This is a genomic window from uncultured Bradyrhizobium sp. (assembly GCF_936928535.1).
Lineage (GTDB): Bacteria > Pseudomonadota > Alphaproteobacteria > Rhizobiales > Xanthobacteraceae > Bradyrhizobium.
In genome coordinates this window covers 1-56,721 of record NZ_CAKZHY010000172.1, presented here as the reverse complement: position 1 = coordinate 56,721, position 56,721 = coordinate 1, and the positions used below count along the sequence as shown (strand labels likewise).

54 protein-coding genes (1 of these 54 only partly in view) are annotated in these 56,721 nt (G+C 63.8%); 10 read left to right on the top strand and 44 right to left on the bottom strand.

Annotated elements, in window-relative coordinates; all coding sequences use genetic code 11:
- Positions 1-217, bottom strand: the beginning of a protein-coding gene (locus Q0687_RS34625; RefSeq protein ID WP_298887203.1) for a LysR family transcriptional regulator. The gene continues 713 nt to the left of window position 1, outside the view; the window shows 217 of its 930 coding nt (coding positions 1-217); the start codon lies at positions 215-217; its stop codon lies beyond the left edge, outside the window.
- Positions 218-346: 129 nt separating this feature from the next.
- Here Q0687_RS34625 and Q0687_RS34620 point away from each other — a divergent pair, with 129 nt between their 5' ends.
- Positions 347-1,285 (top strand): ring-cleaving dioxygenase, encoded by a 939-nt coding sequence (locus Q0687_RS34620; protein WP_298887200.1) that lies wholly within the window; start codon positions 347-349, stop codon positions 1,283-1,285.
- On the top strand, positions 1,282-1,902 hold the full coding sequence (locus Q0687_RS34615; RefSeq protein WP_298887198.1) for an alpha/beta hydrolase: 621 nt from the start codon (positions 1,282-1,284) through the stop codon (positions 1,900-1,902). The genes Q0687_RS34620 and Q0687_RS34615 overlap by 4 nt, the downstream gene beginning before the upstream one ends.
- A gap of 267 nt (positions 1,903-2,169) precedes the next feature.
- Here the strand turns inward: Q0687_RS34615 and Q0687_RS34610 are convergent, their stop codons facing one another.
- From Q0687_RS34610 to Q0687_RS34570, 9 genes are all read right to left on the bottom strand, one after another.
- Positions 2,170-3,828 carry a methyl-accepting chemotaxis protein gene (locus Q0687_RS34610; RefSeq protein ID WP_298887197.1) on the bottom strand — a complete coding sequence of 553 codons (1,659 nt, stop codon included), beginning with the start codon at positions 3,826-3,828 and terminating at the stop codon, positions 2,170-2,172.
- 84 nt (positions 3,829-3,912) lie between these two features.
- Positions 3,913-4,233: a plastocyanin/azurin family copper-binding protein gene (locus Q0687_RS34605; protein WP_298887194.1), complete on the bottom strand. Its 321-nt coding sequence runs from the start codon at positions 4,231-4,233 to the stop codon at positions 3,913-3,915.
- Between the two features lie 19 nt (positions 4,234-4,252).
- Positions 4,253-5,338, bottom strand: coding sequence for a cytochrome c peroxidase (locus Q0687_RS34600; RefSeq protein ID WP_298887191.1), 1,086 nt, complete (start codon positions 5,336-5,338; stop codon positions 4,253-4,255).
- Positions 5,339-5,801: 463 nt separating this feature from the next.
- Positions 5,802-7,295 carry an ABC transporter substrate-binding protein gene (locus Q0687_RS34595; RefSeq protein ID WP_298887188.1) on the bottom strand — a complete coding sequence of 498 codons (1,494 nt, stop codon included), beginning with the start codon at positions 7,293-7,295 and terminating at the stop codon, positions 5,802-5,804.
- 58 nt (positions 7,296-7,353) lie between these two features.
- Entirely contained in the window at positions 7,354-8,358 is a 1,005-nt protein-coding gene (locus Q0687_RS34590) for an oligopeptide/dipeptide ABC transporter ATP-binding protein (RefSeq protein WP_298887185.1), read from the bottom strand.
- A complete protein-coding gene (locus tag Q0687_RS34585; RefSeq protein WP_298887181.1) occupies positions 8,355-9,362 on the bottom strand; it encodes an ABC transporter ATP-binding protein in 1,008 nt (335 codons plus the stop codon). Before Q0687_RS34585 ends, Q0687_RS34590 begins: the two co-directional genes overlap by 4 nt.
- Before the next feature lie 2 nt (positions 9,363-9,364).
- Positions 9,365-10,258, bottom strand: a complete 894-nt coding sequence (locus tag Q0687_RS34580; protein WP_298887177.1) for an ABC transporter permease — start codon at positions 10,256-10,258, stop codon at positions 9,365-9,367.
- Entirely contained in the window at positions 10,255-11,205 is a 951-nt protein-coding gene (locus Q0687_RS34575) for an ABC transporter permease (RefSeq protein WP_298887174.1), read from the bottom strand. The genes Q0687_RS34580 and Q0687_RS34575 overlap by 4 nt, the downstream gene beginning before the upstream one ends.
- A gap of 84 nt (positions 11,206-11,289) precedes the next feature.
- Complete coding sequence (locus Q0687_RS34570; protein ID WP_298887171.1) at positions 11,290-12,711, bottom strand: amidase; 1,422 nt, start codon at positions 12,709-12,711, stop codon at positions 11,290-11,292.
- A 123-nt stretch (positions 12,712-12,834) separates the two neighbouring features.
- Between Q0687_RS34570 and Q0687_RS34565 the strand changes: the two genes are divergently transcribed.
- Entirely contained in the window at positions 12,835-13,722 is an 888-nt protein-coding gene (locus Q0687_RS34565; protein WP_298887168.1) for a LysR substrate-binding domain-containing protein, read from the top strand.
- Between the two features lie 6 nt (positions 13,723-13,728).
- Here the strand turns inward: Q0687_RS34565 and Q0687_RS34560 are convergent, their stop codons facing one another.
- From Q0687_RS34560 to Q0687_RS34490, 15 genes are all read right to left on the bottom strand, one after another.
- The gene (locus Q0687_RS34560) at positions 13,729-14,664 is read right to left on the bottom strand and encodes a carbohydrate kinase (protein WP_298887167.1); all 936 of its coding nucleotides are present in this window, start codon (positions 14,662-14,664) and stop codon (positions 13,729-13,731) included.
- 17 nt (positions 14,665-14,681) lie between these two features.
- The gene (locus Q0687_RS34555; RefSeq protein ID WP_298887165.1) at positions 14,682-16,328 is read right to left on the bottom strand and encodes an FGGY-family carbohydrate kinase; all 1,647 of its coding nucleotides are present in this window, start codon (positions 16,326-16,328) and stop codon (positions 14,682-14,684) included.
- A gap of 39 nt (positions 16,329-16,367) precedes the next feature.
- On the bottom strand, positions 16,368-17,141 hold the full coding sequence (locus Q0687_RS34550; protein WP_298887163.1) for an SDR family oxidoreductase: 774 nt from the start codon (positions 17,139-17,141) through the stop codon (positions 16,368-16,370).
- Positions 17,142-17,161: 20 nt separating this feature from the next.
- Complete coding sequence (locus tag Q0687_RS34545; RefSeq protein ID WP_298887161.1) at positions 17,162-18,169, bottom strand: ABC transporter ATP-binding protein; 1,008 nt, start codon at positions 18,167-18,169, stop codon at positions 17,162-17,164.
- Between the two features lie 15 nt (positions 18,170-18,184).
- Positions 18,185-19,015, bottom strand: coding sequence for a carbohydrate ABC transporter permease (locus Q0687_RS34540; RefSeq protein ID WP_298887159.1), 831 nt, complete (start codon positions 19,013-19,015; stop codon positions 18,185-18,187).
- A 4-nt stretch (positions 19,016-19,019) separates the two neighbouring features.
- Positions 19,020-19,892: a sugar ABC transporter permease gene (locus Q0687_RS34535; protein WP_298887156.1), complete on the bottom strand. Its 873-nt coding sequence runs from the start codon at positions 19,890-19,892 to the stop codon at positions 19,020-19,022.
- Positions 19,893-20,041: 149 nt separating this feature from the next.
- The gene (locus Q0687_RS34530; protein ID WP_298887454.1) at positions 20,042-21,295 is read right to left on the bottom strand and encodes a sugar ABC transporter substrate-binding protein; all 1,254 of its coding nucleotides are present in this window, start codon (positions 21,293-21,295) and stop codon (positions 20,042-20,044) included.
- A 322-nt stretch (positions 21,296-21,617) separates the two neighbouring features.
- On the bottom strand, positions 21,618-22,568 hold the full coding sequence (locus Q0687_RS34525) for a sugar-binding domain-containing protein (RefSeq protein ID WP_298887154.1): 951 nt from the start codon (positions 22,566-22,568) through the stop codon (positions 21,618-21,620).
- Positions 22,569-22,574: 6 nt separating this feature from the next.
- Positions 22,575-23,237, bottom strand: a complete 663-nt coding sequence (locus Q0687_RS34520) for an HAD family hydrolase (protein WP_298887152.1) — start codon at positions 23,235-23,237, stop codon at positions 22,575-22,577.
- Between the two features lie 78 nt (positions 23,238-23,315).
- The gene (locus Q0687_RS34515) at positions 23,316-25,229 is read right to left on the bottom strand and encodes a VWA domain-containing protein (RefSeq protein WP_298887149.1); all 1,914 of its coding nucleotides are present in this window, start codon (positions 25,227-25,229) and stop codon (positions 23,316-23,318) included.
- Between the two features lie 10 nt (positions 25,230-25,239).
- Positions 25,240-26,052, bottom strand: coding sequence for a CbbQ/NirQ/NorQ/GpvN family protein (locus Q0687_RS34510; protein ID WP_298887147.1), 813 nt, complete (start codon positions 26,050-26,052; stop codon positions 25,240-25,242).
- A gap of 61 nt (positions 26,053-26,113) precedes the next feature.
- Positions 26,114-27,460, bottom strand: coding sequence for a cbb3-type cytochrome c oxidase subunit I (locus tag Q0687_RS34505; protein WP_298887145.1), 1,347 nt, complete (start codon positions 27,458-27,460; stop codon positions 26,114-26,116).
- 42 nt (positions 27,461-27,502) lie between these two features.
- Positions 27,503-27,955, bottom strand: a complete 453-nt coding sequence (locus Q0687_RS34500) for a cytochrome c (protein ID WP_298887143.1) — start codon at positions 27,953-27,955, stop codon at positions 27,503-27,505.
- A 111-nt stretch (positions 27,956-28,066) separates the two neighbouring features.
- Positions 28,067-28,327 (bottom strand): cytochrome C oxidase subunit IV family protein, encoded by a 261-nt coding sequence (locus tag Q0687_RS34495; protein ID WP_298887140.1) that lies wholly within the window; start codon positions 28,325-28,327, stop codon positions 28,067-28,069.
- A gap of 2 nt (positions 28,328-28,329) precedes the next feature.
- A complete protein-coding gene (locus tag Q0687_RS34490) occupies positions 28,330-28,905 on the bottom strand; it encodes a cytochrome c oxidase subunit 3 family protein (protein ID WP_298887137.1) in 576 nt (191 codons plus the stop codon).
- Between the two features lie 131 nt (positions 28,906-29,036).
- Here Q0687_RS34490 and Q0687_RS34485 point away from each other — a divergent pair, with 131 nt between their 5' ends.
- A complete protein-coding gene (locus Q0687_RS34485; protein WP_298887134.1) occupies positions 29,037-29,192 on the top strand; it encodes a hypothetical protein in 156 nt (51 codons plus the stop codon).
- 410 nt (positions 29,193-29,602) lie between these two features.
- Here Q0687_RS34485 and mmsB read toward each other — a convergent pair whose 3' ends face one another.
- The 16 genes from mmsB to Q0687_RS34405 all read right to left on the bottom strand — a co-directional run bounded on the left by mmsB (position 29,603) and on the right by Q0687_RS34405 (position 47,289).
- The gene (gene mmsB, locus Q0687_RS34480; RefSeq protein WP_298887132.1) at positions 29,603-30,793 is read right to left on the bottom strand and encodes a multiple monosaccharide ABC transporter permease; all 1,191 of its coding nucleotides are present in this window, start codon (positions 30,791-30,793) and stop codon (positions 29,603-29,605) included.
- Entirely contained in the window at positions 30,790-32,367 is a 1,578-nt protein-coding gene (mmsA, locus tag Q0687_RS34475; RefSeq protein ID WP_298887129.1) for a multiple monosaccharide ABC transporter ATP-binding protein, read from the bottom strand. The genes mmsB and mmsA overlap by 4 nt, the downstream gene beginning before the upstream one ends.
- A 63-nt stretch (positions 32,368-32,430) precedes the next feature.
- Complete coding sequence (gene chvE / locus Q0687_RS34470) at positions 32,431-33,507, bottom strand: multiple monosaccharide ABC transporter substrate-binding protein (RefSeq protein WP_298887126.1); 1,077 nt, start codon at positions 33,505-33,507, stop codon at positions 32,431-32,433.
- Positions 33,508-33,581: 74 nt separating this feature from the next.
- Positions 33,582-34,460, bottom strand: a complete 879-nt coding sequence (locus Q0687_RS34465) for an SMP-30/gluconolactonase/LRE family protein (protein WP_298887451.1) — start codon at positions 34,458-34,460, stop codon at positions 33,582-33,584.
- Entirely contained in the window at positions 34,460-35,536 is a 1,077-nt protein-coding gene (locus Q0687_RS34460) for an aldose epimerase family protein (RefSeq protein WP_298887123.1), read from the bottom strand. The genes Q0687_RS34465 and Q0687_RS34460 overlap by 1 nt, the downstream gene beginning before the upstream one ends.
- Positions 35,537-35,538: 2 nt before the next feature.
- A complete protein-coding gene (locus Q0687_RS34455) occupies positions 35,539-36,465 on the bottom strand; it encodes a Gfo/Idh/MocA family oxidoreductase (protein WP_298887120.1) in 927 nt (308 codons plus the stop codon).
- The gene (locus Q0687_RS34450; RefSeq protein ID WP_298887116.1) at positions 36,462-37,229 is read right to left on the bottom strand and encodes a FadR/GntR family transcriptional regulator; all 768 of its coding nucleotides are present in this window, start codon (positions 37,227-37,229) and stop codon (positions 36,462-36,464) included. Before Q0687_RS34450 ends, Q0687_RS34455 begins: the two co-directional genes overlap by 4 nt.
- Complete coding sequence (gene yjfF, locus Q0687_RS34445; RefSeq protein ID WP_298887113.1) at positions 37,226-38,206, bottom strand: galactofuranose ABC transporter, permease protein YjfF; 981 nt, start codon at positions 38,204-38,206, stop codon at positions 37,226-37,228. The genes Q0687_RS34450 and yjfF overlap by 4 nt, the downstream gene beginning before the upstream one ends.
- A complete protein-coding gene (locus Q0687_RS34440; RefSeq protein WP_298887110.1) occupies positions 38,203-39,195 on the bottom strand; it encodes an ABC transporter permease in 993 nt (330 codons plus the stop codon). The genes yjfF and Q0687_RS34440 overlap by 4 nt, the downstream gene beginning before the upstream one ends.
- The gene (locus tag Q0687_RS34435) at positions 39,192-40,733 is read right to left on the bottom strand and encodes a sugar ABC transporter ATP-binding protein (protein WP_298887107.1); all 1,542 of its coding nucleotides are present in this window, start codon (positions 40,731-40,733) and stop codon (positions 39,192-39,194) included. The genes Q0687_RS34440 and Q0687_RS34435 overlap by 4 nt, the downstream gene beginning before the upstream one ends.
- Positions 40,734-40,849: 116 nt before the next feature.
- Positions 40,850-41,815 carry a galactofuranose ABC transporter, galactofuranose-binding protein YtfQ gene (gene ytfQ, locus Q0687_RS34430; protein WP_298887104.1) on the bottom strand — a complete coding sequence of 322 codons (966 nt, stop codon included), beginning with the start codon at positions 41,813-41,815 and terminating at the stop codon, positions 40,850-40,852.
- Between the two features lie 301 nt (positions 41,816-42,116).
- On the bottom strand, positions 42,117-43,289 hold the full coding sequence (locus tag Q0687_RS34425; RefSeq protein ID WP_298887101.1) for a fumarylacetoacetate hydrolase family protein: 1,173 nt from the start codon (positions 43,287-43,289) through the stop codon (positions 42,117-42,119).
- A gap of 135 nt (positions 43,290-43,424) precedes the next feature.
- Entirely contained in the window at positions 43,425-44,402 is a 978-nt protein-coding gene (locus tag Q0687_RS34420; RefSeq protein ID WP_298887098.1) for a HEAT repeat domain-containing protein, read from the bottom strand.
- 2 nt (positions 44,403-44,404) lie between these two features.
- Positions 44,405-44,638: a ferredoxin family protein gene (locus tag Q0687_RS34415; RefSeq protein WP_008141081.1), complete on the bottom strand. Its 234-nt coding sequence runs from the start codon at positions 44,636-44,638 to the stop codon at positions 44,405-44,407.
- 31 nt (positions 44,639-44,669) lie between these two features.
- The gene (locus tag Q0687_RS34410; RefSeq protein ID WP_298887028.1) at positions 44,670-46,412 is read right to left on the bottom strand and encodes a fumarate reductase/succinate dehydrogenase flavoprotein subunit; all 1,743 of its coding nucleotides are present in this window, start codon (positions 46,410-46,412) and stop codon (positions 44,670-44,672) included.
- A 103-nt stretch (positions 46,413-46,515) separates the two neighbouring features.
- Positions 46,516-47,289 carry a ferredoxin--NADP reductase gene (locus Q0687_RS34405; protein ID WP_298887025.1) on the bottom strand — a complete coding sequence of 258 codons (774 nt, stop codon included), beginning with the start codon at positions 47,287-47,289 and terminating at the stop codon, positions 46,516-46,518.
- A 214-nt stretch (positions 47,290-47,503) separates the two neighbouring features.
- Here Q0687_RS34405 and Q0687_RS34400 point away from each other — a divergent pair, with 214 nt between their 5' ends.
- From Q0687_RS34400 to Q0687_RS34380, 5 genes are all read left to right on the top strand, one after another.
- Complete coding sequence (locus Q0687_RS34400) at positions 47,504-47,800, top strand: gamma-butyrobetaine hydroxylase-like domain-containing protein (RefSeq protein WP_298887446.1); 297 nt, start codon at positions 47,504-47,506, stop codon at positions 47,798-47,800.
- Positions 47,801-47,873: 73 nt separating this feature from the next.
- A complete protein-coding gene (locus tag Q0687_RS34395; RefSeq protein ID WP_298887022.1) occupies positions 47,874-48,647 on the top strand; it encodes a Crp/Fnr family transcriptional regulator in 774 nt (257 codons plus the stop codon).
- Between the two features lie 180 nt (positions 48,648-48,827).
- Positions 48,828-50,249 carry an ABC transporter substrate-binding protein gene (locus Q0687_RS34390; protein ID WP_298887018.1) on the top strand — a complete coding sequence of 474 codons (1,422 nt, stop codon included), beginning with the start codon at positions 48,828-48,830 and terminating at the stop codon, positions 50,247-50,249.
- On the top strand, positions 50,246-51,157 hold the full coding sequence (locus tag Q0687_RS34385) for an ABC transporter permease (protein WP_298887015.1): 912 nt from the start codon (positions 50,246-50,248) through the stop codon (positions 51,155-51,157). The genes Q0687_RS34390 and Q0687_RS34385 overlap by 4 nt, the downstream gene beginning before the upstream one ends.
- A complete protein-coding gene (locus tag Q0687_RS34380) occupies positions 51,154-52,026 on the top strand; it encodes an ABC transporter ATP-binding protein (protein ID WP_298887012.1) in 873 nt (290 codons plus the stop codon). The genes Q0687_RS34385 and Q0687_RS34380 overlap by 4 nt, the downstream gene beginning before the upstream one ends.
- Positions 52,027-52,161: 135 nt before the next feature.
- Here Q0687_RS34380 and Q0687_RS34375 read toward each other — a convergent pair whose 3' ends face one another.
- Together Q0687_RS34375 and Q0687_RS34370 are read right to left on the bottom strand one after the other, a co-directional pair.
- Positions 52,162-53,220 carry a putative sulfate exporter family transporter gene (locus Q0687_RS34375; RefSeq protein WP_298887009.1) on the bottom strand — a complete coding sequence of 353 codons (1,059 nt, stop codon included), beginning with the start codon at positions 53,218-53,220 and terminating at the stop codon, positions 52,162-52,164.
- Between the two features lie 130 nt (positions 53,221-53,350).
- Positions 53,351-53,569 carry a hypothetical protein gene (locus Q0687_RS34370; RefSeq protein WP_298887006.1) on the bottom strand — a complete coding sequence of 73 codons (219 nt, stop codon included), beginning with the start codon at positions 53,567-53,569 and terminating at the stop codon, positions 53,351-53,353.
- A 257-nt stretch (positions 53,570-53,826) separates the two neighbouring features.
- On the opposite strand from Q0687_RS34370, the gene Q0687_RS34365 reads away from it, so the two are divergent.
- Complete coding sequence (locus tag Q0687_RS34365) at positions 53,827-55,737, top strand: NAD(P)-binding domain-containing protein (protein WP_298887004.1); 1,911 nt, start codon at positions 53,827-53,829, stop codon at positions 55,735-55,737.
- Between the two features lie 6 nt (positions 55,738-55,743).
- Here Q0687_RS34365 and ald read toward each other — a convergent pair.
- A partial coding sequence (ald, locus tag Q0687_RS34360; RefSeq protein ID WP_298887001.1) for an alanine dehydrogenase occupies positions 55,744-56,721 on the bottom strand: 978 nt, incomplete at its 5' end.

Here is a 56,721-nt window from a genome sequence, read left to right as displayed (position 1 = left end):
GGATCACGACGGCGCGCTCGAAATACCGCTGACCGTTCTCGGTCGGGCTGGCGTGGCGGGTGGTCCGGTTCAGGAGCTGGACGCCGAGGCTCTCCTCGAGGTCGGCGATGTATTTGCTGATGGCCGAGCGCGACAGCCGCAGCTGCCGGCCCGCCTCGGCAAAGCTGCCGCTTTCGACCACCTTCACGAAGGCTCGGAGGCTGGCGACCTTATCCATAGGCTAGGTTCGGCGATTGTTTCCAAATCGTAGACATAGACGTCATCTTTGCATGGATTGTCTCCAATCCAAACCGGAACGATATTTCCGGCCAGAGCAAGACCGCTCCCCAGGATTTGGAGGACGACAATGTCTGGACTGCACCATGTCACCGCGATCGCCGGCGACCCCATCAGGAATTTCGGCTTTTACACGCGGGATCTGGGCCTGCGCTTCGTCAAGAAGACGGTCAATTTCGACGATCCCGGCACCTATCATTTCTACTACGGCGACGAGACCGGCCGTCCCGGCACCATCCTGACCTTCTTCCCCTGGGCCGGCGTCGCGCCGGGGCGCCGCGGCGTCGGCGAGACCCATCAGACCGCCTTCCGCGTGCCGCAGCGCTCGCTCGGCTACTGGACCCAGCGCTTCATCGAGAAGGGCATTGCCTATGAGGCGCTCGAGAAGCGCTTTGGCGAGTCCGTGCTGCCGTTCACCGATCCGGATGGCATGGCGCTCGCGCTCGTCGGCATTCCCGGCGCCGAGAACGAGCCCGGCTGGAGCAATGGCGACGTGCCATCAGAGCACGCGATCCGCGGCTTTCACGGCGTGACCCTGCTGCTCGACAGCGCGGCGAAGACCGCTGCCGTCCTCACCGACGTGTTCGGCTTCAAGGAGACGGGCCGTGAAGGCTCGGTGATCCGCTTCAAGGCATCTGGCGATGCCGAGGGCAGCGTCGTCGACATCTACGAGGCCAAGGGATTTCTGCGGGGACATCAGGGCGGCGGCTCGGTGCACCACATCGCGTTCCGCGCGGCTGACGATGCCGAGCAGGGCAAGATGGCGCAAAAGCTCGTGAGCAATCACGGCCTGCATCCGACCGAGCAGCGTGATCGCAACTACTTCCGCTCGATCTATTTCCGCGAGCCCGGCGGCGTGCTGTTCGAGATCGCGACCGATATCCCCGGCTTCGCCGTGGACGAACCCGTGGCGACGCTCGGACGCGATTTGAAGCTGCCCGGCTTCCTCGAGCAGCACCGCAAGCAGATCGAGGGCGTGTTGCCGAACCTCGAAGAGACCGCGTCATGACCGACTTCATCCATCGTTTCGAGCCCGCGACTGACGCGGGCTCCCCGCCTCTCCTGCTGCTGCACGGCACCGGCGGCGACGAGAACGACCTGCTCGGCCTCGGCAAGATGATCTCGCCGGGCTCGGCGCTGCTCTCGCCGCGCGGCCGCGTGCTCGAACACGGCATGCCGCGCTTCTTCCGTCGCCTTTCGGAAGGCGTGTTCGACGAGGAGGACGTGCGCCGCCGCGCGCTCGAGCTCGGCGACTTCGTCGCGGACGCACGCAAGCAATACGGCATCGTGGCGCCCGTTGCGGTCGGCTTCTCCAACGGCGCCAACATCGCAGCCGCGCTGTTGCTGCTGAAGCCGGACGTGCTGGCGGGCGCGGTGCTGCTGCGCGCGATGGTGCCGCTGTCGGATCCGCCCAAGGCCAATCTCGATGGCAAGCCGGTTCTGCTGTTGTCCGGGCAGGCTGATCCGATCGTCCCGGCGAGCAATTCAGCGCAGCTCGCTGCACTCCTGACGCAGGCTGGCGCGAGCGTAACGCACAAGGTTTTGCCGGCAGGTCATCAATTGTCGCAAGCCGACGTCACACTCGCCCGCAACTGGATCGGCAGCGTCGACGCGAAAGCCGCCTAAACAAACAAGCGGCGCATTGTCTTCAGACGGTGCGCCGCTTCTTTCAGTCAAACCAGCTGGAATTTGCGTGACCTGAGCGCGCGCCTCGTCCTTCGAGACGACCGCTTTGCCGTCTCCTCAGGATGAGGCTAAGCGGCACGGGAGTTCGTTGAAGCCGGCGCCGCACACTCCGTCATCATCCTGAGGGCCCGCCGACGGCGGGCGTCTCGAAGGATGGCCACGGGAGGATCTCTCCCATATGCTATTGCCCTGCACCTTGGCGGCGGTCTACGCCGCGACGTTCGACAGGAAGCGATCTACCGACGAGCGCAGCTGAGTGGCCTGGCTGGACAGGTCGTGGGCCGTCGCGAGCACGACGTCGGCGGTGCGGTTGGCATTGTCCGTCGCCTCGGCCGTCCCCGCAATGCTGCGCGCGACCAGCGCAGTTCCCGACGCCGCCTGTCCGATATTCCTGGAGATCTCGCCGGCCGCCGCATTTTGCTGGCCGACCGCGGCCGCGATTCGCCCGGTTAAACCGTCGATGTCGCCGATGATCGACGCGATGGCGCCGACGTTGTCGACCGCCTCGCGCGTCGCCGACTGCACCTCGGTGATCTGGCTCGAAATTTCCTCCGTCGCCTTGGCCGTCTGCGTCGCCAGTGCCTTCACTTCGGAGGCAACGACTGCAAAGCCCCTGCCCGCTTCGCCGGCCCGCGCCGCTTCGATCGTGGCGTTGAGCGCGAGCAGATTGGTCTGGCCGGCAATGGTCCTGATGAAGCCGACCACCTCGTCGATCTGCTGCGCGGCACTGGCAAGCCTGCCGATAGTCTGGTTGGCCGCCTCAGCCATGCCGGAGGCTCGCTGCACGATGGTGGTCGCATCCGCCAGCTGCGAGGTGATCGCCTGGACGGATTGGCCGAGCTGACTTGCGGCTGTCGCCACGGTCTGGACGTTCGCCGAGGTTTCCTTCGCCGTCGAAGCTGCCTCGTTCGATTGCGAGCCCGCATTGCGTGCGGCCGAGGCGAGGCCCTGCGCCGTATCCGTCAACTCGCCGGTCATGCGCGCCGTGTTGCTCATGACCTCGCTGAAGGCGGACCGGAAGGCATCGATCTCGGCTTCGAGACGCCGCCGGTGACCGGCCTGCTCCGCACTGCTCTGGTCCTTGGCGGTAATAAGCGCGAGATCGTCATCGGCGCGGGTCTTCAGGCTCGCCTGCATGACAGCAAGCGACTTCAGCAGTCGACCAAGCTCGTCGCGGCGACGCACCGCGATGTCATCGGCGAAATTGCCCGCCGCCACGCGCTCGGCAACACGCACGGCTGCGGAGATCGGCCGGCTCATCGAGTACGAGAACGCAAGCGCGATCAGAAGTCCGATCGCGACTGTTCCGACCGCGACCGACAGCATCGTGGTGCGGGCCGCCTCCACGTCCTTCTCTGCCGCCATGCGGTATTCATAGCCGTAGGCGGCCACGAGCTCGACGAGGTCGTCGATCGACGCCATCAGCCGATCGCCTTGCTGGGCAAGCAGGAAGCTGGTCGGGATTTCCGTCACGCCGCCGGGCGAAGGTTTCAATATCTTGAGCGCGGCGGTCGACCAGTCCTTGAGTTGCTGTTCGGCCTTCTCGCGCGCGGCCGAAACGCTCGGCGTGGCGGCGCGCTCGCGCACCACTTTCAGGTCCTCGACGCTATCGCGGATCAGCCCCTCGAATTTTGTGACCGTTTCACTGGAGCTGCCCGCGACCAGTGCCCGCTGGAGCACCAGCCGGGCCTCATGCAACGCCGCGTGGGCGGAACGCGCATGGTTGATTCCCATCAACGGGCCGTCATAGAGACGGACGACCATGTCGCCGGAGCTGCCGATGGCGCGGATACCATAGAAGGCGATGCCGCAGGCCAGGAGAAGCACGACACTGAAGGCACCGAAAATCTTGTAGCGTATCAACATCGTCAATCTCCGGCGCTTCGGTAGAGCGTTTTCGAGCGAAGTGGATTACCTGTTCGCGTGAAGAAAACGCGTCAGAAAAAAATCCTAGTCGGTCACCTTGACCATCATCTTCATGCGCGGATGAATGGCGCAGATCACCTGCACGTCGCCCGCCTCCTTGAAGGACACGTCGGTTGAGGTGCCCGGCGCCTGCGATCCCAGATTGAATTCGTTGCCCTTGCTGGCCGACATGATGTTGTGCGGCACCGTGTCGTCATTCAGGAAGGTGACGGCCTCACCCTTCTTGACCGTGATGCTCTCGGCAGAGAAAGCGCGGCCTTGCTGATGGATGATTTCGGTCGCCGCATAGGCGCCGACCGAAAAGCCGGTAACGATGACACAGGTGAAGAGAGCGATTGTGCGCATGTGAGGAAGCCTTCGTGGGTTAGCGTGGCAGGACCGGCACGGCCGTCGGACCGAGCTCACTGGTCAAAGTCTTGAGGAATGCGACGAGGTCGGCCTTGTCCTGCGCGGTGAGGTCGAGCGGACGCATCAGATCCGACCGGCTGGGCCGATCGACGCCGGCATGGTCATAATGGTCGATGACCGCTTCCAGCGTCGGGAGCGAACCGTCATGCATGTAAGGACCGCGGCGGGTGATCTCGCGCAAGCCCGGCGTCTTGAACGCGTGCTGCATCTTGATGACTGCAGGGAGGTATTCACCGCGACCGATGTCCTTGCTCGGCAGGCCGATGTCCTGGAAGCCCTCGTTGGTGAAGTTCCAGCCCTCGTGGCAGGCCGCGCATTGCGCCTTGCCGTTGAACAGCGCGAAGCCGCGCTTGGCCTGTTCGGAAATCGCCTTCTCGTTGCCTTCGATCCAGGCGTCGAACGGCGCTCGTTCCGAGACGACCGTACGCTCATAGGTCGCGATCGCCTGGGCCAGCGTCTTCGGCTTCATGCCTTCGCCCGGAAAGGCTGCGTCGAACATCGGCTTGTATTCGGGAATGCTTGCGAGTCGCGACATGAGCTGGTCGAGCTTCATGTTCATTTCGCCGGGCGACTGGATTGGACCGAGCGCCTGGTCTTCGAGCGTCGGCAGACGGCCATCCCACATGTAGATCGCGCTCCAGGCCGCGTTGACAACGGTCGGCGAACGGCGACCGAGCTTTGCCATGCCGTGACCTACCCCGACCGCAAGCCCGTCGCCCCAGCCGAAGCCCGGGCTATGGCAGCTCGCGCACGACTGCGCTGAGGTCACCGAGAGGCGCGTGTCGAAATAGAGCTTCTTGCCGAGAGCCGCCTTCTCGGGCGTGAACGGATTGTCCTTGGGGAACGGGATCGTCGCCGGCCTGCGATACTGCGCCTTGAGCGCATCCACACCGCTTGGCCCTTTCTGCGTGATCTCGACCTTTCGGCTTTCGCCGACCACGGCGGCGCCAAAACCGATCGTCGCTGACCCGAGAACGCCGAGTGCGGCTGATGCGACCGTCGCAACGAGCAGTCGCGAGCGATGGGAGCTCTGCGTCGGCATGCAAATGTCCTCAAGGAAAGAGGTGTCATTCGCGACACCGCAAAACGCCGTTCGATAAAATCGTGCTCAATTTACCGGCAAATCGTTAAACAGATCGTACCGGCGACATTGTTCCACTATCGTTTTTCGGCATTTCAGCAATCATAAAGTGCGGAAGGAATCAGCCGCCAACGACGAGTTGCGCAACAGGGTCGCGGAACAGAGTCGCGGAACAGCCCGTGACTAACAATTGTTAGTCGGCCGATCGTTTCTGAATTTCCGATCCTACCAATATGCCAGTGTTTTGCCCGACGGAGCAAGCAATTTCGTCAAATTCGAAAATCCACCAGACCTTTCAGGCCCATCCCTACGGTGCATGGGGTTGTTTTCGGATCATGTCCTGGCGAGCCAAAACGAATGGCCTCCTCCCGATGGGAAGAGGCCATTGCAGAGGCGATAATGTCGACTGACGGGGCGGTCCTGCTTACTCCCAGGACCAGGCCGACAAGTCGTTCTCGAACTGCGGGACTTCCTTCCAGACGCCCTTCAGCTTCTTGTTGATGACCGTGGGCCATTGCGGCTGGAACAGGAAGCCGGCCACGGCGTCGGTCGCCAGCATCTTCTGGGCATCGCCGAGCAGCTTGGCGCGGCCGGCCTCGTCGGGCGTCGACACGATCTGCTTGTAGAGCGCGTTGAAGGCCTCGCTGTTGTAGCCGAGATAGAAGTCGGGCTCGGTCAGCTTGACGAGATCGAACGGCTCGACATGGGAGACGATAGTGAGGTCGTAATTGTGCGGCCCGTTCGGCGCGAACGCCTGCGACAGCCACTGCGCCCACTCGACGTTCTCGATCTTGGCGTTGATGCCGACCTTGGCAAGTTGCGCCGCGAGGATCTCGCCGCCCTGCCGCGCGTAGGGCGGCGGCGGCAGCTTCAGGCTGAGCTCGAGCGGCGTGGTGACGCCGGCCTCAGCGAGCAGCTTCTTCGCCTTCTCGGGATCGTGGGGGTTGATGGCGGTGGTGTCGACATAGCCGAGCGAGCCCGGCGTGTAGAAGCTGCCGATCGGCGTGCCGAAGCCTTCAGCCGCACCTTCGATCATCGCCTTGCGGTCGATGGCGGCGAGGATGGCGCGGCGCACCCTGACATCGTCAAGCGGCTTCTTCTTTTCGTTGATGGCCACGATGGTCTTGGCCTTCGAACCGCCGATCAGAACGGTAAAGCGCGGGTCGGCCTTGAATTGGGCAACAACGCGGGTTGCGATACGCGGAAATGCGTCCACGTCACCCGAGAGCAGCGCCGCAGCCTGGGCGGCGGGATCGGAGATGAAACGGATCGTCACCTTCGAGAGCTTGATCGCGGAGGGGTTGCGATAGTCGGCCCACTTGTTCAGCGTGATCGACGAGCCCTTGGCCCAGGCGCCTAGCTGATAGGGGCCGGTGCCGACCGGCTGCGTGATGTTGGTCGCCGCGCTCTTCGGCTCGACGATCGAGGCGCTCGCCTGCCCCAGCAGGAACGGCAGGTTCGGCTCGGAATTCTTCAGGGTGATCACGATCGTGCCCGCGTCGGGCGCATCGACCTTCTCGAAGGCCTGAAACAGGCTCTTGTCCTTGTTGGTGCTGTTCGCGGCCGCGTTGCGCTCGAACGAGAATTTCACCGCGGCGGAATCGAAGGCCTCGCCGTTCTGGAATTTGACGCCCTTGTGCAGCTTGAACGTATAGGTCTTCAGGTCCGGTGACGCCGTCCAGCTGTCGGCGAGCAGCGGCGAGACCGAGCCGTCCTCGTTGATCTTGGTCAGCGTCTCGTAGATGTTGTAGAGCGTGACCTCGGCGATCGCGGCGGCGGCCGCGTTGGTCGGATCGAGCCCCGGCGGCTCCAGCGTCATGCCCATGACGACGCTGTCCTTCTTGCTTTGCGCCAGCACCGGCAGCGGCGCCGCGGCCAATGCCGCGGCAATAGCGACGATCGATAGTTTCTTCAACATGCCCAACTCCCCGGCCTTCTCTTGTGCTCTTGCGGTGACGCCAATCTTGTAGCCGACATTAACCTTCCATGGCCGCCTGCGGCAATGCCATCACGGCCTCCGCCTTGTGGCAGGCGGCGAGATGTCCCTCGCCCACCCTGCGTAGCAAGGGCGGAACCTCGCGGCAATGCTGGTCAGCAAGGGGGCAGCGCGCCACATAGGGGCACCCGGTCGCGGCCGCCGATTGCGAAGCGATCGCCTGGGCCCCGCGCCGGCGCCGGCCACCCCCGGCCTGCGCCCGCGGCACGGCGTCGAGCAGCGCCCGCGTATAGGGATGGGCGCAATGCTCGAACAGATCCTCCGGCCGCCCCTGCTCGACGACCCGGCCGAGATACATCACCGCGACCTCGTCGCAGAGATAATCGACCACGGCGAGGTCGTGGCTGATCAGGATGTAGCTGAGGCCGAACTGCTCCTGGAGATCCTGCATCAGGTTGAGGACCTGTGCCTGAACGGACACGTCGAGCGCGGAGACCGGCTCGTCCGCGACAATCAGCTTTGGTTGGGTGATCAGCGCGCGCGCGATCGCGATGCGCTGGCGCTGGCCGCCGGAGAATTCGTGCGGATATTTGTCCATGTCCGCATCGCGCAAGCCGACCTGCTTCAGCACCGCAGCAACGCGGACACGGAACGTGGTGCGGTCGGCGTCATCGAGCACGGTGAGCGGCTCGGCGACGATGCGCGCAATGGTCTGGCGCGGGTCGAGCGATCCGTAGGGATCCTGGAACACCATCTGGAAATCGCGCCGGGCACGGCGCAGCTCATCGGGAGAAATGCCATTGAGATCGCGGCCGAGCAGCGCGACCTGTCCTCCCGTCGGTCGCTCGAGGGCCATCACCACCCGTGCGAAGGTCGACTTGCCCGAGCCGGATTCGCCGACGATGCCGAGGCTCTTGCCGGACTGGACCTGCACGCTGACGCCGTTGAGCGCGCGGACCTGTCCGGGCGGACGGAACAGGCTTTCGCGTGGCAGCGTGTAGCACTGCTCGAGATTCTTGACGTCGAGGAGCGGTGCGGCGGTCATTCGGACAGCGCTCCGACATTCGCGGCCATGGAGACATCAGTCCGGATGCAGCGCACGACATGCGTGGAGCCGACCTCGACCATCGGCGGCAGCGCTACGCGGCATTTGTCCACGACCAGCGGGCAGCGATCAGCAAAGGCGCAGCCCGCCGGCAGATCGGCGAGCTCCGGCACCGTGCCCGAGATCGTCGTCAGCCGCGTCCCCTTGCGCGCACCGAGCTTTGGGCGGGCGCGGAACAGGCCCTGCGTATAGGGATGTCCCATCCGGCGGAACACCTCGTCGGTCGGCCCGCTCTCGACGACCGTGCCGCCATACATCACCATCATGCGCTGCACGTTCTCGGCGATGACGCCGAGATCATGCGAGATCAGGATCATCGACATGCCCCGTTCTTCGATGAGATCGGCGATGAGGTCGAGGATCTGACCCTGGATGGTGACGTCGAGCGCCGTGGTCGGCTCGTCCGCGATCAACAGATCGGGCTCGCAGGCGAGTGCCATGGCGATGGTGACGCGCTGACGCTGGCCGCCGGAGAACTGGTGCGGATAGGCATCGATGCGTTTTGCCGGATCGGGCAGCCCGACGCGGTCGAGCAACGCGATCGCTTCTTTCCGCGCCTGCGCGGCGGAATATTTCTTGTGACGCCGCAAAGGTTCTGCGACCTGATGGCCGATGGTGTGCATCGGGTTGAGCGCCGTCATCGGCTCCTGGAAGATCATGCTGATGCGGTTGCCGCGCAGCTTGCAGTAATCGGCATCAGCCAACCGCGCAAGTTCCTCGCCGTCAAGCTTGATACTGCCGGTCAGGACGGCGCTGTCAGGCAGCAATCCCATCAGCGACAGCGCTGTGACCGACTTGCCGCAGCCGGATTCACCGACAAGCCCGAGCGTCTCGCCGCGTTTCAACGAAAAACTGACGCCGCGCACGGCCTGTGCCGGGCCGCGGCTGGTACTGAGGCGGACGCCGAGATTGTCGACCTCGATCAGGGGTGCGGGATCAGCCATCGTTACCGCTCCCGCGCCAGTCGGGGATCGAGCAGATCGCGCAAGCCATCGCCGAGCAGATTGAGTCCGAGCACCGCGATAGCGATCGCCGCGCCCGGATAGACCGCGAGCATCGGCGACTGGAACAGCATGGTCTGCGCATCGTTCAGCATGCGACCCCACGACGGCTGTGGCGGCTGCGTGCCGAGGCCGAGATAGGACAGCGCCGCTTCAGCGAGGATTGCCAGCGCAAACTGGATGGTCGCCTGCACGATCAGGATTGAGAGAATGTTCGGCAGCACGTGCTCGATGGTGATGCGGAAGGCGCCCTTGCCCGAGGCGCGCGCCGCCAGCACGAATTCGCGGGCCCAGATCGCATTCGCGGAGCCCCGCGTCAGCCGGGTCAGGGTCGGGATCTGGAAGATGCCGATCGCAATGATCGAGGTCACCATGCCAGGCCCCGCGACCGCGGCAAGCATGATCGCCGAGAGCACCGCCGGGAAGGCGAAGGTGAAATCGGAGAAGCGCATGATGATCTCTTCGGTCCAGCCGCGCTTGGCCGACGCGATCAGGCCGAGGCAGACGCCGAAGGAAAGACCGATGCTGACCGCGATGATGCCGACCAGGATGGTCGAGCGGGCGCCCGCGAGAAGCAGCGAGACGATGTCGCGACCGAAGGAATCGGTGCCGAGCCAATGCGCCGCCGACGGCGGCCGAAGCTTCGAGGCGATATCGATCTCGTAAGGCGACCACGGAGTCCACACCAGCGAGAGCAAGGCCGAGGCGACCACCAGCAGGCTGAGCGCACCGCCCAGCACAAAGCTGCGATGGCGCAGCGCGCGGCCCCAGAAGGTCCTGGGCGGCAAGGGGCGCATTGCGACCGGCGCGTCAACCGGGGTGGAAAGCTGCGCGCTCACAGGTCGTGCACCTTGATGCGGGGATCGATGAAGGCATAGAGCACGTCGACCACGAAATTGACGATGACGACCATAGTCGCGAGCAGCATCACGCAATTGCGCACCACGATCAGGTCGCGGTTGGCGATCGACTGGAAGATCAGCCGTCCGAGGCCTGGCAAGTAGAACACGTTCTCGATCACGATCGTGCCGGCGAGCAGATTGGCGAATTGCAGGCCCATCACCGTCATCACGGGGATCATGGCGTTGCGCAGCACATGGCTCCACAGCACCTCGCGCTTGCCGAGCCCCTTTGCACGCGCCGTGCGGACGAAGTCCTCGCGCAGCACTTCGAGCACCGCCGAGCGGGTGACGCGGGCGAGGATCGCGGCCTGCACCACGGCCAGCGAGATCGACGGCAACAGCAGCGATTTGACGCCTAGCCAGATGCCGTCATCCCAACCGGCAAATCCGCCTGCGGAAAGCCATTGCAGCCGCACCGCGAACAGCAGCACCAAAAGGATGGCGAACCAGAAGTTTGGGAGCGCTATACCCACTTGCGTCAGCGACATCACGCCGACGTCGCCAAGCTTGTTGTGGTTGGCCGCGGTGTAGATCCCGGCCGAGAGCGCCAGCACCACGGTGATCAGCATCGACATGATCGCGAGCGGAACGGTCAGCACCAACCGCTCTGCGATCAGGCTGGCGACCGGCGTGCCATAGACATAGGAATTGCCGAGATCGCCGACGACGAGCCCCTTGATCCATTGCAGGTAGCGAACCGCCAGCGGCTGATCGAGCCCGAGCTTGACGGTGAGCGCGCGGACCGCGTCGGCCGAGGCATCTGCGCCCATCAGCATCTGCGCAGCGTTGCCCGGAAGCGCATCCAGCACCAGGAAAATGATCACGGATGCGCCGACCAGCGTCGCGAGCAGTGTCAGGACACGTCGGAGGACAAATACGCTCATGCGCGGTCGGGCTCAGGGCTCATCAGCGGCACGATCAACATGTCCGGACGCCGGACGCAAGCCCTTTGCGGCGCGTGCATGTTGTCATTCCGGCCGGCGGGCGAGAAAGTCGTGAGAAGCTTCGAACAGCGCGCTGACCCGCAGCAATTCCGCATCATGCCGGAAGCGGCCGACAAGCTGGAGCCCGATCGGCAGCCCGTCGCGGCCAAAGCCGCAGGGCAGACTGATCGCGGGATGGCCGGTCATGTTGAACGGCATGGTCCAGGGGAACCAGTGCGGGCGGACGCTATCAAACTGCACCCCATCGATCTCGATCTTGCCGAACAGATCCTGATCGATCGGCAGCGCGGTGCGGGTGATGGTCGGCATCGCCAAGAGGTGCCCGCGCGCAAGCAGGGATTGCACGCGACGGAACAACGCCGTCCGCGCGAACATCGCCTCCTGATAGTCAACGCCGCTGACATTGGTGGCGAGCGCAATCTGCTTGACGAAGGCCTCGCTCAGAACATCGCGCCGCTCGGCTACGAGCTTCGAAAACCGCGAGCGCCAGACGGTGTGATTGATGGCGCGCCAGATCGGCTCGACGTCGTAGCCCTCGCCGGAGAATTCTTCGAGCTCGGCACCGAGATCGGCGAGCCGATCGAGACTCGTCGTGAAAGCTGTAGTGACATCGGCGGAGACAGGCCGCCCCGGCGGCGACGCGCAAAACAGCACTTTCTGTCCGCGCAAATCGCCGCGGGGGGCGGCGGTGCCAATGAAATCCGGCACGGGCATGCCGATCGACCAGGGATCGCAGGCGTCCTCGCCGGCCATTGCCTGCATCATCAGGGCGGTGTCGGCGACGGTACGCGTGGTCGGCGTGACATAGGTCTGGTTGCCGAAGGCGTCGAGCGCCTGGCTGTGCGCGATCACGCCGTTGCTTTGCTTCAAGCCGACCACACCGTTGCAGGCGGCCGGAATCCGCGTCGAACCACCCCCGTCGGTTGCGATCGCCAGCGGCGCGATGCCGCTCGCAACGGCGACCGCCGCACCGCCGCTGGACCCGCCGGAGGAGCGCTCGGCGCTCCAGGCGTTGCGCGTGCGGCCGAATAGCGGCGAGTCGGTCAGGCACTTGCTGCCGAATTCCGGCGTCGTTGTCTTGCCGATCAGGATCGCGCCTTCGTTGCGCAGTCTCGCGACCGCGACGGCGTCCTCGGTGGGGACGTTATCCTTGTAGGGAACGGCACCAAACGTGGTCCTGACGCCCCTGGTATTGACGATGTCCTTGACCGTGACGGGGAGCCCATGCAGCAGGCCAAGCGGCTCGCCGGCCATCACCTTGCGCTCGGCCTCGCGGGCCGCTGCCATCGCCTCGTCGCCGCAGATCGTGATGAAACAGTTCAGCCTGGGCTGGAGCGCCTCGGCGCGCGCGAGCACTGCGCGCGTGACTTCAACGGGGGAGATCTGCTTGTCCGCAATCAGGCGACGCAATTCGGTTGCGGACAGCAGGCAGGGATCGCCGTTCATCGTATGATCATGCTCCGAAGCAGGCCGCCGTTGGCCTCCTGCATTGACATTGAGAATGACAGTTTTGTTAACTGCCCGTCCAATACGATTTTAGCGATCAACCCATACGTTTTCGGTATGCCAATGGATCTTCGCCGGCTCCGCTATTTCGTCGCCGTGGCCGAGGCACGCAGCGTCGGCAAGGCTGCCGAGCAGCTGCGGATGGCGCAGCCGCCGCTGTCGGTCCAAATCCGCAAGCTCGAGGCCGAGGTCGGCGCGCCGCTGTTCCACCGCGGCACGCGCGGCATGGACCTGACGGAGGCGGGCCAGGCGCTGCTGGCGCGCGCCGGCGAGGCGCTGGCGCTTTCGGCCGACGGCATCGAGGCCGCACGCGCGGTCGCAGCCGGCAGGCGCGGGCGACTCTCGGTCGGCTACATGTTTGTACTCGCAAACGCGGTGCTGCCGCGACTGATCCCGGAGCTGCGGCGATCCATTCCCGGCGTCGATCTTGACTTCGTCGACCTCAGCGCATCGACGCGCGAGGCGCGGCTGCTCGACCGCAGCGTCACGGTGGCGCTGTGCATGCCAGCGATCCACCACCCTGAAATCCAGGTGGCGCGGATCGGTACGCAGCGCTTCATGCTGGCACTGCCGAACCGCTCGCCGCTCGCACGTCTCGGTGTCGTACCGATGGCCCGCTTGCAGGGCCGCCCGCTGATTGCGCTGCCCCCGCCGGAGCGCGATCCCGCCTCCTCCGCGGTCGCAGCCTTGCTGCGACGGCATCAGATCGTGATGCCGATCGCGAGCCGGGTGGAGACGGCGCATTCGGCGATGAGCCTCGTCCTTGCCGGTGAGGGTCTTGCGATCCTGCCCGCCTGCGCCAAGCTCGGCGCGCCGCGCGGCATTGTGTTCCGGCCGCTGCAGGATGTCACCGATTCCATCGACATTGCGGTGTGCTGGCGGCGGGATTCGCAGAGCCCGCTCATTCCTAAATTTCTGAAATGCGCCGAAAAGATCGTCGCGCGGCTGTGACGCGGATTACCAGCTCCAGCTGATCTCGTGGCTCCAGGGCGGATCTGCGCCCGGCCGGGTGCAGGTCAGGCCGGCGCAGTTGGCGGCAAAGGACAACGCGCGACGAAGCTCGTCGGCGCTGATGTCCTTGAGTTGCGGCCTGGCGAGACGGCCCTGCTTTTGCAGGGCGAACAGCAATGCGGCCTGAAAGCTGTCGCCGGCGCCGATGGTATCTGCGACCACGACCTTCGGCGCCTCGACCTCGATCTGGCCCGCCTTCGCATGCCAGGCGATGGCGCCGTTGTTGCCGCGGGTGATGACGACAAGGCTCGGCCCCTGCCCCAACATCGCGCCCGCACGCTGCTGATACGGCTCCTCGCCGAAGAGATATGCGAAGTCGACATCCGACATTTTGATGAGATCGGCTTGGGTCGCGAATTCGGCCATGCGAGCGAGATAGGCCAGCTTGTCCTTGACCAGATTGGGGCGGCAGTTCGGATCGAAGGAGACCGTCGACATCGCCCTCGCGTCTGCGATCAAAGCCTTGGTCTCGGCGGCGCCCTGATCGTTGACCAGCGTGGTCGAGCCGACATGAACGGCTTCGACCGTATCGAACGGAATGGTCCCACGCCGAAACGTCCAGTTCCGGGTCGCCGTCTCCGCGTCATAGAAAGCATAATGCGATTCGCCGGCGACGATGCGGACGAAGGCAAGTGTCGTCTGGTGGTCGCTGCGCGTGGCGAAACCAAGCTCGACATTCGACGCAGCCGCGTGCTCGGCGATCATGCTCCCGAACAGGTCGTTCGAGATGCCGCCGACAAAACCGGTCGGGGCGCCAAGCCGCGCGATGCCGATCGCGACGTTGAGACAGGAGCCGCCGACCGCCGGCATCACGGCTTCGCGGCCGTCGGCGTTCTTCGTCGGCACGAAATCGATCAGCGCATCGCCGCAGGAAATCAGCATGTCTCTCAACCTGTCTATCAACCTTTGGCGACGTCGCGCATCGCCGCCCTGCTGCCACGATCGACCTCGCGCAGCAGCTTGTACACCTCACGCTTCCTGGTGTGAAATGCGGCCATGTCGGGCGCGGTCGGTTCGCTCTTGCGCCCGAGCGCCGACATCTTGGCCATGGTCTCGCCGATCGAGGCATAAGCGCCGCCGGCGACTGCGCCAAGCATCGCGGCCCCCAGGAGCACAGGCTCCCGGGTTTGCGGCAACGCGACGGTGAGGCCGGTGGTATCAGCCATGATCTGGCGCACCAACGGGCTGCGACTGGCGCCGCCGCCCATGATCATGATGCCGGCATGAACGCCATGCGCGGCAAAGGCTTCGATCACCTCGGCGAGTCCATAAGCGAGCCCGCACAGGCCTGCAACGAACAATCGCTCCATTGAACCGATATCGGTGTCGAGACCGAGACCGGCGATCACCGCGCGCGTGTCGGGATCGGCGTAAGGCGAGCGGTTGCCGATAAATTCGGGGAGCACATGGACGTCGCGGGCGAGCAGTGCCGCGCGGCTGGCATCGCCGGCGCGCGAGATGATGCGGCGCTCGAGGAATTCGATGAGGTCGATGCCCTCGCTACGCGCCGCCGCGCTCGCCTCGGCCTGGCCCGGATGCGATTTGAGCAGATGGTCGATGGCCGCGCCCGCGGCCGATTGGCCGCCCTCGTTGAGCCAAAAGTTGGGCACCATGCCGGAATAATAGGGACCCCAGACGCCCGGCACGAAGCACGGATCCTTCGTCGTCGCCATGATGCAGGCCGACGTTCCCATGATGTAGGCCAAGCGATCGGTGACGTCAGTCATTCCGCCCGGTCCATCGCGGCCCCCAATCGCACCGATCCCGCCGGCATGGGCATCGATCAGGGAAGCGCCGACCGGAATGCCCGCTGCCAGGCCCAGATCGGCGGCAGCCGCGCCGGTGAGGCCGTCGCCGACCGGCGTGCCGGGGGCGACGATCTCGGTGCCGATGCGGGCGTATTTCTCGCTGACGAAATCGGAGAGGCCGATGCGCTTGAAGAACGGCGCGCTCCAGCCGCCGCCGTCATGGGCGAGATAGTTCCATTTGCAGGTGACGGTGCAGGTCGAGCGTTGGAGCGATCCGGTCGCGCGCCAGGTCAGATAGTCTGCCAGATCGAAGAAATGCCCGGCGGCATCAAAGCTCGCGCGCAGATGACGCTTGAGCCACAACAGCTTCGGCATCTCCATCTCGGGCGAGATCGAACCGCCCACATAGCGCAGCACATCGTCGGCCGTCTCATTGATCAGCCGGGCCTCGGCGATGGCGCGATGGTCCATCCAGACGATGACGTTGCGCTGCCTGTCGCCGGAGGCGCTGACCGTGACCGGCTCCCCCGCGCGATCAAGCACCACCAGGGAACAGGTCGCGTCGAAACCGATGCCGCCGACACTGTCGGGCGCGATCGCCGCCTCCGCCATCGCCGCCCGCACAGATTTGACACAGGCCTCCCAGATGTCCTGAGAGGACTGCTCGACGATGTCGCCGGCATCATGCCAGATCCGAATCGGATGCTTGGCGGTCGCAAGGAGCGTTCCTGCCTCGTCAAATACCCCTGCCCGCGTGCTAGTGGTCCCTACATCGACGCCGATATACGCTCGCGGCATTGTCACTCCCGGTCGCTTCCGTCAGTTTTGACGGCAAGCCTACCAGCAAGTGTAGCCGCCATCCACCAGCACGATGCTGCCAGTCATCAGGCTCGCGGCCTCGGATGCCAGAAACAGGACAACCGAGGCGATTTCCTCGACCTGTCCCATCCGCGCCATCGGAGTTCCACCGATCCAGGCGTCGTACATCTTCGGGGTGCTTTTCACGAAAGCGTTGAGCGGCGTGTCAATGTAGGTCGGCGCCACCGCGTTGACGCGGATGCCGCGCGCGCCCCATTCGGCGGCCAGCGACTTGGTCAGATGGTGCACACCGGCCTTGGAGGCATTGTAGAAGCACTGCTCCTGCGGCTTGTTGACTATGAAGCCGGACATCGAGCCGACATTGACGATCGCGCCGCTCTTGGCCTTGAGCATGTGCTTGCCGAACTCACGGCAGCACCAGAAAGTGCCGTTGAGGTTGACGTCAATGACGTTGAGCCAGTGCTCGTCGGTCACCGTCTCAGCCGGCGTTTCGCTACGCGCAATGCCGGCATTGTTAACGAGGATGTCGACCTTGCCGTGCCGGGCGACGAGATCGTTCGCCACCTCCGCCACCCGCTTGGTATCGGTGACGTCCATGATCGCGGTCTCGATATCATAACCCTTCGCCTTCAGGCTGGCCTTGGCGTCTCCGGCGACCTTGTTGTCGCGGTCGCCGATGATCACCTTGGCGCCGGCCTCGGCCAGCGCTTCCGCGCAGGCGAGTCCGATGCCCTGCCCGCCGCCGGTGATGAACGCGGTCTTGCCGCTCAGCTTGAATTTCTCCAGGTACATGGTCGTCTTCCCGTTTCTTGTTAGTTCCTGATCGCGTTGCCGCTCGCGTCGAAGCGGTGGATGCGGGCGGGGTCCGGGACCAGCGACACCCGGTCGCCGGCGTGCAGGCTCAATTCGCCGATGTAGCGCGCGGTCAACATCCCCAGCGGCCCCGCATCGACATAAAGAAAGGTATCGCTGCCGAGGTGCTCGGCCACCGCGATCGTGCCCTGCCAGCCGCCACCACCCTCGCGCTCGATCTTGAGATGCTCCGGACGCACGCCGATGGTGGCTGCGCCCTGCTGCGCGGCGATGTCGCCGGCGACGAAATTCATCTTGGGCGAGCCGATGAAGCCGGCGACGAAGAGATTAGCGGGCCGCTCATAGAGCTCCAGCGGCGAGCCATATTGCTCGATCTTGCCGGCGTTGAGCACGACGATCTTGTCGGCCATGGTCATCGCCTCGACTTGGTCGTGCGTCACGTAGATCGCGGTGGTGCCGAGCTGCTTCTGGAGCCGCGTCACCTCGATGCGCATCTGCACGCGCAGCGCGGCATCAAGATTGGACAGCGGCTCGTCGAACAGGAACCCCTTGGGCTCTCGGACGATGGCACGGCCGATCGCGACGCGCTGGCGCTGGCCGCCGGAGAGCTCGCGCGGCTTGCGGTCGAGATAGGGCGTCAGGTTCAGCGTCGCGGCGGCCGCCTCGACCTTGCGGTTGATCTCGTCCTTCGGCAGGCCTGCCATCTTCAGGCCGAAGCCGATATTGCCGCGCACGCTCATATGCGGATAGAGCGCGTATGACTGGAACACCATCGAAAGCCCGCGCTTGGCAGGCGGCGTGTCGACGACGTTTTTTCCGTCGATCAAAATGCTGCCGCCGGTGACATCTTCGAGGCCCGCAATCAGCCGCAGCAGCGTGGTCTTGCCGCAGCCGGAGGGGCCGACGAAGACAACGAAAGAGCCGTCGGCGATGTCGAGATCGGCACCCTTGATGATGTGCACGGGGCCGAAGGATTTCTGCACGCCCTGAAGTGTGATCTGACCCATGATCCGGCAGCCCCTTTATTTCACCGCGCCGAAGGTGAGCCCGCGCACGAGCTGCTTCTGGCTGAACCAACCGAGGACGAGAATGGGCGCGATCGCCAGCGTCGAGGCCGCCGACAGCTTTGCCCAGAACAGTCCTTCCGGACTGGAATAGGATGCGATGAATGTGGTGAGCGGCGCAGCGTTCGAGGTCGAGAGATTGAGCGTCCAGAACGCCTCGTTCCAGGCCAGGATCAGATTGAGCAGCATGGTCGACGCAAGACCCGGGATCGCCATCGGCGTCAGGACATAGACGAGCTCGCGGCCGATCGTAGCGCCGTCCATGCGCGCGGCTTCCAGGATGTCGCGCGGAATCTCCTTGAAATAGGTGAATAGCATCCAGATCACGATCGGCAGATTGCCAAGGCAGAGGATGAAGATGAGGCCGATGCGGGAATCGAGCAGACCAAAAGTCTTGTAGATCAGGTAGATCGGCACCAGCACGCCGACCGGCGGCATCATCTTGGTCGACAGCATCCAGAGCAGGATGTCCTTGGTGCGCTTGGTCGGCGAGAATGCCATCGACCAGGCTGCGGGGATCGCGATCAGGAGCGCAATCAGCGTCGAGCCGCCGGCGATGATGATCGAGTTCAACGCGTGATGGAAATAATCGCTGCGCTCCTGCACCGTCGCGTAGTTCTCGGTGGTCCAGTGGAAGAACAGGAAGGACGGCGGAATCGCAAAAGCCTCGAGCTCGGTCTTGAAGCTCGCCAGCACCATCCACAGGATCGGGAAGAAGATCAGGAAGCCGAAGAACCAAGCCCCGATCGTCGAGACCACCACCCGCTGCGTTGTTGACTTGCGCGCCATGATTTCAGGCTTCCAGGTTGCGGCCGACGATGCGGACCAGGAAGAACGCGACGATATTGGCGATGACCACCGCGACGAGGCCGCCCGCCGACGCACTGCCGACGTCGAACTGGATCAGCGCCTGCGAATAGATCAGGAAGGCGATATTGGTGGTTTGCAGGCCCGGTCCGCCGCCGGTGGTCACGAAGATTTCGGCGAAGACCGTCAGCAGGAAAATGGTCTCGATCAGGATCACCACGGTGATCGGGCGAGCCAGATGCGGCAGCGTAATGTAGATGAAAGCCGAGATGGCGCTGGCACCATCCATCTCTGCCGCTTCCTTCTGCTCTTCGTCGAGCGATTGCAGGGCGGTCAGTAGGATCAGCGTCGCGAACGGCAGCCATTGCCAGGCCACGATCAGGATCACCGAGAACAGCGGCACGTCGTTGAACCAGTCGATTGGCGTCATCCCGACCAGCTTGGCGAGCCAGGCAAACAGGCCCGATACCGGGTGCATCAGCAGGTTCTTCCAGACCAGCGCGCTCACCGTCGGCATCACGAAGAACGGTGCGATCACCATCAGGCGCACGAAGTTGCGGCCGACCACGGGCTGGTCGAGCAACAGCGCCAGGGGGATGCCGAGCACGATCGTCAGCGCCAGCACCGAGCCGACCAGCACCAGCGTATTCTGCAACGAGGCGAGAAAGGCGGGATCGGTCAGGAAGTAGCGGAAATTCTCGAGGCCGACGAACGCTTCCGAACCCGGATCGAGCAGGCTGTAATGCAGCGTCGAGAAATAGAGTGTCAGCGCGAGCGGGACGATCATCCAGATGAAGAGCAGCCCGACCGCTGGCGTCAGGAGTGCGCGCGCAAGAAACTGCGTCTGCCGGGTTGCCATCCTCGGACTCTCCTTCAAAGCGTTTTCAAGCGAAGTGGGGACCGGTTCGCGGAAAGAAAACGCGTCAAAACGAAACCTCGGGAAGAAGGCGGCCATCCATCGCGCAAGGAGTGGATGGCCGCAAGTTTGAGCTCAGGGAGAGCTCGGGTTCACTTGATGTAGCCGGCGCGCTTCATCTCGCGCTCGGTGGCGGATTGCGCCGCAGCCAGCGCCGCATCGACCGTCATCGATCCCGCAAGCGCGGCCGAGAACTGCTGCCCGACTTGCGTGCCGATGCCCTGGAATTCGGGAATCGCGGCATATTGCACGCCGACATAAGGCACCGGCTTCACGGTCGGCTTGTTCGGGTCGGCTGCGTCGATCGAGGCCAGCGTCATCTTGGCGAAGGGCGCCGCCTTCAGATAGTCAGGGTTCTGGTAGAGCGAGGTGCGCGTACCCGGCGGCACGTTGGCCCAGCCCTCTTTCGAGGCCACGAGCTTGGTGTAGTCCTTGCTCGTCGCCCAGGCGATGAACTTCTCGGCAGCATCGGACTTCTTTGAGCCTGCGGGAATCGCGAGACTCCAGGCCCACAGCCAGTTGGCGTTCTTGCCAAGGCCAGTGTTGGGCGCGAGCGCAAAGCCGACCTTGTCCGCAACCTTCGAGTCCTTCGGGTTGGTGACGAAGGACGCCGCCACCGTCGCGTCGATCCACATCGCGCATTTGCCGGCGTTGAACAGCGCAAGGTTCTCATTGAAGCCGTTCGAGCTCGCACCGGGAGGGCCGGCCTCCTTCATCAGATTGACGTAGTTCGTAAGCGTGGTCTTCCATTCCGGCGTATTGAACTGCGGCTCCCACTTCTCGTCGAACCAGCGCGCGCCGTATGAATTGGCCATCGCCGAGAGGAACGCCATGTTCTCGCCCCAGCCGGCCTTGCCGCGCAGGCAGATGCCGTAGACGCCGCCGTTCTTGTCGGTGAGCTTCTTGGCGGCATCGATGACGAAATCCCAGGTCGGCTTTTCCGGCATCTTCAGGCCGGCCTTGTCGAACAGATCGGTGCGGTACATCACCATCGAACTCTCGCCGTAGAATGGCGCGGCATAGAGCTTGCCGTCCACGGAGACCGCGTCCCTGATCTTCGGCAGGAGGTCGGCGACGTCGTAATCGGCGCCGAGATTGGTGAGGGGCACCAGCCAGCCCTTCTTGGCCCAGATCGGAACCTCGTAGGTACCGATGGTCAGCACGTCGAACTGGCCGCCCTTGGTGGCGATATCGGTGGTGACGCGCTGGCGCAGCACGTTCTCTTCCAGCGTCACCCATTTCACTGTGATGTCGGGGTTGGCCTTGGTGAATTCGCCGGTCAGCCCTTGCATGCGGATCATGTCGCCATTGTTGACGGTGGCGATCGTCAGGGTCGTTTCAGCCATCGCGGGGACGGCAAGCAGTACGGCCGCGCCGCAGGCGGCGCCCAGAAATCGTTTCACGGTGTCCTCCCTCAACTCGCGTTTTGAGCATATGCCCACGCGTTGAGCGTATGTTCGGATGCGATGCCGCTGTTGTCAAGCAGGCGCACGGGCGTTTCAGCAACTTATGAGTGCTGCGGTGCGGGAGGTGGCGCCCCTCCCCCTACGTGGTCATGCCCCGCGAAGGCGGGGCATCCAGTACGCCGTGTCGTGAATTGGTTTGCCCAAGAGAGGTCGCGGCGTACTTGATCGCCCGCGCCAGCGCAGGCAGTGGCGTCAGGAAACCCTACCGCTCCAGAATCGCCCTTGCGGTGGCCTCGTCCGTGATCAGGCCGTTGATCAGGCGCCCGTTCAGCGCCGCTGCGATCGCGGACACCTTGGCCGCACCGACCGCCGCTCCGATGGTCGTGGTCTTCGCCGGCACCTCCGGCGGAATGCTGGTGAGGCGCTTGTTGGTGCCGGCCTTGAGCAGACGGCCCTTGGAATCATAGGCCCAGCCGGTGATCTCGCCGATCGCGCCCTGCCGCATCATCTCGAACAATTCGTCACGCGTGACGAAGCCATCGACATGGACCTGGGCCCTCTGGTCCATCTGGCCGATGCCGACGAGACGCAGGTCCGCCTTGGCGGCGACCGCCTTCACCTTCGCGATCGGCTCGATCCGAACCATCTTGTTGCGCTCGTCCTCCGAGGACATCAGGAACGGCAGCGGCATCGGATAGTGCCGTGCGCCGGTGCGGTCGGCGAGCCGGCCGACGGTGTCGTAGAAGCTCGCCGAGCCGTCGGCGGAGATGTTGCCGACCAGCGAAACGATCTGGTGGTTGGGCCGGTCGATCGGGGTGACGCGCTCGACCGCGGCGCGCACCGCCCGCCCCGTGCCGAGCGCGACGATCACGGGCGTCTCCGAGCGCAGCGTCGCATCGAGCAGATTCGCGCACCGCTCGGCAATGCCGGCGTTGGACTGTGGCACGGCCGAATCGGTGGGCACGACCTCGCAATGGCCGAGATCAAAGCGCTCCTTCAGCCGCGCCGCCAGCTCCATGCAGGCTGCGATCGGATGTTCGAGCCGGAACGTAATCAGCCGCTCGGCGAGACACAGCGACACCAGCCGCTGCGCCGAGGCGCGCGACACCTGGAGCATCTTTGCGATCTCGTCCTGGGTGTGGCCGGCAATGAAATAGAGCCAGCCGGCGCGCGCGGCGTCGTCGAGCCTGGATTTTTCGTTCTCGGCGGCCATGCGGCCTCACGCCCCCCAGAAATCGCTCATCTGCGCAAAGACCCGATCGGCCCCTGCGGCGGACAATATAGCGCGACCATCGCGCGCGCGATAATGGCTACCGCCGACAAATCCCCAGACCATCATCCCGGCCGCCTTGGCGGCCTGCACACCGCTGACACTGTCCTCGATCACCAGCGTGCGCGATGGGCTGACCTGCATCCTCCCGGCGGCATGGAGAAACAGATCCGGCGCCGGCTTGCCAAGCTTGACCATCTGCGCGGTGTAGAGCCGATCTCCAAAATGCGGCGCAAGCCCGGTGACATCAAGCGACAGCGAGACGCGATCGAGGTCGCTCGACGATGCGACGCAGCATGGCGCTTTCAATCCGGACAGCACGGTGCCGACACCGGCGATCGGCTGCAGTGCCCCGGCAAACGCCTCGAGCACGCGGGCCTTCAGACGCGGAAGAAAGTCGTCCGGTAAAGCCTGCCCGAGATCGCGGTAATGCTGCTCGATCGCCTTGGTGCTGCGTCCGAGGAAGAGCTCGAGCGCCTGCTCCGCACTGAGCTGAACGCCGAATTCCGCCAACACCTCGGACAGGCAGCGACAGCTGAGCAGCTCGCTGTCGACGAGCACGCCGTCGCAATCGAAGATGATCAGATCGGGTTTCGGCCGGTCCAGGTCCATCCGGTCATTCGATCATATACCCAGGTTATGGGCAATAGTTCACCGGGGGGAACGCGATACTGCCGGGTTCCTGCTGGTTCAATGGGCCACCTGCCGGTAGATCGCCGGCAGCGCGGCGGGCAGCCGGCGGATGTTGCCGACGATGGCATAGCCGCCGCGGCCGAACAGCGTCGGGAAATAGGATTGGGCGGTGGCGTCGACCGTCACGCCGAACACGGCGATACCGAGCCGCCGCGCCTCCTGCACGGATTTGCGCGTGTCTTCCACCGCGAAACGCCCCTCATAGTGATCGACATCGTTCGGCTTGCCGTCGGTGAGAACGAGCAGCAGCTTCTTGCGCTGCGGCTGGCGGGCGAGCTCGGCCGAGGCATGGCGGACCGCGGCACCGATCCTGGTGTAGTAGCCAGGCTTGAGCGCGCCGATCCGTCGCTCCACCTCCCCGCTCATCGGCTCGCCGAAAGCCTTGACGGTTTCGAGCCGCACCCAGGCGCGGCGGCGCGAGGTGAAAGTCTGGATGCTGTGATGATCGCCGCAGGCCGACAGCCCGTGGGCGAGCGCGAGCAGCGCGTCCTTCTCGACGTCGAGCACGCGATAACCGTCAACCCACGCATCCGTCGAGAGCGAGACGTCAACGAGTAGTGTGACGGCAAGATCGTGTCCTTGCGGCCGCATCATCACGTGGACGCGTTCAAGCGCGCCGCTGCCGGCGCGGAGATCGCACCGAGCCCGGACCAGCGCATCGAGGTCGAGGTCGTGACCATCGGCCTGGGCACGCATCAGTTCATGGCGCGGCCGCAAGACTTCGAAGCGGCGCCGGACCTGGCGGATGTGCCGGCGCATGCTCTCGTCCGGCACCCAGGTCTCACCAAGCTCGGACGCAGCGCCGGCGAGCACGCGGCAATGATCCGGCAGATAGGACCGGCTGCGATAATCCCATTCGGGATAAGTCACGTCCGCGTTCAAACGCGAGGCATCGAGGGCTTCCGGCGGCAGGTCGAGGTCGAATTTCAGCCGGGTTGCCGGCTTGCCGCTGCGACGTCCGAGCCTGATCTCCTCGAGATCATCGGCCGCCTTCTGCGCGTCCTCGTCCTCGTTGTCGTCGGCCGGACGGTCGACATTGACCATCTCAGCCATGGCGAGGATCTTTTCGAAGCGGTTCAGCACGAAGGGATCGCGGCTGATAGCAGGATCGTCGCGTTCGCGGACGGCAAAACGCTTGCGTTCGTCCGGCTGGGTCGCTGCGTTGCTGCCGACAGCCTCATCATCGTGGGTTCTGCCCGGCGCAAGTTCGCGCGTCCAGCAATCACCCCACAACGGGCACGGCAGGATGGCGCGATATCCCGGCGGCGCCTTTTCCGGCAGCGGAACCGTGCCCATCATGGCCGGCCAAAGCTTTCCTGCCGGCGGCACGTCGGCGCCAAGCAGAGCGAGCACGATCTGCTCCATGTCCTGTTCGATGCGCGACAACGGGCGGTGCGGCCGCGCCATCGCGGTGGCCGCCGCCAGCCGGGCATAATCTTCGGCGAGGCCCGGACACTCCGTCAGCACCAGGACCGCGGTCTCGCTGGTCCGGCGCAGCATCAACAGATCGCGCCGCAGCGGATCGACTTCCACGATCGCATCAGTGGGCACAAACGCGAACCACGCCGCGAGCCAGCGATACAGCGCAGCGTTCAGCGCGCGGTCGGCAAAGATCGCAATGCTGTCGGGCAGGAAGATCGTCGCGGCATCGCGGCCCGGTTGCTCCAGCCGCTCGTCGCCGAGCCCGATGCGCTGGCGCCAGCCCAGCCGATGCCCCGCCCGGCGGGCGCTGGCGCTCGCGATCTGAACGCACGTCTCACCGCCGAACGCGCGGAACATGATCGCGATCCGGCTGCGCACCTCCGCCAGCGACACCGCATGATCGGGATAAACCGGATAGCTCGCGGTGCCGCCAACCAGGCGATGCCAGGCGCGGCCAACGGTTTCTTCAAGCTCGAGGAAATCGAGCATCACATCACCTTCATGAGATCACGGCGCGCGCGACGTCGAGCAGCGCCGCCTTGACGTCGGCGTCATCGGTCAGCGGCTCGATCATGCCGGCCAGCACGGCCTCGGCGATCGACACTCCGGCCGCAATCAGTGTCGCGCAGTAGACGAGGAGGCGGGTCGAGACGCCCTCCTCCAGATCATGGCCCTTGAGGGCGCGCAGACGACCGGCCAGCACGACCAATGGCCGCACATAGTCCGGGGCGAGCCCGCTCTCGGCTGCCACCACAGCGATCTCCTGCTCTGGCGGGAGGAAGCCGAACTCTATCGCGACGAAGCGTTGCCGCGTCGACGGCTTCAGCGCCTTCAACAGCGTCTGGTAGCCGGGATTGTAGGAAACCACGAGCATGAAACTGCCGGGAGCAGCGAGCTCCTCGCCGGTGCGTTCCAGCGGCAGGATACGGCGATCATCGGTGAGCGGATGCAGCACCACGGTGACGTCCTTGCGCGCCTCCACGACCTCGTCGAGATAGCAGAGGCCACCTTCCCGCACCGCGCGCGTCAGTGGACCGTCAGTCCACACCGTGTCTCCTCCCCTGAGCAGATAGCGGCCGGTGAGATCGGCGGCGGTGAGATCGTCGTGGCAGGCGACGGTGTGGAGCGGCAGCCCCAGCTTCGCCGCCATATGGGCGACGAAGCGCGTCTTGCCGCAGCCGGTCGGCCCTTTCAGCAGGACCGGCAAACGGTGCCGCCACGCATGCTCGAACAGCGCGCATTCGTTGCCGCTAGGGACGTAGGCCGGTAGCGCGGGCGCGGAGGCCGGCACGGCGTGAAGTGCTGCTATCATGGTCCTTCTCCGAAAATCGTTCTGAACGGGCGGCCGCGATCTTCGCGGCCGCCATTTTCGCCTATTCGGCGGGTTGCAGTGCGCCCGGAATGGTCGCCGTCCTTGCGCGGCCGGGCACCAGCACCGCCCAGACGAACATCAGCGCGGAGATCGCGACGAACGCGCCGGAGCCGAGCCGGATCCAGTAGAAGAATGCGAGCTGGTCCTGCACGTCCATGTAGCTCTGGCCGAGCACACGCTGGAGATGGACCTGGACCACGCCGGCAAAGGTCAGCGCGAAGGTCATCACCATCATGGCGGTGCACATGATCCAGAAGCTGGTCATGGACAGCCACTGGTTATAGGGCGCACGTCCCTTGATCTGCGGGATTGCGTAGGCCATCACCGAGAGGTTCAGCATGACATAGGCGCCGAAGAAGGCGAGATGCCCATGCGCAGCCGTCACCTGCGTACCGTGCGTATAGTAGTTCACCGATGACAAAGTGTGCAGGAAGCCCCACACGCCGGCGCCAAGAAACGCCATGACGGAGCAGCCGACCGACCACAACAGCGCAGCGCGGTTCGGATGCTTGCGGCCGGCCTTCCAGGTCATCTGCACCGTGAAGATCACCATGGTGAAGAATGGCGCGACTTCGAGCGTCGAGAACAGCGAGCCGATCCACTGCCAATAGCCAGGCGCGCCGATCCAGTAAAAATGATGGCCGGTGCCGAGGATGCCTGAGAACAGCGCAAGGCCGATGATGACGTAGAGCCACTTCTCCACGACCTCACGATCGATGCCGTTGAGCTTGATCATCAGATAGGCGAGCACGGAGGCCATGATCAGCTCCCACACGCCCTCGACCCAGAGATGGACGACGTACCACCAGTACATCTTGTCGACGGCGAGATTGGCCGGGTTGTAGAAGGCGAACAGGAAGAAGATCGCAACGCCCCACAGGCCGAACAGCAGGATGTTGGTCACCGTGGTCTTGCGGCCCCTGAGCGCCGTCATGGTGACGTTGAACAGGAACATCAGGCAGACCACGACGATGCCGACCTTGATGATGAAGGGCTGCTCGAGGAATTCGCGGCCCTCATGGTAATGAAAGAGATAGCCGACGACGGCGACGCCTGCGGCGCCAAAGAACATCCAGAACTGGATTTTTGCCAGCAGTGGGCTGAACAGCTCGTTCTCGGTTTCCTCGGGTAGCAGATAATAGGTCGCGCCCATGAAACCGATCAGCGACCATACGATCAGCGCATTGGTGTGGATCATCCTGACGATGTTGAACGGCAGCAGCACCGACAGCGTGTTGGGCAGGACGTAAATGGTTCCGGCGAGCAGGCCGAAAGCGACCTGGGCCAGAAACAGGGTCAGCGCGCCGTAGAAATACAGCATCGCGACTTTCTGGGTTTGATATTTCATCTCGGGTTCTCTCTGTCTGGAACGGAGGAATGGGAGGGCCGCTCAGCCGGCCTTGTTCGGCGGCCAGTCCTGGCGCTTGATCGTGCTGACCCATTGCAGGAAGTCGGCGAGATCGTTGAGTTCCTGGTCGGTCAGGTTGAATTGCGGCATCTGCCGCCGGCCCTCGGCGCCCGAGGGCTGCGATTGCATCCAGGCCTTCAGCGTTTCGCGCGCACCGTCCGGATCCTCCTTGCCGCCCCAGCGATCCCAGACATTGCCGACTTCAGGGGCGAAATAGGCGCCTTCGCCCAGCAACGTGTGGCAGTTGATGCAGGAGTTTCGCTCCCAGACATGCTTGCCGCGCGCGACCGAGGCGGTGAGCGTGGGTGCATCGGTCGATTTGGTGACCATGTAGTAATGGCTGTGCGCGGTCAGCCCGATGAAGATTGCGAAGAAGAAGGCCGAGCCGCCGTAGAAGACGTTTCGAGCCGCCGACTTGGTCAGGCGTTCAGCCATTGCCAGTCCTTTCCGTGTGGATTTTGTCGTGAGGAAGCAGTGATGATGTATCTTGCCTGATGGCGCGGACCGGTCTTTGTCGGGGCGCAATGAGCGCTTGCGTTGACCGCGTCAGATCAATGTGACGATCGCCGAGGCGAGCCAGGCGAACAGCACGAGGGTGGCGATCCAGGCGCCGACGAGCCCACGCCAGAGCGCTGGCGCGGCGCGCAGATCGAGGAAATCGAGCGCGATTCGGCGGCCCTTGATGGCGGCAAGGATCAGGACCAACGCATTGGCGAGCAGCGGCCGCGGCAAGAGCGGTGGCAACAGCAGGGTCGCGAGCGCGAGGCCGATCAGCACGATCCACGCGGTGTCGATGCGATCTGGCATCGTCATCGCACCAGATAAAGGATTGGGAACATGACGATCCAGACCAGATCGACCATGTGCCAGAACGCGGCTCCGGTCTCGACACCTAGCGTCTCGGCGCGGCGGCAGACGACGGCGAGAATGACGATGCCGAGGCCGACATGCAGGAGATGGAAGCCGGTCAGGAGGAAGTAGAGCGTGAAGAAGGTGCTGGTCTCAAGGCCAATGCCGCGACCGATCTCTCCGGCATACTCCGCGAGCTTGATCGCGATGAAGCAGCCGCCGAGCGCGATGGCGACCAGGAGCCAGCGCCGCGTCGTCCGCTCGTCACAGGTGCGCGCCGATTTCGTCGCCCGCGCCGCGGCCCAGCCGCTGGTCACCAGCACGATCGTGTTGAGGCCGGCGAGTTTCGAGTTGAGCGCCGGCTGCCCCGCCGCGAATATTGCCGGATGAATCGCGCGCGCGACCACGAAGGCGCCGAGAAACAGGCCGAAGGCAGCAAGCTCACTGAAAATCAGCACCCAGATCATGGGATCGCCGGGGAGATCTTCGAGGATTCCCCAGCCGCTTCCCGGTTGTTCGCACTCCGCCGCCGACATCTGCTGTTCCGGATCAGGACACCGGCAAGGCTTAGCTTACCGATCCAGCTCGGAATTTGTCGCAGGACAAACTGGGAGACGCCGGAGCGCAGTAGCGAATACTTCAGCGTTCCACGGAGTGGCGAGCAAGAATGAGCGAAGCACAATTAGGGCTGATGACCGCGACCCCGATCATCATCATCTTCGCGATCGCGCTGAGGAAGATGGGCGTGCTCTCGACCGTGGCCACGATCTCGGCCGTAAGCCTCTCGGTTGCCATCGCGACAGTGCTGTTCACGACGCAGTAGCGCTGCCGTGGGGTAGGCAAAGCAGACCGTGCCCGCCGTCTCTCTCGATCATGCAAAGATGTTGCGCACGAAGCGATGCGCGCCTTTTGCCCACTTAGAACAGAACAAAGGCGCCGATCAGCAATCCCGCTGCGAAAGGACATGAGGCCCAGAGTGCAGACGGAAACGATGCGTACGAGGATGCGAAGTCGCACCTCATACTCGTCGTCGGTCATCTCGTGGATATGAGCCGCCACTGGTGCTGCCCTGCCCGTGCGCTGTCCGGCACCTCTGGAACTATAGCGCAAATCATGGTCAAGGCGAGGCATCGGCCTCGGTCGTGAGCCGATGCCAATGCCGTGATCGCAATTGAAGAAAATCGTGCCGCAGGAAGGCGGCGGCCGAGCCGCCCTCCGCGGGTGATTTATTTCCTATCGACGCTGGTTATAGACGTCGATGCAGACGGCTCCGAGCAGCACCAGGCCCTTGATAACCTGCTGGTAATCGATGCCGATGCCGAGGATGGACATGCCGTTGTTCATCACGCCCATGATCATGGCGCCAACCACGGCACCGCCGACGCGGCCGACGCCGCCATAGGCCGAAGCGCCGCCAATGAAGCAAGCGGCGATCACGTCGAGCTCGAAGCCGAGGCCGGCTTTCGGGGTCGCAGTATTGAGGCGCGCCGCGAACACGAGACCGGCAAGCGCGGCGAGCACGCCCATATTGACGAAGGTAAAGAAAGTCAGCCGCTCGGTCTTGATGCCCGACAGGCCTGCCGCCTTGGCGTTGCCGCCGACGGCATAGATCTGGCGGCCAATCACGGTGCGGCGGGTGACGAAGCCATAGAGTGCGATCAGGACGCTCATGATCACAAGCACGTTGGGCAGGCCGCGATAGGTCGCGATCAGGTAGGTGAAGTACAACACGGCGCAGGCAAGCACGACGCTCTTGCCGAGGAAGAATGCGTAGGGTTCAACCTCGATGCCATGCGACACCTCGCGCGCGCGGCTCTTGGCGCTGGCGTAGACCAACCCCAGCGCCAGCAACGCGCCGATCAGCATCGATGTCGGATGCAGCGTACCCGCTTCAGGCAGTAATTCCGGAATGAAACCTGACGACAGCTTCTGGAAGGTCGACGGGAACGGCCCGAGCGACTGGCCCTGCAGCACGGCAAGCGCAAGGCCCTTGAACACCAGCATGCCCGCCAGGGTCACAATGAAGGACGGGATCTTGAAATAGGCGACCCAATAGCCCTGCGCCGCACCGATCGCCGCGCCGACAACAAGACAGACAAGGAAGGCCAGCGTGTAGTCGACCTTGTAGGTCACCATCAGAAGCGCGGCGACCGCACCGACGAAGCCCGCGACCGAACCGACCGACAAGTCGATGTGCCCGGTGACGATCACCAGCAGCATGCCCAGCGCCATGATGACGATGTAGCTGTTCTGCAGCACGAGGTTGGTCAGGTTGAGCGGCTGCAGCAGCGTGCCGCTGGTCATGACCTGGAAGAACAGCATGATCGCGACCAGCGACATCAGCATGCCGTAGTTCCGCAAATTGTTCTTGATGAAGCTGCCGTGCCGGCGCTCCTCGGGCAGCGACACCGTCTTGTCGGTCATGGCTGCAATCCTCCCATCTCCGCGACCTTGGCCGCGCCGTTTCCGTTGCTTCGTTCGTTGCGCATGATAGCGCGCATGATGTTTTCTTGTGTCGCCTCGGCGCCCGGGAACTCACCGACGAAGGCGCCGTCGTTCATGACGCAGATGCGGTCGCAGATGCCGAGCAGCTCGGGCATTTCCGAGGAGATTACCACGACGCCGCGGCCGGCCTCCGCCAGTTCGTTAATAATACAGTAAATCTCGTATTTGGCACCGACGTCGATGCCCCTTGTCGGCTCGTCCAGGATCAGGACCTTGGGGTCAGTCATGAGCCATTTCGACAATACGACTTTCTGCTGATTCCCGCCGGAAAGCTGGCCGGTCTCCTGGTAGACGTCGGAGCAACGGATCCGCATCCGGTTGCGGTAGTCGCTGGCGACCTTCAGCTCGGCGATGTCGTCGATCACCCGCCCCGGCGCGACCTGGTCAAGGCTTGCCAATGTAATGTTCTTGCGGACGTCGTCGGCCAGGATCAGGCCAAGCTGCTTGCGGTCCTCGGTGACATAGGCAAGGCCGGCGTCGATCGCGGCGGCGACGCTCGGCAGCACGATCTCATGGCCCTCGAGGGCAATGCGGCCGCTGATATTGGTACCCCAGGAGCGGCCGAACAGGCTCATGGCGAACTCGGTCCGGCCGGCCCCCATCAGCCCGGCGATGCCGACGACCTCACCGCGCTTGACGCCGAAATTGACGTTCTTGATCACCTGCCGGTCGGGATGAATGGGGTGATAGACCGACCAGTTCGAGACCTCGAGCACGGGCTCGCCGATCTTCGCGTTGCGCTCGGGAAAACGATGGGCGAGATCACGGTTGACCATGCTCCGGATGATGCGGTCTTCCTGAATCGGCTCTGCGCGACAGTCGATACTGTCGACGGTACGTCCGTCGCGCAGCACGGTGATGTGGTCGGCGACGCGGGCGACCTCATTGAGCTTGTGCGAGATCAGGATTGAGCCAATGCCCTGCTCGCGGAACTTCATCAGGCGTTCGAGCAGTGCGGCGCTATCGGCCTCGTTCAGGCTCGCGGTCGGCTCGTCCAGGATCAGCATCCTGACGCGCTTGGACAGCGCCTTGGCAATCTCGACCAGCTGCTGCTTGCCGACGCCGAGATCGGTGATCAGGGTGTCAGGCGATTCCTTCAGGCCGACCTGGGCGAGCAGCTCGCGCGTGCGCCGGTACACCTCATCGCGATCGATCACGCCGAATTTCGACGGTGGATGCGAGAGAAAAATATTCTCCGCGATCGACATCAGCGGAATCAGCGCCAATTCCTGATGGATGATGATGATGCCGAGCGCCTCGGAATCGTTGATGTCACGGAACCGGCGCTCCTCGCCCTCGAAGACAATGGTGCCTTCGTAGCTGCCCGCCGGGTACACCCCGCTCAGCACCTTCATCAGGGTCGATTTGCCGGCGCCATTCTCGCCGACGAGGGCGTGGATCTGCCCGGCCTCGACCGAGAAATTGACGTCGCGCAGCGCCTGCACACCGGCAAAGCTCTTGCTGACGTTGCGCATCTCAAGCATTGCGGTCATCGCGTTGCGTCCCATTCGTTAGGTCCCTCTCCCCGCGAACGGGGAGAGGGAAACTCGAGTGTCTTACTGGAACTGCGACTTCTTGTAGTAGCCGCTGTCAATCAGGGTCTTCTCCCAATTGTCCTTATACACCACGACCGGCTTCAGCAGATAGGACGGCACGGTCTTGGCGCCGTTCTCGTAGGTCTTGGTGTCGTTCACCGTGACCTGCTTGCCGGCGAGCGCGGAGTCAACCATGTCGGCGGTCACCTTGGCGAGGTCGCGGGTGTCCTTGAAGATGGTCGAATACTGATCGCCGCGCAGCATCGCCTTGATCGAGGGAACCTCGGCGTCCTGGCCCGAGATGATCGGCATCGGCTGGTCGGCGCTGCCGTAGCCGACGCCCTTCAGCGATGAGATGATGCCGATCGAGAGGCCGTCATAGGGCGACAGCACGGCGTTCACCTTCTTGTTGCCGTAGTAGGCGCTGAGCAGGTTGTCCATGCGGGCCTGCGCCGTGGCGCCGTCCCAGCGCAACGTTGCGACCTTGTCCATGCCCATCTGGCCGGACTGGACGACGAGCTTCTTGCTGTCGATGAGGGGCTGAAGCACCGACATCGCGCCGTTGTAGAAGAAGAAGGCGTTGTTGTCGTCGGGCGAGCCGCCGAACAGTTCGATGTTGAACGGACCTGTCTTGCCGTCCTTCAGGCCGAGGCCCTTCACGATCGATTCCGCCTGGAGCACGCCGACTTGGAAGTTGTCGAAGGTCGCGTAGTAATCGACGTTCGGCGTACCGCGGATCAGGCGGTCATAGGCGATGACCGTAATGCCCTTGGCCTTGGCCTGCTTGAGCACGTCCGAGAGCGTGGTGCCGTCGATGGCGGCGATCACCAGCGCCTTGGCGCCCTTGGTCACCATGTTCTCGACCTGCGAGAGCTGGTTCGGAATGTCGTCCTCGGCGTATTGCAGGTCGGTGTTGTAGCCGCGCTCCTTCAGCACCTTCACCATGTTGTCGCCGTCTGCGATCCAGCGCGCGGAGGATTTCGTCGGCATGGCGATGCCGACGGTCGCCTTGTCCTGCGCGGAGGCGGTGAGGCCTGAGGCCAGAGTTGCGGCGCCGGCCAGCGCCATCGCCAGAAATGTCGTCTTCAACTTCAACATACTTCACTCCCTTTGGGTGTCAGACTGTTTGTTAGTGTCGTCCAGTACATCGGTAAAGGTCGGTTTCGGGTCTCCTATGCGAGCTTGACGTCGGGCTCCGCGCGACCGCGCACGGAGGCTTGTAACACAAAAGTGCAGCCGGCCTGTGGGTCGCCGGCGCGCGCCTCTGCATCCATGTCCTGCCAGGCCGAAGTGACGAGCAGGCGCGATAGATCAGGACCGACGAAAGCAGGGCAACTCGCCTGCTTGGCCGGCACATGCAGCGAGCGCAGGCGCTCGCCTTGCGGAGAATAGACATCGACCCGGCTGGCGCCCCAGCAGGCGTTCCAGATCTGCCCGTCGGCATCGCACACCGAGCCGTCGAGCCCGCCGACACCGGTGTGGCGCAGCAGCACTTCCGGCTCGCCACGCGGCAGGCCCGTGTCGGGATTGAGCGGCACAGCATAGAGCACGCCCCGCGCGGTGTCCGTGAAGTATCCCGTAGCGCCGTCCGGCGAGAAACAGATCGAGTTCGGGATGCTGATGCCCGGAAACAGCGTCGATATCTTGCCGCGGTGGAGTGCGTAGATCGCTCCCAGACCTCGCTCGGCCTTGCGTCCCATCGTCCCGATCCAGAACGTGCCGGATTGATGCACCCGGCAATCATTGGAGCGTGTCGCGGGATTGTCCGCCTCGAGCGGGCAGAACAATGTCATTGCGCCGTCGGCGCGTGTGCGGATGTAGCAGCCATCCTCCGCGACAACGAGCTGACGCTCGGCATCGATCCGCCCGAGCGCACTCGCCATCCGGCCCAGTGCATGGATTCGGATCGCGCCGCTGCCGAGATGCGCCTCGAAGAGCTTCCCCTCGCGAATGTCGAACCACCATGCGGTGTCGGTGGCCACGTCATAGGTCGGGCCTTCACCGAGATGACAGTGCTCCGTGGAGAGAACGGTCGTCGGCACCTCTTCCATCATGGCGCTCTCGCTGCGAAGCGATAAACGGTGTGATGTCTATAGACGCCGCCGGGATCGAGGCGCGGGCTCGGAAAATCCGGCCGGTTCGGCGAGTCGGGCCACATATGCGGTTCCAGACACAACGCGTCCGATTGCCGGATCAGCTTGCCGCCCTTGCCCGAGATCGTGCCGTCGAGATAGTTGCCGGAATAGACTTGCAGGCCGGGCTGGTTGGTGAACAGCTCCATGATCCGTCCCGAAAGCGGGGCTTCCAGCCGGGCCGCAAGCGCGAGCTTGCCGTCGCGCGCGAGGCAATAGGTGTGGTCGTAGCCCCTGCCGTTGCGCAATTGCAGATCGCCCTCGCGGATACGCGCGCCGACGGCGTGAGCCTCGCGGAAGTCGAACGGCGTGTCGGATACGCTGCGCGGCGGCCCCGGCAGCGGAATGGCGGAGGGGTCGATAGCGAGGAAGTGGTCGGCCTTGACCGTCAGCCTGTGATCGAGGGTGGACGCGCCCGAAGTCGCACCTTCCAGATTGAAGAAGCTGTGGTTCGTGAGGTTCACGATGGTCGACCGGTCGGTCCGTGCCTCCATGGTCAGCGACAGTTCGGTCGGGCCTGTGACGCGATAGGTCAGGCGCACATCGAGCTTGCCGGGGTAATTCTCCTCGCCATGCGGGCTCGTATAGGTCAGCGTGACCGCAGGGCTGGCGCCGTCGTCGATCTCGGCAATGCCCCAGAGCTTGCGGTCGAACCCGTCGAGGCCGCCATGCAGCGCGTTGGGGCCGTTGTTGACGGCAAGCTGGAAGGTCTCGCCGTCCAGCGAAAACCGGCCGTTGGCGATGCGGTTGGCGTAGCGGCCGACGGTGGCGCCGAAGAACTTCCGTTCGGCGAGATAGCCGGCAAAGCTGTCATGGCCGAGCACGACGTCGTCGGTGCCGCCTCTGGCATCCGGCGCGAACAGCGCCTGGATCACGGCGCCATGGGTGATGATGCGGACCTCAAACCCGCCCTCCCCGCGCAGCACGATACGCTCGACACTGCGTCCATCCGGCAGTGTTCCAAACACGTCCTTGGCTATTTTCGCAGCAGCCATGTCTAGTCCACAAACGGTTCGACGATACTACGCTTGCCGAGCAGGAAAGAGTCGGCGACGAGGCGAAGCGGTGCCAGATCGACATCGCTCGCGCCTGATGCCGCGAGCTTGACGAAGTGACGGTAGAGTTCTCGATATTCCTCATCGGGCGCGTCGGCAACAACCTTGCCGTCGACCGCCATGATCCTTCCACCACGGGACAAGGTCATCTCGCCCTGATCGGTTTCGGCGACGATATCCCAGCTCTGCGGTCCGGTCTGACGAAAGTCGAACTCGGCCGTGATAGGCAGGCCGCTGATGTCAGTCAGCGTCAGGTTGGCGGCAATCGGCGACTGGCAATTGGCCGGAAAGGCAAGCTCGGCCGCGGTGACGAACACCGGCTTTGGCAGGATGCGGGTCAGGATCGAGAGCGCGTTGATGCCGGGATCGAACACGCCGAGCCCGCCTGGCTCCCAGATCCAGGTCTGGCCGGGATGCCAGACGCGAACGTCTTCCTTCCAGATGATGCGAACGGACTTGATCCGGCACCTCGCCAGCCATTCGCGGGCCGGCTCGACCGCCGGGGCGTGACGCGAATGCCAGGTCGCAAACAGGGTCCGCTTTGCGTCGGCCGCCATTGCGATCAACGGATCGAGTTCGGCAACGCCGATGCCGGGCGGCTTCTCCAGCATGACATGCTTGCCGGCGGCGAGCGCAGCGGCCGCCTGGGCGCGGCGCACCTGCGGCGGTGTGCAGAGCGACACTGCATCGATCTCCGGGCCTTTCTCCAGAAGTTCCTCGATCGTCGCAAAATGCGGCAGGCCCGGCAGCGACGCATTACGACTGGCGACGGCGGCAAGCACGGCGCCCTGCGTCGCGGCGATCGCGCCGACATGCTGGTCGCGCGCGATCTTGCCGAAGCCGACGATGGCAATACGAAGAGCTGTCACGGATGTTCTCCAGATTCTGCGGGCGCCGCCGGCGCCGTCTCGGCCGCCATCCCCTTATGCCGGCGCATGCCGTTATGAATGACGAAGGCCATGGCTTCCGCCGCCGCGTCTGCATCACCGGCTGCGATCGAATCCGCGATCTTCTGGTGCCAGAGCAGGGCAATTTCGCGATCTTCCGACCCGGCAGGCGCACTGAGCATGAAGGCCGTACGCAAGGCAGCCTCGATCACGTGACCGATGGAGCGCATGAACGGATTGCCGGACGCGCGCGCCACCGCAAGGTGCAAAGCCAGGTCGGCTTCGGCGAAGCCAACGGATTCGGAGGTCTCCTGCCGCATGCGGTCCATGCTGCGCTGAAGCTCGGCGATGTCCTCCTCCGAACGGCGCCTGGCCGCGAGCGCCGCCGCGCGCGGCTCGACCGCAAGACGTATCTCGGCGAGATCGTTGAGAAAGCGCCTGTCGATGCCGGCGTCGAGATGCCAAGCGAGCACATCGGCATCGAACATGTTCCAGGCGGCGCGCCCGCGCACGACGGTGCCAACCCGTGCCTTGGTGGTGAGCAGCCCCTTGGCGACCAGCGTCTTCACGCTCTCGCGCAACACCGGCCGCGACACGCCGAACATCGCCGTCAGCTCGGCATCGCCCGGAAGCCGCACCCCTTCGGCATACCGTCCGGCGATGATGTCGACGCCGATCGAGCGGGATACTTCCGCGTGGTTGGAATGGGCCCGTCGCGTCGGGATGACGACGATGCGCGAGGTCATGAGATTGCTCCCGCGCGCTTTGCCGCCGGCCGGCGCGCCAGCGCGACCAAGCCCTGTTGAAGTGCGATGAAGGCGAACAGCAGAATGCCGGTCGCGATCTTGGTCCACCAGCTCGACAGCGTGCCGTCGAAATTGATGTAGGTCTGGATCATGCCCTGGATCAGCACACCGAGGAACGTGCCGATCACCGAGCCCTGACCGCCCGTGAGCAGCGTGCCGCCGATTACCACGGCAGCGATGCTGTCGAGCTCGACACCGACAGCGGAAAGCGAATAGCCGGCGCTGGTGTAGAACGAGAATACGATGCCGGCAGTCCCTGCGAGCAGGCTCGATAGCATGTAGATCTTGATCGTCATCCTGCCGACCGCAACGCCCATCAGGCTCGCGGTCGCCCGGCCGCCCCCGAGTGCATAGACATTGGCACCGAACCGGGTGAGACGCAGCAACAGGATGCCGCCGATCAAAATCACGAGCATGATGATCGCAATCGCGCTCAGCCGCCCGCCCCCGGGCATCCGCAACGCAAAGTCGGACACCGTCGAATAAACAGGTGCGGTGATCGGCACCGATTCCGTCGAGAGCAGGAAGCTCGCACCGCGTGCCAGGAACATGCCGGCCAGCGTCACGATGAAGGGCGGCAGGTCGAAAACGTGGATGACCGCGCCCATCGCCGCACCGAAGGCCGCCGAGAGCACGAGGATGGCGACGAAGGCGACCAGCGGCGGCATGCCCCAGCGTTCGATCGCCAGCGCAACGAACACAGTGGTGAAGCCGATCACGGAGCCGACCGAGAGATCGATCCCGCCTGAGATAATGACGAAGGTCATCCCGGTCGCGACTATGCCGAGGAAGGCATTGTCGGTGAGGAGATTGCCGACGACGCGGGTGGAGGCAATGTTGGGAAACTGCACCGCGCAGAGCGCGAAGCCCACGACGAGCACGATGGCCGTGATCAGGACGGGCGGTAGGCCTTTCATGGTTTCGCCCTCCGCAGCCGCGCCATGATGCCGGCAAAGCCGGACAGTTTTGGCGATTGCAGCAGCAGCACCGCGAGCACCACCACGGCCTTGACCAGCAAATTGAATTCCGGCGGATAGCCGGACAGCAAGATGCCGGTGTTCATGGTCTGGATGATCAGCGCACCCAACACGGCCAGAACGAGGCTGAAGCGGCCGCCGAACAGCGAGGTGCCGCCGATCACGACCGCAAGGATCGCATCGAGCTCGAGCCAGAGGCCGGCATTATTCGCATCTGCCCCCATGATGTCGGCCGCGGCGATCACGCCGGCAAGCGCGGCACAGACGCCGCACCAGACATAGACCGCCAAAATCATCGCGCGGGTACCGACGCCGGCAAGCTCGCTCGCCCGTGCATTGCCGCCCGTCGCCTCGATCAGCAGTCCGAGTGCCGAGCCGCGGACCACCGCGCCAGTGAGGATCAGCATGCCGAGCGCAATCACAATCGGGACGGGGACGCCGAGAATGGCGCCGGTGCCGAGCCAGACCAGGTCCGGCGAGGTAAAGGTCACGATGCGCCCCTCGGTGATGAGCTGGGCAATGCCGCGCCCTGCCACCATCAGGATCAGCGTCGCCACGATCGGCTGCATGCCGAGCACGGCGACAAGGAAACCATTCCACAATCCGCAGACGAGGCCGGCGCCGAGCGCGGCCGCCAGCACGACCGGCAGACTGTGAGTGTCGGCGAGACTCGCGGCGATCGCGCCGCAGATTGCCATCACCGCGCCGACAGATAGATCGATGCCGCGCGTTGCGATCACAAGCACCATGCCGAGGGAGAGCAACGCCACCGGCGTACCGCGATTGAGCACGTCGATCAGGCTGCCGAACAGGCGGCCGTCCTGAAGGCGCAGGTCGAAGAATTGCGGCGACACCACGCGGTCGGCCGCGAGGATGACGATCAGCGCAAGGATCTGGGCAAGGCCGCGGCGCGGCAACAGCATTGTCATGCCCGAGCCTCTTGCATCGCTGCGCCGTCGGCGGCGATGGCCGCGAGAATATTGGTGACGTCGATAGTCTCGCCCGCAAGCTCCTCGACATGAGCGCGATCGCGCAGCACGATCACGCGATCGGAATAGGTCACGATCTCGTCGAGCTCGGAGGAGATCACGAGCAGCGCGAGCCCGTCGTCGCAGAGCTCGCGGATCAGTCGGATGATCTCGGCATGGGCGCCGACGTCGATGCCGCGCGTAGGTTCATCCAGCACGAGGAGCCGGGGCGACGTCGCGAGCCAGCGCGCCAGCAGCGCCTTTTGCTGATTGCCGCCGGAGAGCAGGCCGACGGGCCGCTCGGGATCGGGCGGACGGATGTCGAGCATCTTGACGTAGCGTTTTGCGATCTCGTCCTGCTCGCGGCGCGACAGCGGCCGATGCAGTCCGCGCTTGGCTTGCAGCGCGAGCACGATGTTCTCCCGCACGGTGAGTTCGGCGACGATGCCGTCGGTCTTGCGCTCCTCCGGGCAATAGCCAAAGCCGTGGCGTACGCCGTCGCGCGGCGACTGCAGTCGCACGGGGGCACCCTCCACCCTTGCCTGTCCGTCATCGGAGCGCTCGGCGCCGAACACCAGCCGCGCCGTCTCGGTGCGGCCCGAGCCGAGCAGACCGGCGAGGCCGACGACCTCGCCATGGCGCAGCTCGAGATTGAATGGCGCGACATAGCCGGCCTTGCCGTAATTCTCGAAACTCGCACAGACCTCGCGCGGCGGACGGTCGCTTGCCGCCGCCCGCGCGCTGGTGGTCTCGGCGAGCTCGCGCCCCAGCATCATCCGGATCAGCTCGAGCCGCTGCAGCGAGGCCGTCTCGCGCTCGCCGACCAGGCGTCCGTTGCGCAGCACCGTGATCCGATCGGAGATCTCGTAGACCTGATCGAGGAAATGGCTGACGAAGACAATGCCGATGCCGCGCTTGGCAAGCTGGCGCATGATGCCGAAGAGGATCTCGACCTCGTGACGATCGAGGCTCGCGGTCGGCTCATCCAGAATCAGCACGCGTGCGGAAAGATCGACGGCGCGCGCGATCGCGGTGACATGCTGGATGGCGACTGAATAATTGCCGAGCGGCGCGGCGACATCGATGTCGAGACCGAACCCGGTCAGCAACGCTTTGGCACGGCGGCGCATCTCGCCTTCGCGCACGATGCCGAAGCGCATCGGCTGGCGGTCGAGAAACAGGTTTTGTGCCACCGACAGGTTCGGCAGCAGATTGACTTCCTGGTAGACGGTGGCAATGCCGGCATCGAGCGCCGCCTTGGCCGAACGCGGCGCGACCTCGTCGCCGCCCAGCCTGACAACTCCGGCATCGCGCGGGAACACGCCGGTGACGACCTTGATGAGCGTGGATTTGCCGGCGCCGTTCTCACCGAGCAGCGCATGGATCTCGCCGGCGCGAAGCGTGAAGTCGACCTCCTGCAACGCGCGCACCGCACCAAAGCTCTTGCTGATCCCGCGCACCTCCAGGAGGGGCGGAGCAGGATCAAGGCTGTTCTCCATAACGACGTCACTCCCACCGGCGCCCGCTTATGCTGCGGATACCCAGCCTATTCGTTCGCGCAACGATTGCGAAGGGGGTGCCGGACCACAAGGCGTGGTCCGGCGAGAAGCCCGCCTCAGTAACCGAGGCCCTTCTTGCTGTCGTATTCATTCTGCGGATTGTCGGTGGCCGTGAGCAGCCTGGACTCGGTCTGGATCCACTTCGGCGGAACGGTGCCCTTCTCCTTGAAGGCCGCAACGGCGTCGAAGGCCGGACCAGCCATGTTCGGCGTCAGCTCGACCGTGGCATTGGCCTCACCGGCAACCATCGCCTTGAAGATGTCAGGAACCGCGTCGATCGAGACCGTGAGGATGTCCTTGCCCGGCTTGAGGCCGGCTTCCTTCATGGCCTGGATCGCGCCGACCATCATGTCGTCGTTGTGAGCGTAGACCGCGCAGATGTTCTTGCCGCCGCCTTCGGCCTTGATGAAGCTCTCCATGACTTCCTTGCCCTTGGCGCGGGTGAAGTCACCGGTCTGGCTGCGCACAATCTTCAGGTTGGCGTGCTTGGCGATGGCGGTGTCGAAGCCTTTCTTGCGGTTGGCAGCGACGCTGGCGCCGACCGTGCCCTGCAATTCGACAATGTTGCAGGCCTTTTCCCCGACAGTCTTGGCCAGCCAGTCGCCGGCGACCTCGCCTTCGTGGACGCTGTCCGAGGTGACGGCGGTGAGATAGAGGTCTTTGCCCGAGGGATCGATGTCGCGGTCGAGCAGCACGACCGGAATCTTGGCTTCCTTGGCTTCCTTCAGCACCGCGTCCCAGCCGGTCGAGACGACGGGGGCGAGGAAGATCGCATCGACGTTCTGCGCGATGAAGGACCGGATCGCCTTGATCTGGTTCTCCTGCTTCTGCTGCGCGTCGGCGATCTTGAGATTGACCTTGCGCTTGGTGGCCTCCTGCTTGGAGACCGAGGTCTCGGCCGCGCGCCAGCCGGATTCAGATCCGATCTGCGAGAAGCCGACGGTGAGCTCTGCGGCATTCGCCGGCAGCGCGAGCAACAACGCGGCCGTGGCGCTGGCCGCAAAGAGGGCTTTGAAGGTCATGAGGCGTGTGTCTCCCAAGTGTTATCAGGGGCGTCCACGGTATTATGACACCCTCAGGCCGGCCTTCAGGACGGCGAGAGGGACTATTTCACGGAAGCTTGCGTCCGTATAGTCATATTATTTGACTATTCGGACGAATGACGTGGATGCGCAGAAACCGCTCGCGAAGAGAGATTTTTAGTTTATCTACAATCTAAAATTGCTTTTGGTTGAGCGCGCGACGCAACCTCGCCGAAGCGGCTTCGGCGGCGCGGGCGGGACAAGCCCGGCCATGACTGAAGAGAGGTGAAAGAGCCGGCGGCTAGATCAACTTCCGCTGCGCGAGGTTCTTCATCAGCGCGCCGATACCGAAGGTCCACGGCTCGCACTCGTCGCTGGTCCGCATGCGGTTGACGAGCTTGCCGAGCTGAGGCGCGGCGATGGTGACGATGTCATCGCGCTTGTGCGTAAAACCCTGCCCCGGGGCGTCGCGATCCTTCACGGGCGCGAACATCGTGCCGAGGAACAGCACGAAACCATCGGGATATTGATGCACCTTGCCGATGGTTTGCGCGACGAGATCAGTGGGGTCACGGCTGATCTTGCTGATCGATGAATGGCCGTCGAGGACAAAGCCGTCCGTCCCCGTCACGTTCAGGCTGATGTCCAGCTTGCGTGCATCATCGAGCGTAAACGTGTCGTCGAACAGGCGCAGCAACGGACCGATCGAACAGGACGCATTGTTGTCCTTGGCCTTCGACAGCAGCAGCGCCGAGCGGCCCTCGAAGTCGCGCAGGTTCACGTCGTTACCGAGCGCGCCGCCAACGATCTTGCCGCGGCTGGAGACGAACAGCACCAGCTCCGGCTCGGGATTGTTCCAGGTCGACTTCGGATGCAGACCGGCATCCATGCCGGTCCCGACCGAGGACATGGTCGGCGCCTTGGTGAAGACTTCGGCATCGGGGCCGATGCCGACCTCGAGATATTGGCTCCAGGCGTTCTGATCGATCAGCACCTGTTTCAAGTGCATGGCCTGGTCGGAGCCCGGCTTGAGCTTCGAGAGATCGTCGCCGATCAGCCGCGTCACCTCTTTCCGGATTGCTTCGGCCGAGGCTGGATTGCCCTTGGCGCGCTCCTCGATCACGCGTTCCAGCATCGAGATCGCGAAGGTGACACCTGCGGCCTTGAGCGTCTGGAGGTCGACGGGCGCGAGCAGCCAGGGCTTCTTCGGATCGCGCCCATCAGGCGCCGTGTTGGCGACGATGGCTCCGAGATCGCCAATGCGCTCGCCCTTGGTCGCGCCGAGCGCCTTGACCGGATTATCCTCCTCGCAGAGGGCGCTGACGGTCGGGAATTTCGCGGTGACGTCGAAGACGCCGTCTGCGCGCACCGCGACCACGGCCGGACCGTTCGCCTGCGGCAGCCAGACACGGCCGACCAGCGTTCCCTTCGTTCCATCCTCGGGGAGAAGGTCTTTAACCGTCAAATTCGTCATGGCCGGCGTCCTCGCTGTTTTTCGGATCGGCCGCTTTCACAGGCAGCGATCCCATTGGCGAAGACCAATAAACGTCTGGCAGGGGAAGTCCAGAGCGGCAGGATGCCCTGCTGCAATGCCCCTGCCCACGCCTCCTTATGCGCCTGCGCGCGCCTTGCGGGCCGCGATCTGCTGCAGCGCCCAGCGTGCGTTCTTGCGGACATCAGGATCCGCATCGTCGGCGATGACGGCCAAGAAGGCCTCACCGTCGGGATGCGCGATCTCGCCAAGCGCAGCGGCCGCCTCTTTCCGCAAATTCGCCTGGTCATGATTGACGCAATTGCCGATTGGACGCACGGCGCGCTCGATCTTCATCCTGCCCAGGCTGCGGATCGCCTTCAACCGCACCTGCCAGAATTCGTCGCCGAGCGCGCCAACGAGCTGGTCGGCGGCGATGGATCCGTTGACATTGAGTCCGAGCGTCTCCGCGGCCATCTCGCGCACCATCCAGTCCGTGTCTCTCAGCGCGCGCGTGATCGTCTCTGCCGCCGGCTTCATCTGCGAGAACGCCAGCGCGCTCACGGCGGCACGCCGGACATGCGCATCGGGATCGTTGATCAGCGCAGTCAATGCAGGAATCGATTCTTCCAGCTTGAGGAATCCGATCACACCGATCGCCTGCACGCGTACGGCAGCATCGGAGTCCTGCAGCGCTTCGAGTGCCGGCTTGAGCGTATCCTTGCGACGCAATTCCTTGAGCGCACGCAGCGCGCCTATGCGGACGAAAGCGTGGCCATGCTTGACGAGCGGCAGGATCACATCGGCGCAGGCGGGATCCTTGAACTCTGCCATGCTGTCGGCGGCGGCGGCCGCGACGATCCTTTCCGGATCGACCAGCAGCTTCACCAGCGCGCTCGCCGCCTCCGGCCCGTCGAACTCGCCAAGCGCCATCGCCACCTGCTGACGCACGCCGGCGTCGGGATCGGCCACCATGTTGGCGAGATGCGCCACGGCGGCGGGATCGCCGGAATGCCCGAGCGCGATGATGGCAACGCGGCGTTCGGCAGGATCTGCGGCCTGGAGCCGCTCGTCGGCGTCTTCCAGATCGTCGTAGGATTCGAAGGGGCTCGACATTGTCACCTCAACAGATACGGAATGTTGACGGTGACGGCACCGGTCGGGCAATCGGCTTCGCAGGGCATGCAGTACCAGCATTCGTCATAGGCCATGTAGGCCTTGCCGGTCATGTCGCTGATGCGCAGCACGTCGAGCGGGCAGACGTCGACGCAGACGGTGCAGCCCTTGTCGGCGATGCATTTGGCGTCGTCGACGACCACCGGAACCGATGTCTGATAGGACGCGAGAGGCATGTGATGTCTCCTGTTGTTCTGTTGCGGCGGATCAGGCGGTGGCGCGGATGCGCTGCTTGTCGTAGAGGTCCTTCTCGTCGTCGGCGATCGGAACGACGTAAGGTTCGACGGCGCGCTTCTCGCTGGTCATCTTGCCGTTCTGCTTGCTCAGCAGCGTGTGGCAGAACCAGTTCTCGTTGTCCTTCTCCGGGAAGTCCGTGCGCCAGTGGTAGAGACCCCAGCGGCTCTCCTCCCGATAGAGCGAGGCGTGCACCGCCATGTCCGCACAGTCCATGATCGACTGTACTTCGAGCGCGCGCAGCAGCTCGTGCGCGTTGCGCGCAATCATGTGCTCCTGCATGTCCTGGCGCGTCTCGGCGAGGCGGCGCATGCCGAGCTCGTATTTGCGCGTCACCTTCGGCGGCTGGAGATAGTCGTTGACGAGGCGGCGAGTCTTGTATTCGACCTGGTTCGGCGGAATGCCGTCCTCGCGCCTGGTCGGCGCCATCACGCGATCGCGCTCCTTTGCGACATCGGCCGCATCGAATTCTGCGAAGTCGTGGCTGTCGGCGAACTCCATCGCGTCGGTGCCGGCAACCGCTCCGTTGGTGAAGGCGCCGAGCATGTAATTGTGCGGCACGCTTGCCATGTCGCCGGCGGCGTAGAGCCCCGGCACGGTGGTGCGGGCATTATCGTCAACGAACACGCCGGAGGCGCTGTGGCCGGAGCAAAAGCCGATCTCCGAAATGTGCATCTCGATCGAGTCGTTACGGTAATCGACCCCGCGTCCCTGCTGGAACAGGCCGCGCGTCGGCCGCTCGACCTTGTGCAGCGTGGACTCGATCTCCGAGATGGTGTCCGGATGGAGGTGCTTGAGCTGGAGGAACACGGGACCTTTGCCTGACAGGAGCTCATTGTAGAACTCCAGCATCATCTGGCCGGACCAGTAGTCGCATTCGATGAAGCGTGAGCCTTCGTTGTTCGCTGTAAACGCGCCGAAGGGACCGGCGACGTAGGCGCAGGCCGGACCGTTGTAGTCCTTGATCAGCGGGTTGATCTGGTAGCATTCGAGGTTCGCGAGCGCCGCGCCGGCGTGATAGGCCATGGAATAGCCGTCACCGGAATTGGCGGCGTTCTCGTAGGTGCCGAACATGTAGCCGGAGGTCGGCAGACCAAGTCGGCCGGCGGCGCCCATGCAGAGGATCACGGCCTTGGCCTTGATCACCAGGATCTCGGCGGTGCGGGTGTTGACGGAGATCGCGCCGGCGATGCGGCCGTCGGACGATTTCAGCAGCCGCGTCGCCATGTAGCGGTTGGAGATCAGGATGCGAGCGCGGCGGAGCTGGCGGTACAGCGCCTTCTTCACGGTCTCGCCGTTCGGCATCGGCAGCACGTAGGTGCCGATGTGGTGCACCTTCTTGACGGCGTAGTCGCCGTTCTCGTTCTTCAGGAAGCGGATGCCGAAGCTGTCGAGCTCTTCGATGATCTTGTAGCAGTTCTGCGCGTATTTATAGACCGCCTTCTGGTCGACGATGCCGTCATTGGCGATGGTGATTTCCTTGGTGTACTGCTCCGGCGTCGCGTAGCCGGGAATGACGGCGTTGTTCAACCCATCCATGCCCATCGAGATCGCGCCTGAGCGCTTGACGTTGGCCTTCTCGAGCAGGACGACGTTCGCCTTCGGGTTCTTCAGCTTCGCCTTCAGCGCCGCCATCGGGCCGGCCGTGCCGCCGCCGATGACGAGCACGTCGCAGGAAACCTCCGAAAGTCCGTCGACGATCTGATCTAGTGCCATCTCTTGCTCCTGGTTCGCCGCGTGTCCGGCGCCTTTGCATCAGATTTGTTCAGGTGACTGCCCGGCGATAGCAATTAGTTGTCGCCGGGACGCGATTTGCGCCTCAGCGCTCGACGAAAGCCTTTTCGATGACGAAATGGCCGGGCCGGCTGTGATTGCCCTCGGCAAAGCCACGAGCGGAGAACATCGCGTGCAGCTCATCGAGCATGCCAGGGCTCCCGCACAGCATGATGCGATCCGTCTCGATATCGAGGCCGGATTGCCCGATATCGTCGAACAGCTGGTTGGAGGCGATCAGGTCGGTGATGCGACCGCGATTGCGGAACGGCTCGCGGGTCACCGTCGGGTAATAGACCAGCTTGTCGCGGATCAGCGGCCCGAAGAATTCGTGCTCGCGCAGACCTTCGACGAGATGTTCACCATATGACAGTTCGGAGACCTGGCGGCAGCCATGGGCGAGCACGATGGTCTCGTAGTTCTCGTAGACGTCAGGGTCCTTGATCAGGCTCGCGAACGGCGCAAGGCCCGTGCCGGTCGAGAGCAGCAGCAGGCGCTTGCCGGGAATGAGATTGCCGGTGATCAGCGTACCCGTCGCCTTGCGGCCGACCAGGATGATGTCGCCTTCCCGGATCTTCTGCAGCCGCGAGGTCAGCGGTCCGTCCTTCACCTTGATCGAGAAGAATTCGAGCGCTTCCTCGTGATTGGCGCTGGCCATGCTGTAGGCGCGCATCAACGGCTTGCCGTTGACCTCGAGGCCGATCATCGCGAACTGACCGTTCTGGAAACGGAAGCCGGGATCACGCGTCGCGGTGAAGCTGAACAGGCTATCGGTCCAGTGCCTGACCGACAAAACCGTTTCCTTTTGAAATGCGCTCATGGTCTCTCCTTGGCCATCGATGGCGCACAAGGTTTCGGAGAGAGCGGAGTCCGGCAATTCGTAAGTGAAATTCCCAGTCGATTAGTTTCACATTTCGCGAGTGGCGATCGAACAGCAGGCAACAAGCCCGTGCGAGCACGCGCGCGCCGGCAATTAGTTGCTATCCGCGCGCGCCAACACCGACATAGAGAATATCAGGAGGTCCGTCATGACCATGACCCTGGTAGCCCCAACCGTGGCCGACTACGAAGCTAGCGCCGATCTTGCGACGCTCCTCGTCCGCACCGCGGAGGGTGATGCTTTCGGCGTTCCCGCCGAAAAACTCCGCCTGTCCTGCAAATGCGCCCATTGCACTCGCGCCCGCTTCGATGACCGCTTCCCTGCACGTTTTACGGGTATCGCCATTACCGAGATCGGCGATCTCGGCTATGGGCTGAACATCTCGTTTTCGGACGGGCACAACAGGGGGATTTACCCAAAACCCTATTTGCTGAGCCTGGCCGGGCGGTAAGCGCCCGTTTGCTCCCATCTGGCACGGACATTGCTCCTCTTTCGAACGATTTGAAACGTTCCGGAGGCAGACAATGTTACAAGCGGCGAGTGCAGTGCGCGGGACTGTTCCCCCGGCAGTCCGGCCTGCGGGTAGTTCCTCGCTGCTGCTGACCGAGAATCAGCAATGGATAGGCGGCCCGCCGCCGCTGATGGACAAGCTCAGCCCACGAGAACGGGATCTGGTGCTGAAGCAGGGCCGACGAAAGGTGCTCAATCGCGGCCAGACGCTGTTCAGCCAAGGCGGCAAGCATGACGGCATCTGGCTGATCGAGAGCGGCCGCATCCGCGTGTTCTACACCTCACCACTCGGGCGCGAGATCACGCTCGCCTATTGGCATGTCGGCAACTTCGTCGGCGGACCTGAGGTGTTCGAGGGCACAGTGCATCAATGGTCCGGCGTCGCATCCAGCAATTGCAGCGTCGTGCACCTGCCCGGCAAGGAACTGCGGTCCCTCGCCGCAGAGATCCCGAGCCTTGCGATTGGTTTGATTGAGGGGCTCACCTTCAAAGGCAAATGCTATTCGGCGCTGGCGCAGATGCTGGGAACGCGCTCGATCACGCAGCGCCTTGCGCATCTGCTTCTGCATCTCGTCGACCTCTACGGCGTCGAGGACGCCGATGGCCGAGTGATTGCGGCAGCCTTCACCCATGCCGACATCGCCCACATGGTCGGCGCTACCAGACAATGGGTCACGATCAGCCTGAAGCGGATGCAGGAGAAGGGAATCGTCCTGACCAAGCGCTCGCAGATCGTGGTCTGCCGGACCGACGTGCTGGAGGAAATGCGCGGCCAGGCCTCCGACTGAAAAGGCGGCGACCAGGGCCGATGCACAGGCAAGCGGCTTTATAGTGCAGGACTGCCCAAGGAGTATGCAATCAGCTTTTCCCGGCAACTAATCGACTACCGCACTCATTCCGGATTTGCCCTGTCCACGCCCTCACCCAATCATGGCAACCACAGCACATCCAACCTGATGAGGATGAGAATGGTCCGCCATCTTCCCACGCTCTCGATCGCGATGTCGGTGACGTCGCTGGCGCTTCTAACCGCGCAGCCGGTCTCGGCGGAAACCGTCACGCTCGGCATCGGAACGCAGGACACCACCACCAACACGGTGACCGCCGGCGTCGTCATCCGGCAGCTCCATCTCCTCGAAAAATACCTGCCGAAGGATGGCAAATACGCCAACATCAAGTTCGAGCTGGAGTGGCAGAATTTCACGTCCGGTCCGCCCGTCACCAATGCGATGATGGCGAACAAGCTGCAGATCGGCATGATGGGCGACTATCCGCTGATCGTGAACGGCTTCACTTTCGACAGCAATCCCGAAAGCAAGAGCCGTCTGATCGGCGTCGCCGCCTACAGCCTGTCCGGCTCCGGCAACGGTATCGTCGTGCATAAGGACTCGCCCTATTACGAGCTTGCCGATCTCAAGGGCAAGCTCGTCAGCGTGCCCTTCGGCTCCGCCGCGCACGGCATGGTGCTGAAGGCGATGCAGGACCGCGGCTATTCCGCAGACTTTTTCCAGCTCGTCAGCCAAAGCCCGGAGGTCGGCTCGACCAACCTCCAGGAGAAGAAGATCGACGCGCATGCCGACTTCGTCCCCTTCGCCGAGCTCTTGCCGTTCCGCGGTTTTGCGCGAAAGATCTTCGACGGCGTCGAGACCAATCTGCCGACCTGGCATGGCATCGTGGTCCGCACCGATTTCGCGGAAAAATATCCCGAGGTCGTCGTCGCCTACATGAAGGCGCTGATCGCCGCCAACCAGTGGCTGCGCGACGACCCAAAGCTTGCCGCTGAGAAGATCCAGGAGTGGACCGGCATCAACAAGGAAGTCGTCTACATCTTCCTCGGCCCCGGCGGCAACATGACCACCGACCCCACGATCAAGCCGGCGCTGATCGATGCCGCCGCGACCGACGTGAAGGTGCTGCAGAATCTCGGCCGCATGAAGGAGTTCGATCCGAAGAAATGGGTCGATGACAGCTACATCCGCAAGGCCTATGCCGAGATGAAGCTCGACTATGATGCGCAGCTCGTAAGCACCAAGAACTACGAAATCTCCGGCGAAGACGTTTTCTGCAAGAAGCCTATCGCCGATCCGCGCAAGGCCGGCGAGGTCTGGGTCGACGAGGCGGGCATCGTGCCATTCTCGTCTGCGGCTTGCACGCTCGGCGCCTACGCCGACTTCAAGGCCAAGGGCAAAAAGATCAACGTTGCCTATGTCTTCGACACCACGCGCGGCATCAAGCTGTTCGCCGACCAGGCCTTCTTCGCGGTCGGCAATGGCGATGTCGCACCGTTCCTGCTGAAGAAGGACGCCGAAGCCTATGCCGCCAAGATCAGCGGCAAGGTGCTCGGCTTTGACGATGCGGTGAAGGCGTCGGTCAGCGGAGGCAAGACGTGAGCAGTCCGGCCATCCTCAGACATTCCGAGGACAGCATGTCAGCGACAACGGCAATCTCAGAGGCGGGCCCCGTGCCCGCCACCACTCCGTCCGCGACACCGCCCTCCATCGGCACGCTCGCGCTGCGCTGGTACCGGCTGAACCAAAGCCGGTTGCGCGCGATCGCGATCGGCATCATCTCGCTGCTTGCCTTCCTGCTGGTCTGGCACCTGCTCACGACCTACCGCGTCGTGTTCTTCGTGCGTTTCACCAACGTGCCCTCGCCGGTCGCAGTCTATGCGAGCTTCACCAAGGCGATGCACGATCCCAAATTCCTGCTCCACGTCGTGTTGAGCTGCCGGCGCATCTTCATCGGCTTCTCGCTGGCGGCGATCGTCGGCGTGCCGCTCGGCCTGATCATGGGCCGCTTCAGGCTTGTCCATGAGATCGTCTTTCCGGTCGCTGAGGTGTTGCGGCCGATCCCCGCCATCGCCTGGGTGCCGATGGCAATCATGCTGTGGCCGACCAACGAGCAAAGCATCGTCTTCATCACCTTCATCGGCGCGTTCTTCCCGATCCTCCTCAACACGCTGCACGGCATGTCGCTGGTCGATCCGGTACTGGTGCGTGCCGCGCAATGCCTCGGCGCGCGCGAGCGCTCGATCTTCCGCGAGGTGTATTTTCCGGCGTCGCTACCGCACATCTTTACCGGCCTCACCGTCGGCATGGGCGTGGCATGGGTGTCGCTGATCGCGGCCGAGATGATCTCGGGGCAATACGGCATCGGCTATTTCACCTGGGAGGCCTATTCGCTGGTCCAATATGCCGACATCGCGCTCGGCATGATCGCGATCGGCGTGCTTGGACTGGGATCGAGCTTGCTGATCAGAGGCGCGGGGCAATTGGTGATGCCGTGGAGGCTGAAATGAACGAGATCCAGACCAGGCCACCGCAGGGCCATATCGAGGTCAGGAATTTTTCCCTCAGCTATGACAGCATCGAGGGCCCCGTTCAGGCCGTCACCGATACGCAGATCCATGTGAAGCCCGGCGAGTTCGTGTCCATCGTCGGGCCCTCCGGCTGCGGAAAGTCGACGCTGCTGAATGCGGTCGCCGGCTTCCTCAAACCCACCACGGGAATCGTCACCGTCGATGGCGAGCGCGTGAACGGCCCCAGCGCCGAGCGCGGCATGGTGTTCCAGCAATATTCACTGTTTCCTTGGAAGACGGTGCGAGAGAATGTCGAGTTCGGCCTGAAGATGCGGGGCATGGCGCGCTCGCAGCGCGAGCGTGCGGCACGGACGCTGCTTGGGCTCGCCGGACTCGAGGCCTTCGAGAAGCATTATCCGGAAAAGCTGTCCGGCGGCATGAAGCAGCGCGTCGGCATTGTGCGCGCGCTCGCCACGGGACCGAAGGTGTTGCTGTTGGATGAGCCCTTCGGGGCGCTCGACGCGCAGACGCGCGTCATCATGCAGCAGATTCTCACCAACATGTGGCAGCGGCTGAAGATCTCCGTGCTGTTCGTCACCCACGACATCGATGAAGCGATCTTCCTGTCCGACCGCGTCTATTGCATGACCGCACGCCCCGGCTCCATCAAGGCAGAAATCCCTATCCCGCTGGAGCGGCCGCGGCAGCAATCGATGATGATGTCATCGGAATTCCTGGCGCTGCGCCGCGGGCTGATGTCGCTGATCCGCGAGGAGAGTCTGAAGGCGATGGGCGGCGAGATCAACGACATGGGCATGCAGGGGCTCAACATCGAGCTGCACGGGCATTCGCTGGCGGATGTGATTTGATCTACTTCCGCTAGCGGGGATGGCGGTCTTGTAGGGTAGGCAAAGCGAAGCGTGCCCACCATTATCACGATCGTTCGAAAATGGTGGACACAGCGCAAGTGCGCCTTTGCCCATCCTACGGCAGTTCTTCCTTGATCACTTGAACCAGTGCACCAGTGCGATGCTGATGCCGAGCAGCAGCATCAGCGACAGCGTCACCGCCGCCGTCACACGTCCCCCGACATTCGCTAGTACCCGGACGTCGACACCCAAGCCCAGCGCCGCCATCGAGACCACGGTGAGAAATGTGGTGATCTTCGTCACCGGCGCGACCACTGTGCCTGGCACGATCTCGAGGGAGCGCAGCGTCGCCAGCGCGAGGAAGCCGAGGATGAACCAGGGGACCAGGCGGAAGAAGCTGACATTGGTCTTCTTGGCGTCGGCCTGCCAGCGCGAGGCGACCAGCGAGAGGCCGACGACCACGGGACCTAGCATCAGGACACGCATCAGCTTGACCAGTGTGCCGATCTGCGTGGAGATCAGCCCCGCCGGAACCGTTGCCGCCAGCACCTGCGGCACGGCATAGACCGTTAGCCCCGCAAGGATGCCGTATTGCGTGGCGGTGAGCTGTAACAGCGGAATCAGCAGCGGCAGGCCCAACACCATCATCACGCCGAGGATGGCGGTGAAGGAGATCGAGGACGCGATCTCGTCGCTGTTGGCGCCGATGATCGGCGCGACCGCAGCGATCGCGGAATTGCCGCAGATGGAATTGCCGCAAGCGATCAGGATCGACAGCCGGGTTGACAGGCCAAGCAGGCGGCTGAGGGCGAAAGAAACGCAGAGTGCGATCACGACCACGGCCGCAATCGAGGCCAGCAGTGCGATGCCCGAGGCCGCGATGGCGGCAAAGCTGATGGAGGCACCGAGCAGCATGACGGCAACTTCCAGGAGCTGCTTGGCGCTGAAGGCGATACCGGCCTGCCAGCGAGGCGCCGGCTTCCAGAAGCTGCGCAGGGCCATCCCCAGCAGGATCGCCATCACCAGCGCCTCGACATAGGGATGCTCGAACACGCCAAGTTCGGCCCGCTCCAGCAGGGCCGAGACTCCGGCGACGGCGATGCACAGGAGGATGCCGGGAATCAGCCCGACGATGCGGTTAGCGGTCGTGGTCGGCTTGGCGTCGGTCGGGCTGGATGCTTGATTCTGCGACACAAATCTCTCCCAGAGGAGAATGATTTATACGCACGGCGATCCGGTTGGGGAATAAGTTTTCGACATATCAGGGCCGAGGCAAAATCTATCCTCAGCCCGGAATAATCAGGCTCGGAAGAGCAGGTCGGGCTTAGAACAACAGGTTCTTGGCCAGCGACGCCACGTGGCTGAAGGTGTCATAGACGCCCGGCTCGAAGAAGGCCGCGCGGGCGAACACGATGCCCGCCACCAGCACCCAGAACACGCCGGTGCCAGCCCGCAGCAGCAGCTTAGAGGCACGCGACTGCGGCTGCGCGTCCGTTGCGGACACCAGCTGCTCGCCAAAGGGCTCAAATCCAGTGCGTTCCATGGCCGTCAATCCATCAAATCCTGACAGGAATGTCGTCGTTTCGGGCCCAAACGGCAATGGAAGCGATTGGCGTTTTTGCCCTCCCGAGGGGAAACTCCTTCCGCCTGATGGTCCCGCGGCAATAGTTTTCTTCTTTTGTCCTATTTGGGCACCGGAGTGCCACCGGCTCCGGCCTCATGGACGACCTCATCCGTGTTGATTACCGTGCCCTCACCCGAAAGGTCCGTTGCCGGATCGCCGGAGATCAGAAGAAGACAATGAATATCGAATCTCCCCGCAAGCCCCTCGACCTCGCCTCGGCAATCGCGGAAGCCGATATCCGCGGCCTCCTCATGGTGCTGGTGCACATGACCGGCGACGAACGCTGGCTCGAGCCGCCCTATTTGCCCAAACGCGACATCCGCCTGATTCCCGATCCCGAGGCCGGCGTGCCCCGTGAGGTCCAGGAGGAGATCCGCGCCGCCGTGGTCAAGCTCTTTGCCAAGGGCGCACCGAAGCCGGTGATCAATGATCCCGGCGAAGAGCTGCTCTTAAGGATGATGCGGGCCTGCCTCGGCGAGAACGTCGCACCGGAATATGCGCCGCTGATGCGCGAGGAAATGGGATTCGTGTCGCGCGAGGCGCGCTGGACCAAACGTCCCTCCGACGCGAAACTTGCCGAGCAGCGTGTGCTGATCGTCGGCGCCGGTGTCTGCGCCATCGCACTCGGCGTGGCGCTTGGCCATCTCGGCATCCCCTACACTATCGTCGAAAAGAACGCCGAGCTCGGCGGCACCTGGTGGATCAACCGCTATCCCGGCTGCGGCGTCGATACGCCGAACCACTCCTATTCGTATTCGTTCGGCTCGGGTAACGCCTGGACGCGCTACTTCTGCCAGCGCGAGGAACTGCTCGGCTATCTCCTGAAAGTTGCCGACGAATACGGCATCCGCAAGCATCTGCGCGTCAACACCGAGCTGACCGCTTCGCGGTGGGATGAAGACAAGCGGCGTTGGATCTCGACGCTGAAGACGACGAGCGGCGAAGAAACCTTCGAATCCACTGCGCTGGTCTCAGCAATCGGCCAGCTCAACGATCCCTCACGCGCGCATTTCAGGGGCGAAGAGAATTTCAAAGGCACAATCCTGCACTCGGCGCTGTGGCACGATGACATCAAGCTTGATGACAAGAATGTCGCCGTGATCGGTACCGGCGCGACGTCGATGCAGCTGGTGCCGACGATTGCCGGACGCGTCGCCTCCGTCACGGTCTATCAGCGCAGCGCGCAATGGGCACGGCCGGTGAAGGGCTATGCCGATCCGATCAGCGAAGGCGCGCGCTGGCTGCTCGCGCATCTGCCGTTCTATGTGCAGTGGTATCGCTTCAACATGTTCTGGCGCTATGGCGACGGCCTGCTGCCGTTCCTGCGCAAGGATCCGGCCTGGCCGCATCCGGAACGCGCTGTCAACAAAGGCAACGACCGGCATCGCCAGGAGCTCACCGACTTCATCCTGTCAGAGTTGAAGGAGCGGCCCGACCTGATCGCAAAATGCGTGCCGACCTACCCGCCCTACGGCAAGCGCATCCTGCTCGACAACAACTGGTTCAGGACGTTGACCCGCGACAACGTCGAGCTCGTCACCGATGCGATTGATCGTTTCGATGAAACCGGCATCGTCACCGCCGACGGGACACACCGCCCCGCCGATATCATCGTGGTCGCCACAGGCTTCAAGGTCACCGAGATGGCCGCGCGCCTCAACATCAGCGGCCGCAATGGCAAGGCTTTGCGCGAGGCTTGGGCCCACGACAATCCGACCGCGTTCCTCGGCCTCACCGTGCCTGATTTTCCCAACTTCTTCTGCATGCTCGGCCCGAACTCTGGTCCCGCGCATGGTGGCAGCGTTATCTTCCAGTCGGAATGCCAGAGCCGCTACATCTCGGCCTGTCTCGTCGATATGATCGAGAACGACTTCGCCGCCATCGATGTCCGCCGGGAGGTGCTCGACGATTACGTCCGCAAGGTCGATGCCGAACACGAGGCAATGATCTGGACCCATCCGGGCATGAGCACCTACTATCGCAACGCAAGCGGCCGCGTCTTCTCGGCAATGCCGTGGCGGTTCGTAGACTATTGGCGCATGACGCACGATCCCGACATGCGCCAGTACAGGCTCACGAAGGCGTAGGTCCGGCTACGCCGCCAGCCCGCTCCCGACTGGCGCGAACTCCAGCCCGAGGCTTTCTGCCACCGCCTTGTTGGTGATACGGCCGCGATGAACGTTCAGCCCGTTGCGTAAGTGAGGGTTTTCCAGCACCGCGGCAAAGCCCTTGTTCGCTAGCATCAGGCCGAACGGCAGTGTCGCATTGTTCAGCGCCTGGCTCGACGTCACCGGCACGGCGCCCGGCATGTTGGCCACGCAATAATGTACGACGCCATCGACTTCATAGGTCGGCTCGGCATGCGTCGTCGCATGCGAGGTCTCGAAACAGCCGCCCTGGTCGATCGCGACGTCGACCAGCACCGCGCCCGGCCTCATCGATTTGAGCATCGCGCGCGTGACGAGCTTTGGCGCGCTCGCGCCCGGCACCAGCACCGCGCCGATGACGACATCGGCGCTGAACACTTCCTCCTCGACGGACTCGATCGTGGAGACGCGCGTGCGCACACGTCCGGTGAAGAGATCATCGAGCTCGCGCAGGCGCGGGATCGAACGGTCGATCACCGTGACTTCGGCGCCGAGGCCTGCCGCCATCCGCGCCGCCTGCGTTCCCACCACGCCGCCGCCCAGCACGACCACCCGCGCCGGCTGCACGCCCGGCACGCCGCCGAGCAGCAGGCCACGACCGCCAGCCGACCGCTTGAGCGCGGCGCCGGCGGCCTCGATCGCGAGGCGGCCGGCGACTTCGCTCATCGGCGCGAGCAGGGGGAGGTGGCCGGCCGCGTCGGTGACCGTTTCATAGGCGATCGCAGTGCAGCCGGAGGCGAGCAAGCCCTTGGCTTGTTCCGGATCCGGCGCAAGATGAAGATAAGTGAACAGGATCTGTCCTTCGCGGAGCTGAGCCCATTCACCCTTCTGCGGCTCCTTCACCTTCACGATCATCTCGGACTTGCCGAAAATGTCGCTTGCGCTCGCTGCAATGGAGGCCCCTGCCCGCTGGTATACCTCATC

Bases quoted from the DNA above. Each gene is read 5' to 3' on its own strand.
- Q0687_RS34620 (WP_298887200.1), top strand. From the start codon at position 347: ATGTCTGGACTGCACCATGTCACCGCGATCGCCGGCGACCCCATCAGG.
- Q0687_RS34615 (WP_298887198.1), top strand. From the start codon at position 1,282: ATGACCGACTTCATCCATCGTTTCGAGCCCGCGACTGACGCGGGCTCC.
- Q0687_RS34610 (WP_298887197.1), bottom strand. From the start codon at position 3,828: ATGTTGATACGCTACAAGATTTTCGGTGCCTTCAGTGTCGTGCTTCTC.
- Q0687_RS34605 (WP_298887194.1), bottom strand. From the start codon at position 4,233: ATGCGCACAATCGCTCTCTTCACCTGTGTCATCGTTACCGGCTTTTCG.
- Q0687_RS34600 (WP_298887191.1), bottom strand. From the start codon at position 5,338: ATGCCGACGCAGAGCTCCCATCGCTCGCGACTGCTCGTTGCGACGGTC.
- Q0687_RS34595 (WP_298887188.1), bottom strand. From the start codon at position 7,295: ATGTTGAAGAAACTATCGATCGTCGCTATTGCCGCGGCATTGGCCGCG.
- Q0687_RS34590 (WP_298887185.1), bottom strand. From the start codon at position 8,358: ATGACCGCCGCACCGCTCCTCGACGTCAAGAATCTCGAGCAGTGCTAC.
- Q0687_RS34585 (WP_298887181.1), bottom strand. From the start codon at position 9,362: ATGGCTGATCCCGCACCCCTGATCGAGGTCGACAATCTCGGCGTCCGC.
- Q0687_RS34575 (WP_298887174.1), bottom strand. From the start codon at position 11,205: ATGAGCGTATTTGTCCTCCGACGTGTCCTGACACTGCTCGCGACGCTG.
- Q0687_RS34570 (WP_298887171.1), bottom strand. From the start codon at position 12,711: ATGAACGGCGATCCCTGCCTGCTGTCCGCAACCGAATTGCGTCGCCTG.
- Q0687_RS34565 (WP_298887168.1), top strand. From the start codon at position 12,835: ATGGATCTTCGCCGGCTCCGCTATTTCGTCGCCGTGGCCGAGGCACGC.
- Q0687_RS34560 (WP_298887167.1), bottom strand. From the start codon at position 14,664: ATGCTGATTTCCTGCGGCGATGCGCTGATCGATTTCGTGCCGACGAAG.
- Q0687_RS34555 (WP_298887165.1), bottom strand. From the start codon at position 16,328: ATGCCGCGAGCGTATATCGGCGTCGATGTAGGGACCACTAGCACGCGG.
- Q0687_RS34550 (WP_298887163.1), bottom strand. From the start codon at position 17,141: ATGTACCTGGAGAAATTCAAGCTGAGCGGCAAGACCGCGTTCATCACC.
- Q0687_RS34545 (WP_298887161.1), bottom strand. From the start codon at position 18,169: ATGGGTCAGATCACACTTCAGGGCGTGCAGAAATCCTTCGGCCCCGTG.
- Q0687_RS34540 (WP_298887159.1), bottom strand. From the start codon at position 19,015: ATGGCGCGCAAGTCAACAACGCAGCGGGTGGTGGTCTCGACGATCGGG.
- Q0687_RS34535 (WP_298887156.1), bottom strand. From the start codon at position 19,892: ATGGCAACCCGGCAGACGCAGTTTCTTGCGCGCGCACTCCTGACGCCA.
- Q0687_RS34530 (WP_298887454.1), bottom strand. From the start codon at position 21,295: ATGGCTGAAACGACCCTGACGATCGCCACCGTCAACAATGGCGACATG.
- Q0687_RS34525 (WP_298887154.1), bottom strand. From the start codon at position 22,568: ATGGCCGCCGAGAACGAAAAATCCAGGCTCGACGACGCCGCGCGCGCC.
- Q0687_RS34520 (WP_298887152.1), bottom strand. From the start codon at position 23,237: ATGGACCTGGACCGGCCGAAACCCGATCTGATCATCTTCGATTGCGAC.
- Q0687_RS34515 (WP_298887149.1), bottom strand. From the start codon at position 25,229: ATGCTCGATTTCCTCGAGCTTGAAGAAACCGTTGGCCGCGCCTGGCAT.
- Q0687_RS34510 (WP_298887147.1), bottom strand. From the start codon at position 26,052: ATGATAGCAGCACTTCACGCCGTGCCGGCCTCCGCGCCCGCGCTACCG.
- Q0687_RS34505 (WP_298887145.1), bottom strand. From the start codon at position 27,460: ATGAAATATCAAACCCAGAAAGTCGCGATGCTGTATTTCTACGGCGCG.
- Q0687_RS34500 (WP_298887143.1), bottom strand. From the start codon at position 27,955: ATGGCTGAACGCCTGACCAAGTCGGCGGCTCGAAACGTCTTCTACGGC.
- Q0687_RS34495 (WP_298887140.1), bottom strand. From the start codon at position 28,327: ATGCCAGATCGCATCGACACCGCGTGGATCGTGCTGATCGGCCTCGCG.
- Q0687_RS34490 (WP_298887137.1), bottom strand. From the start codon at position 28,905: ATGTCGGCGGCGGAGTGCGAACAACCGGGAAGCGGCTGGGGAATCCTC.
- Q0687_RS34485 (WP_298887134.1), top strand. From the start codon at position 29,037: ATGAGCGAAGCACAATTAGGGCTGATGACCGCGACCCCGATCATCATC.
- mmsB (WP_298887132.1), bottom strand. From the start codon at position 30,793: ATGACCGACAAGACGGTGTCGCTGCCCGAGGAGCGCCGGCACGGCAGC.
- mmsA (WP_298887129.1), bottom strand. From the start codon at position 32,367: ATGACCGCAATGCTTGAGATGCGCAACGTCAGCAAGAGCTTTGCCGGT.
- chvE (WP_298887126.1), bottom strand. From the start codon at position 33,507: ATGTTGAAGTTGAAGACGACATTTCTGGCGATGGCGCTGGCCGGCGCC.
- Q0687_RS34465 (WP_298887451.1), bottom strand. From the start codon at position 34,460: ATGGAAGAGGTGCCGACGACCGTTCTCTCCACGGAGCACTGTCATCTC.
- Q0687_RS34460 (WP_298887123.1), bottom strand. From the start codon at position 35,536: ATGGCTGCTGCGAAAATAGCCAAGGACGTGTTTGGAACACTGCCGGAT.
- Q0687_RS34450 (WP_298887116.1), bottom strand. From the start codon at position 37,229: ATGACCTCGCGCATCGTCGTCATCCCGACGCGACGGGCCCATTCCAAC.
- yjfF (WP_298887113.1), bottom strand. From the start codon at position 38,206: ATGAAAGGCCTACCGCCCGTCCTGATCACGGCCATCGTGCTCGTCGTG.
- Q0687_RS34440 (WP_298887110.1), bottom strand. From the start codon at position 39,195: ATGACAATGCTGTTGCCGCGCCGCGGCCTTGCCCAGATCCTTGCGCTG.
- Q0687_RS34435 (WP_298887107.1), bottom strand. From the start codon at position 40,733: ATGGAGAACAGCCTTGATCCTGCTCCGCCCCTCCTGGAGGTGCGCGGG.
- ytfQ (WP_298887104.1), bottom strand. From the start codon at position 41,815: ATGACCTTCAAAGCCCTCTTTGCGGCCAGCGCCACGGCCGCGTTGTTG.
- Q0687_RS34425 (WP_298887101.1), bottom strand. From the start codon at position 43,289: ATGACGAATTTGACGGTTAAAGACCTTCTCCCCGAGGATGGAACGAAG.
- Q0687_RS34420 (WP_298887098.1), bottom strand. From the start codon at position 44,402: ATGTCGAGCCCCTTCGAATCCTACGACGATCTGGAAGACGCCGACGAG.
- Q0687_RS34415 (WP_008141081.1), bottom strand. From the start codon at position 44,638: ATGCCTCTCGCGTCCTATCAGACATCGGTTCCGGTGGTCGTCGACGAC.
- Q0687_RS34410 (WP_298887028.1), bottom strand. From the start codon at position 46,412: ATGGCACTAGATCAGATCGTCGACGGACTTTCGGAGGTTTCCTGCGAC.
- Q0687_RS34405 (WP_298887025.1), bottom strand. From the start codon at position 47,289: ATGAGCGCATTTCAAAAGGAAACGGTTTTGTCGGTCAGGCACTGGACC.
- Q0687_RS34400 (WP_298887446.1), top strand. From the start codon at position 47,504: ATGACCCTGGTAGCCCCAACCGTGGCCGACTACGAAGCTAGCGCCGAT.
- Q0687_RS34395 (WP_298887022.1), top strand. From the start codon at position 47,874: ATGTTACAAGCGGCGAGTGCAGTGCGCGGGACTGTTCCCCCGGCAGTC.
- Q0687_RS34390 (WP_298887018.1), top strand. From the start codon at position 48,828: ATGGTCCGCCATCTTCCCACGCTCTCGATCGCGATGTCGGTGACGTCG.
- Q0687_RS34380 (WP_298887012.1), top strand. From the start codon at position 51,154: ATGAACGAGATCCAGACCAGGCCACCGCAGGGCCATATCGAGGTCAGG.
- Q0687_RS34370 (WP_298887006.1), bottom strand. From the start codon at position 53,569: ATGGAACGCACTGGATTTGAGCCCTTTGGCGAGCAGCTGGTGTCCGCA.
- Q0687_RS34365 (WP_298887004.1), top strand. From the start codon at position 53,827: ATGAATATCGAATCTCCCCGCAAGCCCCTCGACCTCGCCTCGGCAATC.